Below are 57,671 nucleotides of genomic sequence, written 5' to 3' on the forward strand. Positions count from 1 at the left end.
CCGCATCCACACCGCGATCGGCGACATCCCGCCCGCCGAATGCGAAGCCACCTACTACGCTCAGCACCAGCCGCAACCGGCGGCTGGAGCCAGTCCATAGAGCCTCCACCGACCCCGGCACGGTTCACATGGTTCAAGTCCCGCTGCCGAGATACACCCCCACCTCCACGACGTCCGGGAAGTCGGCAGGCCACACTGAGCCCCCGGTGCTCGTCCGCAAGGCCGAGGTCAACACCTGCGCGTGGGACCAGTCTGGGACCACACGCCTTGCGCGCGGGTGAACGTCGGCAGCTCAGCCGAACACCAAGATGTGCGGCGCGTGCACTGTGACCTGCGAAAACGCCTCCCTCGATTTGCTGGGGGTCAAGGGGTCGCAGGTTCAAATCCTGTCGTCCCGACGGTGTGATGTCGCAGGACATCGAGGACGCCCGAACCTACAGGGATGTAGGTTCGGGCGTTCGTCATTTTGGGGTGGGGCCTGGTGGGCGGCCTGTGCGCTGGTGGATGACGGTGGGGTCGAGGACCAGTTCGCGGAGGATTTCGCCGGTGGCGGCGTTGATGACCAACCGGGCCATGTCCTCGGTGTCCTGAGACCGCACACTGTCGCCCCGACGGGAGTGTGGTCTCCACCAGCCGTTCGCGATCCTGAACGGCGCGCTGCTGCCGATCGACGGGATCGCCGCCGCCTGCCCTCCTCCTCAGGCGCGGGCAAACACGGCATAGCCGCGCACGTCGTCACCGATTCCGCCAGCCGGCTGATCTGGGCCTCACCCGCGCTGTCCGGTGCAGTCCACGACATCAAGGTCGCATGCACCCACGGCCGCATCGACGCCCTGGAAGAAGCCCTAGTGGAGTGTTGGGCCGACAACGGCTACCGCAGCGTAGGCGGCACCATACGGGTGGTCAGAAACCGACGGCGGACGCCTCCGGTGACGGATGGCCCTACCTCCAGGCCGACCCTGGAACACCGGGCGACATCGAGGGACGACAAGCATGGCCAGCGGCACCGTGAAGTGGTTCAACGCCAAGAAGAGCTTCATCTCTCAGGACGGCGGCGGACCGGTCGTCTTCGCGCACTACTCCGACATCTCTGGCAACACGTAATTTTCTGCAGAATCTCGACCGGAGACGATCGATCACAAGGGGGAGTCACCACGTGGGCAAGTCTGTTGCGATTGCCAATTTCCAGACCAATCCGCTCCATGCTTTGCTGGATCCTCAGGTCCGTCCCGATCCCTACGGGATTCACGCAGAACTCCGCGAATCCAGCCCTCTTCGAGTCGATGACGGACTGGTGATCGTCGGGGATTACCGCAACTGCTTTGCGGCGATGCGCAATCCGGCCCTGGGCAGCGACACCTTGAAATCGCCTTGGCTCAAGGATGTGCTTCCGCCAGCGGAAACGCCAGTGCTCGACTCCATTTTCTTCATGGATCCGCCCGATCACCCCCGCAAGCGGCGCTTGATCTCCAAAGCCTTCACGCCCCGCATCACGGCTCGGTATGAACCCTGGATCCAAGGCATCGTCGACGGCTTGATCTCCGAGGTCGCGGACAGGGACTCGTTCGACGGGGTCCGTGACTACGCGAACCGGCTGTCGATGGGCGTCATCTGCGAGCTGATGGACCTTCCGCCGGGCGATGTGCCCACGCTGAAGGAGTGGTCCGACCAGCTGGCGCTGGCGACCGAGCTACCCACGCTGGTGGCCGCCTTCCGCAGCTCGGAGATGTTCTCGGCGGAGCAGTTGACCGGCTTCGACAGGACCTCCATGGCGATACACGCCTACTTCGCCGACCTGATCCACAAGCGGCGCAAGAAGCCCGGCGAGGACCTGATCTCCAGTTTGATCCGGACGGAGGAGGAGGGGCACTCGCTGGCCAGGCACGAGGTGACCAATGTGCTCCTCAACCTTTTCGCCGCGGCCCACGAGTCCGTCACCAACCTCATCTCCAGCGGAATGGTCATACTGTCACGATACCCGGACCAGTTGTCGCTGTTGCGCGACGACCCCTCGATCGCCCCGCTGCTGGTCGAGGAAGTCCTGCGGTACGACGCACCGGTGCATGTCACGGCACGGGTCGCACTGTCCTCCACACATATCGGCGACATGGACGTCGAGCCGGGAACGATCGTGATCCTGCTGCTGGCTGCCGGCAACCGCGACGAGGCGGAATTTCCCCAGGCCGACCGTTTCCAGGGCGACCGGAGGACCAAGGGGATCGGGCTCGCTTTCGGCGCCGGGCCGCATTTCTGCCTCGGTGCCAGCCTGGCCAAGCTGGAGGCAGAAATCGCCCTCAAGGCGTACGCCGAACGGCTCACCGACTTCACGGTGGACGAGGATTCGATGGTGTATCGGCCGCATGTCGTCGCCCGCGGTCTACAGAGTGTGACCGTCCGCCGCCGTCCTTAAATTCCCGCGCTCTCTCGCTTTAATCTTCACCCTCACATTTCACGGTTTCGCACCGCACCTTTGAGACCGTTGTTTTCGGGTGTCTCTTTGCGTCCACAATTCAGCCTCGCCTTCCGCTTCGAACCGTGCCAGGAGACCCAGTGCCGACAGAAGACAACAAGATTCGGGAATATCTGAAGAAGGTGACGGCCGAGCTGCTCGACACGCGAGAGCGGCTGCACGAGGCTGAAAAGCGAAAGGACGACCCCATCGCCGTCATCGGAATGGGGTGCCGTTACCCCGGCGGTGTGGGGTCCGCGGCGGATCTATGGGATCTGGTCGAACGCGGCGAGGACGCGATATCGGAGTTCCCCGACGACCGGCACTGGGACGTCGAGGAGCTGTACGACCCCGACCCGGAGGCGGGCAAGTCGGGCCGGTCGTACGTACGCGAGGGGGGATTCCTCTCCGAGGCCGGCCACTTCGACGCCGGTTTCTTCGGCATCTCGCCGCGGGAGGCACTGGTGATGGACCCTCAGCAGCGGGTGCTGCTGGAGGTCGCCTGGGAAACCCTGGAAGCCGCCGGAATCGACCCGGAGTCCCTGCGCGAGAGCGACACCGGGGTCTTCGTGGGAGGATCCGGTAACGACTACGAGACGGTGTGGAAGGCCTCGAAGGACTACTCACCGCACGGCATCACCGGAAACAGCAGCAGTGTCATCTCCGGCCGGCTCTCCTACTGCTTGGGCTTCGAGGGACCGGCCCTCACCATCGACACCGCGTGTTCCTCGTCGCTGGTGGCACTCCATCTGGCCGCGCAGGCACTGCGTGAGGACGAGTGCTCCCTGGCGCTGGCAGGCGGGGTGACCGTGATGAGCACTCCAGCCACCGTCGTCGAATTCTGCGGGCAGGGCGTGACGTCACCCGACGCCCGCTCCAAGTCCTTCGCGGGCGCGGCGAACGGAGCGGTCTGGGCCGAGGGCGCCGGGCTGCTGCTGCTGGAGCGCTTGTCGGACGCGCGCCGCCACGGCCACCGGGTGCTGGCCACTCTCCGGGGTTCTGCGGTCAACCAGGACGGCACGAGCAACGGCCTGTCCGCGCCCAACGCAGCAGCGCAGCGCCGGGTGATCCGGGCGGCGCTGACCGACGCCGGCCTGACGCCCCGCGACGTCGACGTGGTCGAAGCACACGGCACGGGCACCGCACTGGGTGACCCGATCGAAGGAGAGGCGCTGGTCGCGACCTACGGTCAGGACCGTCCGACGGACCGCCCGCTGTGGCTGGGCTCGGTGAAGTCCAACATCGGCCACACACAGGCCGCCGCGGGAGTCGCCGGCGCCATAAAAATGATCATGGCAATGCGGAACGGCCTGCTGCCCCAGACCCTCCATGTCGATGTGCCTACGCCGAAGGTGGAGTGGGGAGCCGGCTCGGTCAGCCTGCTGACGAAGCCGGTCGAGTGGCCCGGCACGGACGGACCGCGCCGCGCCGCCATCTCGTCGTTCGGCATCAGCGGCACCAACGCCCATGTCGTTCTGGAAGAGCCGCCCGCCGAGCCCGGGGCCGGCGAGGAAGGGCCGGAGGAAGCCACCGGCGTGGCAGACGCCCTGCCGCTCGTGCCGTGGCTGGTCTCGGGCAGGAGCGAGCGGGCCCTGCGGGCCCAGGCCGAGCGGCTGCTGGCCCTTGTCGAGCGTTCCGGTCAACGGCTGGACCCGGCGGAGCTGGCCTGGTCTCTGGCCACCACGCGCAGCAGCTTCCGCCGCCGGGCCGTGGTGCTGGGACAGGACCGGGCCGCCCTCACCGCCGGACTGCGCCGTCTCGCCGAGGGGACACCGGTCGCGCAGGTGATCAAGGGCGTCGCCGCGACCGGGTCGCTCGGCATGCTGTTCACCGGCCAGGGCTCTCAGCGGCCGGGCATGGGGCAGCGGCTGGCCGAGGCGTACCCCGCCTTCGCAACCGCCTTCGACGCGGTGTGCGAAGAGCTGGACGGCCACCTGGAACGGCCGCTGCGGGACGTGCTCTTCGCTCCCGCCGGCTCCGAGGAGTCGGCACTGCTGGACCGGACCGACTACGCGCAGGCGGGGCTGTTCGCGGTCGAGGTCGCCCTGTTCCGTCTGTTCCAGTCCTGGGGCGTACGGCCGAAGGTCCTGCTCGGACACTCCATCGGCGAGATCTCCGCGGCGCATGTAGCCGGGCTGTGGTCGCTGAAGGAGGCGTGCCGTCTCGTCACGGCCCGTGGCCGGCTGATGCAGGCGCTGCCCGCCGGTGGCGCGATGCTGTCGGTGCAGGCCTCGGAGGACGAGGTCATGCCGCTGCTGGCGGGCCGTGAGGACTCCATAGCCGTCGCGGCGGTGAACTCCGCGGACTCCGTGGTGCTCTCCGGTGATGAGGAGGAAGTGACACGGCTGGAACGGCTGTGGGCCGAAGAGGGCCGCTACACCAAGCGGCTGACGGTCAGCCACGCCTTCCACTCCCCCTACATGGAGCCGATGCTCGCGGACTTCGCCGAAGTCGTGCGGGGCCTGGACTTCCAGGAGCCCGAAATCGCCGTGGTGTCGAACCTCACCGGTGAGGTGGCCTCGGCGGAGGAGCTGCGTTCCCCACGCTACTGGGTGGACCACGTGCGCCGGACCGTACGCTTCCACGACGGTCTGCGGACCGTACACGCCCGGGGCGTCGACACCCTGCTGGAACTCGGTCCGAACGGCGTGCTCTCCGCACTGGCGCAGGGGGGCGGGGCCGCCGGGGAGTCCGTGGCCGTACCCGCGCTGCGCAAGGACCGGGACGAGGCCGAGAGCGTCGTCCTGGCTCTGGGCGCGCTGCACGCCCACGGCGTCGAGGTGAACTGGAACGCGGTGTTCCCCGCCGCCGCGCGGCGCGGGATCGAGCTGCCGACCTACGCGTTCCAACGGGAGCGGTACTGGCTCGCCCCGACCACCGGCGCCGCCGACGTGGAATCCGCGGGGCTGTCCCACGCCGGCCATCCCTTGCTGGGTGCGGCGCTCGGGATGGCGGACAGCGAAGGGCTGGTGCTCACCGGCCGGCTGTCCCTGCGCGACCAGCCGTGGCTCGCCGGGCACCAGGTGATGGGCGTGGTGATCCTTCCCGCCACCGCTTATGTGGAACTGGCGCTGTGTGCCGGTGACCGGGTCGGCTGCGGTCTGGTCGAGGAACTGACTCTGGAAGCCCCGCTGGTGCTGCCCGCGGACGCCGCGGTCCGCGTCCAGATCCTGGTCGGGTCCCCGGACGAGGCAGGGCGGCGTTCGGTACGGGTGTTCTCGCAGCCCGAGAGCGCCGAGTACGCGGGCGGCGGGAGGTGGCGGCCGCACGCCGCCGGGTTCCTGGCAGCCCAAGGGCCCGCCGTCCCCGAACCCGAACTGGTCGAGTGGCCGCCGCCCGGGTCCGAGGAGATCGCCGGCCAGGAGGACTACGACCAGCCCGGGTCGTCCCACACCTACGCCTACGAGGGCGCGTTCCGAGGCCTGCGGACGGCTTGGCGCAGAAAGACCGCGGACGGCACCACCGAACTGTTCGCCGAGGTCGCGCTCCCCACCGACGCGGCCGGGGAGGCGGATCGTTACGCGATGCATCCGGCGCTGCTCGACGCGGCGCTGCACGCGGTCAGCCTCGGCCCGTTCCTCCAGGCCGTCGACGACGGAGCGAGCAGCATGCCCTTCTCCTGGTCGGGGGTGTCGCTGCACGCCTCGGGCGCCTCGGCACTGCGGGTACGGATCCGGGGCGCCGACGGGCAGGTGGAGCTGACCCTCGCCGACGGCGACGGCCTCCCCGTGGCGTCGGTGCGCTCCCTGGCCTGGCGGCCGGTTCCGCTGGAGCGGGCGCAGTTGACGAGCCACGGCGCCGAGGAGTCGCTGTTCGGGCTGGACTGGGTCCCGGCACCCCCGGCGGCGGCGCCGGACCCCGCCGCCCCATGGGCCGTGATCGGTGACTCCTTCGAGGGCGCCGAGTCCTTCCCGGACCTGGCGTCGCTGGCCGCCGCCATCGACACGGGCCTGCCCGTACCGGAGGTGGTACTCCGTCCTGTCGCCCCGGCGGCCGGAACGGCCGGGGAGGTACCGGGGCAGGTGCGTACCGCTCTCACGGATCTGACGGGAGAGCTCGCGGCCTGGCTCGAAGACGAACGGTTCTCGGCGGCGCGCCTGGTCCTGCTGACTCGCGGCGCGGTGACCACGTCAGGACGCGGGCCGGTGGACCTCACCACGGCGCCGCTGTGGGGCATGGCCCGGTCGGCGCAGGCCGAGAACCCGGGCCGGCTGCTCCTCGTCGACGTCGACGACCCCGCCGTCCCGGCGAGCACCGTGCGCACCGCGGTCGCCACCGCGCTGGGCGCGGGGGAACCGCAGCTCGCGCTCCGTGCGGGGGAACCGCTGGTCCCCCGGCTGCACCCGGTGACCTCCGACGCGCTGCTCCCCGTCCCCGCCGGCGAACGGGCCTGGCGTCTGGACTCCACCGCTCCGGGAACGCTCGACAACCTCGCGCTGCTGCCCTGCCCCGAGGTCCTGGAGGACCTGGCACCGGACGAGGTGCGGGTGGAGGTGCGCGCGGCGGGTGTGAACTTCCGCGACGTGCTGATCGCCCTGGCCGTGTATCCCGGCCGCGCCGTCCCGGGAGCCGAGGCCGCGGGTGTGGTCCGCGAGGTCGGTTCCGCGGTGACCGGTCTGCGCCCCGGCGACCACGTGATGGGCGTCTTCACCGGCGCGCTGGGCCCGGTCGCCGTCACCGACGCCCGGCTGGTCGCGCCCATGCCGCAGGACTGGTCGTTCGAGTCGGCCGCGTCGGTGCCGATCACCTATCTGACCGCCTACTACGGGCTCACCGATCTCGCGGGGATGCGGCCGGGCGAGTCCGTGCTGATCCACTCGGGGGCGGGCGGAGTCGGTATCGCGGCGATCCAGATCGCCAGGCACCTCGGTGTCGAGGTGTTCGCCACCGCCAGTCCCGGCAAGTGGGACTTCCTGCGCGGGCTCGGGCTGGACGACGCCCACATCGCGTCCTCGCGCACCGTCGAGTTCGAACAGAGCTTCCGTGAGGCCACCGGCGGCCGGGGAGTCGACGTGGTCCTCAACTCGCTCACCGGCGAGTTCCTGGACGCGTCACTGCGTCTGCTCGCCGAAGGCGGACGGTTCATCGAGATCGGCAAGGCCGACATTCGTGACGCCGACGAGATGGCCACCCGGTACGGCATCACGTACCGGGCGTTCGATCTGGTCGCGTCAGCGGGAGCGCCGCGGATCCAGGAGATGCTGCACGAGCTGTTCGCGCTGTTCCGCGAGGGCGCGCTCACCGCGCCGCCCCGCCGGGACTGGGACATCAGGCGGGCCAAGGAAGCGCTGCGGCACGTCAGTCAGGCCCAGCACGTGGGCAAGGTGGTGCTCACCGTCCCGCGCCGGCCGGACTTGGCGGAAGGCACCGTTCTCCTCACCGGTGGCACGGGGTGGCTGGGCGGCCTGATGGCACGACACCTCGTTGGGCAGGGAGCGAAGCACCTGGTGCTGCTCGGCCGCCGGGGGACGGATGCCCCGGGCGCCGCCGAGCTGGTGGCAGAACTGTCCGCCGAAGGAGCCGAGGTGACGGTCGCCACCGGTGACGTCTCCGAGCGGGGTGACGTGGAGCGGGTACTGGCCGGCATCCCCGCCGAACACCCCCTGACCGCGGTGATCCACGCCGCCGGCGTGCTGTCCGACGGCGTCGTGGCGTCGGTGACCGGCGAGCAGATCGACACGGTCCTGCGGCCCAAGGTGGACGGGGCGTGGCATCTGCACGAGCTCACGCAGGACCTCGATCTGGCCTCGTTCGTGTGCTTCTCGTCGGCCGCGGGAATCTTCGGCGCGGCGGGACAGGGTGCCTACGCGGCAGCCAACTCCTTCGTGGACGCGCTGATGGCGCACCGGGCCGCCCAGGGGCTGGCGGGAACCTCGCTGGCATGGGGCCTGTGGGCTCCGGGTCAGGACGAGGCGTCCGGCGGCGGCATGGCAGGCGGCCTGGCAGCCGCCGACTGGGCGCGGATGAACCGCACGGGCGTGCTGGGCCTGACCGCCGCGCAGGGCCTGGCCCTGTGGGACGCGGCGCGGGAGTCCGACCGCGTGCTGGTGGCTCCCGTCCGGCTTGATCTGGCTGTGGTCGCCGGGCTCGGCGCGTCCGTCCCGTCCCTGCTGCGGGGCATGGTCCGGACGTCGGTGCGCCGCAGTGTGGGCGGCCGCCAGCCTTCCGCTCCCTCCGAGTCCCCCGAGGCGCTGGCCCGGCGGCTGGGCGCCCTGTCACCCGCGCAACGGGTCCGCAGGCTGCTCGAACTGGTCCGCGGTCATGTCGCCGCGGTGTCGGGATACGCCTCTGCCGAGGACCTGCCGGTGGACGCCACCTTCCGCGATCTGGGATTCGACTCGCTGACCTCCGTGGAACTTCGCAACCGCATCAACGGGGCGACCGGGCTCCAGCTGCCCGCCACCCTCGTGTTCGACCAGCCGACGCCGGTCGCCCTCGCCGAGCACCTCTGCGCGGAGATCGCTCCGAACGCCTCCGGCCCCGCGCAGCCCGAGGCCGAGGAGACCGCGACCGTCCTGGCGGAGCTCAGCGCGCTGGAGAGCAGCGTGTCGGCGCTGGACGACGACCTGCGCACCACCGTCCGGTCGCGGCTGCGTGCCCTGCTGTCCGCGCTGGAGGACGCCCCGAGCGCCGACACCCCGGACGCGGACACCCTGCGGTCGGCCACGGTGAGCGAGCTGTTCGACTTCGTGGACCGCGAGTTCGGACGCGGTTAGGGCCGCTCCGGGCGCTCTTCGAGGAGCCGGCGCCGTCGCGGGCCCGGGAAGAGCCCGGGAAGAGCGCCCGGACAGGGTCCTGAGCCACACAGTCCGATTCACCCCCCGCCATCTCGATCACGGAAGCGGTGCCACATGTCGAACGACCCCAAGCTCGTCGAATACTTCCAGCGTGTGACGGCCGAACTGTACGAAACCCGGGAGCGGCTGCGCAGCGCAACAGCGGCAGACGATCCCGTGGTCGTCGTGGGAATGGGCTGCCGGTTCCCCGGCGGGGTGCGCTCCCCGCAGGACCTGTGGGAGGTGTTCCGGGACGGACGGGACGTGATCTCCGACTTCCCCGAGGACCGCGGCTGGGACATCGACGGCCTCTACGGCCCGGACAGCGACAGCACACCACCGGGGAAGACCTACGTCCGCCACGGCGGATTCCTCTCCGACGCGGCCGACTTCGATCCCGCCTTCTTCGGCATCAGCCCCCGCGAAGCCCTGGTCATGGACCCGCAGCAGCGAGTTCTGCTGGAAGTCGCCTGGCACGCGCTGGAGTCCGCCGGGATCGACCCGAGCACCCTCCACGGCACCCGCACCGGCGTCTTCACCGGTCTCATCCACGGCGACTACGCCAGCCGAACCCAGCAGATGCCCGACGACCTCGTCGGTCTGGTGGCCCTCTCCAACACCAGCAGCGTGGCGGCCGGCCGGCTCTCCTACACTCTCGGCCTCCAGGGACCCTCGATCGCCCTGGACACCGCCTGTTCCTCCTCCCTGGTCGCCATCCACCTCGCCGCCCAGTCGCTCCGCAACGGTGAATCCACCCTGGCCCTGGCCGGCGGGGCGACCATCATGGCCACCCCCGGCCGCTTCATCGAGTTCTCCCAGCAGCACGCCCTCGCTCCCGACGGCCGCTGCAAGCCCTTCGCCGCCGACGCCGACGGCACCTCCTGGAGCGAAGGGGCGGGCTTCATCGTCCTCGAACGCCTCTCCCACGCCCGAGCAGCCGGCCACCGGGTGCTGGCCGTCCTTCGCGGATCGGCCGTCAACCAGGACGGGGCAAGCAACGGTCTCACCGCCCCCAACGGCCCGGCCCAGCAACGGTTGATCGAGGCAGCCCTGGCCAACGCGCACCTCACCCCGCACGACATCGACGCAATCGAGGCCCACGGCACCGGCACCACCCTCGGCGACCCCATCGAAGCCCACGCGCTGGACGCCGTCTACGGCCCCCGGCGCGACCGTCCCCTGTGGATCGGCTCCGCCAAATCCAATCTCGGCCACGCCCAGGCCGCCGCGGGCATCGCCGGCACCATCAAGATGATCCTCGCCATCCAGCATGGACAGCTCCCCAGGACACTGCACCTCACCGAGCCCAGCCCCCACCTCGACTGGGACGCCACACCGCTGGCGCCCCTCACCGAACGCACCTCCTGGCCCGACGCCGGCCGCCCCCGCCGCGCCGCCGTGTCCTCGTTCGGCATCAGCGGAACGAACGCCCACCTCATCCTCGAACAACCCCCCGCCGCCGCCACGGCGGCGACCGCCACCGCGCCGGCCAGTGGCACCGCACTCCCGCTGCTGCCCTTCACCCTCTCCGGCACCACGCCCAAGGCCCTCGTCGCCCAGGCCCGACAGCTCCTGGAGCACCTCACCCCCGACTCCGGCCTGCTGGACCTCGCATACTCCCTCGCCACCACCCGCGCCCACCATCCGCACCGCGCCGTCGTCCTGGCCACCACCGTCGACGGGCTCATCACCGAACTCACCCGCATCGCGGACGGCACCCCCTCCGCCGACACCCTCACCGGCCGCACCGTCCCCAACACCACCACGGCCTTCGTCTTCCCCGGACAGGGCACCCAGTGGACCTCGATGGGCGCGGAGTTGCTGGACTCCTCCGAGGTCTTCGCCGACAAGGTGGCCGAGTGCGAGAGCGCTCTGGCTCCGTTCGTCGACTGGTCGCTGACCGACGTGCTGCGAGGCGCTCCGGCAGCCCCGTCGACGGACCGGGTGGATGTGCTGCAGCCGACCCTGGTGGCGCTGATGATCTCCCTGGCCGAACTCTGGCGTTCCTACGGTGTGACACCCTCCGCCGTCGCCGGGCACTCCCATGGCGAGATCGCCGCCGCATGGGTGGCCGGCGCGCTGTCGCTGCCGGACGCCATGCGGGTGGCGGCGCTCAGGAGCCGTGCGCTGACGAAGCTGTCCGGCCTCGGTGACACGGCCTCGGTCGCGCCGCCCGAGGAGCAGATGGAACAGATCCGCGACCAGGTCCTGAGCGAACTGTCGGCCATCGCGCCGAAGCCCCCGGAGGTGCCGTACGTCTCCGGGCTCACGGGGGAGCTGATCGATCCCGAGAGCCATCCGCTGGACGCTGACCACTGGTACCGCAGCCTTCGCGAGCCGGTCCGCTTCAACCAGGTGATGACGAGCCTGATCACCGACGGGCACCGGCGGCTGCTGGAGGTGAGTACGCATCCGGTGTTGATTCCGACCGTCCGCAAGACCCTCGAAGCCAGTGGCCTCTCCGCCTCCGTCCTGGCAACGCTGCACCGCGACGAAGGCGGCATGGGACGCTTCCTGCGCGCGCTGGCCGAGGCGCACGTGGCGGGGGTCGGGGTCGACTGGCACGCGGTCTTCGAGGGCACCGGCGCCCGCCGGACCGAACTCCCCGGCTATGCCTTCCAGCGCGAACGCTACTGGCTGAACCCTGTGCTGCCGACGATCGCCCCCACCACCGAACAGCCGCAGGCGGCCGAGTCGCCCGGTTCGCTGGCGGAGCGGCTGGCCGCCCTGTCCACCGCCGAACGTGAGCAGGCGCTGGTGGATCTGATCGCGGGCCATGTCGCCGTGGTGCTGAAGTACCGTTCGGCCGCGGAGGTCCCGGTCGAGGACACCTTCCGCGACCTGGGTTTCGAATCGCTGACCGCCGTGGCCCTGCGCAACCGGATCGTGGAATCCACCGGAGTGGACGTCCAGATCGCCGATGTCCTGAACTATCCCACGGTCATGGAACTCGCCGAGTTGATCGGGGAACGCCTCGCCGAGGCGGAGCCGGTCGCGCCCACGCCCCCGCCCGCCCGCGACGACGACACGGCTCCCGGGGACACCATCGCCGCGCTCTACATGCAGGGGGTCGAAAGCGGCCGGGCCGGCGAGGCGTTGGACCTGGTGCGCATGGCGGGGCGTCTGCGCCCCGCCTTCGAGGCGAAGACGGACGGCACCACCGCCGTCCTCACCCGGCTGATGTCCGGGGAAGACACGCCGCCGCTGGTGGGCACGACGCCGCCGGTGGCGCCGATCTCGGACGCGGCGTACTCCTTCCTCGCTCCCGCGCTGCCCGCACAGCGGGACGTATGGGCCCTGCGGCCGCCGGGGTTCGCTGAGGGCGAGCTGCTGCCCGCCGGCCTTCCCGACCTTTTCGAGGCGCAGCGCAGGGCTCTGGCCGAACAGGTGGACCGGGAGGCGATCGTACTGGTCGGCTACTCAGCGGGCGGGTGGGTCGCCCATGGGCTGGCCGCCTACCTGGAATCCCTCGGCCGGCCGCCCGCGGCGGTGGTGCTCTTCGACTACTATCCGCCGGTTTCGGAGGTGGACGAGGTGCACGCCCGGTTCATGCGGGAGCAGGCACGGCCGGGCGGTGGCGACAACCCCCTGGGCCCGGACAACAGGACGTCCGCGCTGGGGTATGAACTGAGCGCCACGGGTCACTACATGAGCCTGTTCGACGGGTGGCGGCCCGGCCCGATCAGCGCGCCCATCCTGCACATCAGGGCGTCCGAGGTGCTCTCCGGCCTGTCCGGTGAGGTGCCCGAGGACCTGTTCCCGGCCGAGCTGCACCACACCTCGGTAAGCCTGCCGGGCAATCACTTCACCCTCTTGTCCCAGCATTCCGAGGCCGCGGGCAAGGTTCTGCACGACTGGCTCACCGCGACGCTGTAGCCGCGCCCGGCAGACGCGCCGACTGAACCGGCCGGCCCTTCTTGGTGGCCCCTTCTTCATGAGGTGAATCGTGGACGAGACAACGGTGGGTACCGGCACGGCGGAATCCGGCCGCGCGGACGCAGCCGCGGTCGCGGTGGTCGGACTCTCCTGCCGTTTCGCGGAGGCGGCAGGCCCGGACGCCTTCTGGCACCTGCTGCGGACCGGCGGGAACGCCGTGACCGAGGTGCCCGAGGGTCGTTGGGACGGCGACGGATCCGCGGCGGCCGGAGCGGGAGCCCGGTGGGGCTCGTTCCTCGCGGATGTCGCGGGGTTCGACGCCGGGTTCTTCGGTGTCTCACGCCGCGAAGCCGCCGTGATGGACCCGCAGCAGCGGCTGATGCTGGAGCTGAGCTGGGAGGCGCTGGAGGACTCGGGTATCGTCCCGGCGATGCTCCGGGGCGAACGCTGCGGGGTGTTCATCGGCGCGATGCGGGACGACTACGCGCGCCTGGCCCAGGGCCTGGGGCCGGTTCTGCGGTCGCACCACTCGTTCGCCGGGCTGCAGCGCAGCCTGATCGCCAACCGGATCTCGTACTTCTGCGGTCTGCGCGGCCCGAGCATGACGGTGGACACCGGGCAGTCGTCCTCCCTGACCGCCGTTCACCTGGCCTGCCAGAGCCTGCTGACCGGTGAGTCGGAGGTCGCGCTCGCCGGCGGTGTGAACCTCAACCTCGCGGCGGCCGGCGAGGAGGACGCGGCGGCCTTCGGCGGCCTCTCTCCCGACGGCCGCTGCTACACCTTCGACGCCCGGGCCAACGGCTTCGTGCGCGGCGAGGGCGGTGGTGTCGTCGTGCTGAAGACACTGGCGAAGGCCCTCGCCGACGGCGACCCCGTCCACTGCGTCATCAGCGGCGGCGCGGTGAACAACGACGGCGGCGGCGAGGGACTCACCGTGCCCAGCCAGGCGGCCCAGGAAGAGCTGCTCAGGCTGGCGTACCGGAACGCCGGTGTCGATCCGGCCCAGGTCCAGTACGTGGAGCTGCACGGAACGGGCACCAGGGTGGGTGACCCCGTGGAGGCCGCCGCCCTGGGTGCCGTGCTGGGTGCCCGGCGAAGCCCCGGGCACCCCTTGCCGGTGGGGTCGGTCAAGACCAACCTGGGGCACCTGGAGGCCGCTGCCGGTATCTGCTCCCTGATCAAGACGGTGCTGGCGCTCCGGAACCGTGAACTGCCTCCGAGCCTGAACTTCGAGACACCGCATCCCCGGATCCCGCTGGAGTCCCTGCGACTGCGGGTCGCCACCGAACTCATGCCGTGGAGCGGCTCCGACGGGCCCCTGGCAGCGGGGGTCAGCTCCTTCGGCATGGGCGGCACCAACTGCCATCTGGTGCTCACCGAAGCACCGGCCCGCACTCCCGCGGCACCACCGCTGCGTGAGACGGCCGGACCCCAGGTGGTTCCCACTCTGCTGTCGGCACGCACCGGGCCCGCCCTGCGCGCACAGGCCGGGCGCCTGGCGGCCTTCGTCGAGGGCCACCCCGAGGTCGATCCGGTGGACCTCGCCCACTCGCTGGCCACCACCCGTACCGTCTTCGAGCACCGGGCGGTCGTCGCGGCGTCCGACCGGACCACGCTGCTGGAGGCGTTGAGGGCGCTCGCGCAGGGGCGCCGGCCCGTGCGCGTCTCCCGGGGCGTGGTCGACCCGAACACGCGGGTCGCGTTCCTGTTCGCCGGACAGGGCGGGCAGCGGCTGGACATGGGCCGGGAACTGTACGACGCGTTCCCCGCGTTCGCGGCGGCGTTCGACGAGGTGTGCCGGCACCTGGACAGCCATCTGGAACGGCCGGTGCGCGAGGTCGTGTTCGCCGCCCCGGGTTCGCCCGAAGCGGCCCTCCTGGACCAGACGCTGTACACCCAGGCGGCCGTTTTCGCCCTGGAGGTGGCGCTCTACCGGCTGCTGACGTCGTTCGGTGTCCGGGCGGATCAGCTCGCCGGGCATTCCGTCGGCGAGCTGGCGGCCGCGCACGTCGCCGGGCTGTTCTCGCTGCCGGACGCGGCAGCCCTGGTGGCCACCCGGGGCCGGCTGATGCAGAGCCTGCCGACGGACGGTGCGATGGTGTCCGTGCGGGCGGGCGCCGACGAGGTGCGCGACCTCCTCGCCGGACGCGAGGACCGGCTGTCGCTGGCTGCAGTCAACGGCCCGGCGGCCACCGTGCTCAGCGGCGACGAGGACGCCGTGGCCGAGGTGGTGCGGATCCTCGCGGCGCGCGGCCACAGGACCAAGCGGCTGCGGGTCTCCCACGCCCTGCACTCCCCCCACCTGGAGCCGGTGCTGGAGGAGTTCCGCGCGGCCGTCGCGGCGGTGACGTTCCAGCGGCCGCGCGTCCCCCTCGTCTCGACGCTCACCGGTGAACCGGTACCGCCGGAGCGGATGAGCACCCCGGAGTACTGGGTGCGCCAGGCCAGAGAGCCGGTGCGCTTCCTGGAGGCCGTGCGGGCCCTGCTCGCCTCGGGCACGACGGTCTTCGTCGAGCTGGGCCCCGACGGCTCACTGGCCACCATGGCGCGCGACTGCGTGGCCGCTGCGCCGGGGGGCACCGTGGCCGTCGTCCCCGTGCTGCGGGCGGACCGTCCCGAGCCCCAGACGCTGTTGACGGCCCTGGGCGCACTGCACGCCCGGGGCATCACCGTGGACTGGACCACGGCAGTCCCCGACAGCGGCGCACACCCGGTCCGGCTGCCCACCTACGCGTTCCAGCGTGAGCGGCACTGGTGGAAGAGCGGCAGGCCGCAGGAACCCGCCGGCACACCCACGGAGACAGCCACGGAGACACTCGCGGACGCGCCCGCCCGGACGTCCGGCGAGCAGCCCGCAGCAACGGGGTCCCTGCGGGCGCGGCTGGCCGGGCTGCCCACCGCCGAGCAGGACCGCGCGGTGCTCGAACTGGTGCTGGAGCATGCGGCCGACGTACTCGGAGAGTCCCGCGCCGACCAGGTCGATCCGAACCGTACCTTCCAGGAGCTGGGCTTCGACTCACTGATGGGCGCCGAGCTGCTGGTGCGGCTCGGCGAGACGGCACAGTCGCCGCTGTCCCCGACCGCGCTGTTCGACCACCCGAGGCCGACGGGACTGGCCCGCGGACTGCTCGCCCAGCTGTCCGGCACCCTCTCGGCCCCGGTGCCCGCGGCGAAGGCGGGGCCGGCGGCGTCCGCCGGCCGGGACGACCCGATCGCCATCGTCGGCATGGCCTGCCGCTATCCCGGTGACGTGTCGACGCCGGAGGAGCTGTGGCAGCTGGCCGCCTCCGGCACGGACGCGATCGGCGCCTTCCCCACGGACCGGGGCTGGGACGTCGAAGGACTGTACGACCCCGACCCGGACCGACGTGGGAAGTCCTCCACACGGTACGGGGGCTTCCTGCACGACGCGGCCGACTTCGACGCCGCGTTCTTCGGGATCTCGCCGCGCGAGGCACTGACCACCGACCCGCAGCAGCGACTGTTGCTGACCACCGCCTGGGAGGCGTTCGAGAGCGCGGGCATCGACCCGGCATCGGTCAGGGACAGCCGCACCGCCGTCTTCGCCGGTGTGATGCACCACGACTACGCACCACGCGTCCACACGGTGCCGGAAGGACTCGAGGGCCACCTGATCACCGGCAACACCTCGAGCGTGGTGTCGGGCCGTCTGGCGTACGTCTTCGGTCTGCGGGGGCCCGCCGTCACGGTGGACACGGCGTGCTCGTCCTCCCTGGTGGCCCTGCACCTCGCGGCGCAGGCGCTGCGTCGGGGCGAGTGCTCCCTGGCGCTCGCCGGCGGGGTGAGCGTCATGGCCACCCCGGAGATGTTCGTCGAGTTCTCCAGGCTGCGGGGGCTGGCGCCGGACGGCCGATGCAAGTCGTTCTCGGGGACGGCGGACGGCACCGCCTGGGCCGAGGGCTCCGGACTGGTCGTGCTGGAACGGCTTTCCGACGCCCGCCGCAACGGGCACCGGGTCCTCGCGGTGGTCAAGGGCTCGGCGGTGAACCAGGACGGCGCCTCCAACGGCCTGTCGGCCCCGAGCGGACCCGCGCAGGAGCAGGTGATACGCGAAGCACTGGCCGACGCGGGGCTGGCACCGGCCGAGGTCGACGCCGTCGAGGCGCACGGCACCGGAACCCCGCTGGGCGACCCGATCGAGGCCCAGGCACTGCTGGCCACCTACGGCCGGGACCGTCCCGCGGACCGGCCGCTCCTGCTCGGTTCCCTGAAGTCCAACATCGGTCACGCCCAGGCCGCGGCGGGCGTCGGCGGCGTCATCAAGATGGTGCTGGCCATGCGGCACGGGCTGCTGCCGAAGCTGCTGCACCTGGACGAGCCGACCCGGCACGTCGACTGGAGCAGCGGCCTGGTCATCCCGCTCGCCGAGCACACCGAGTGGCCCGGGACCGGACGTGCCCGCCGTGCCGCCGTGTCCTCCTTCGGCATCAGCGGCACCAACGCCCATCTGGTGCTGGAAGCACCCCCCGCCAACGCGCCGGCCGCCACGGAGGACGTCCCTGCCGGCGCCCCTGCCGGGGGCGGCCGCCTGCCGGCGGCGACGCCCTGGGCGCTCTCGGGCCGGAGCGAAGCGGCGCTGCGCGACCAGGCGTCGCGTCTGCGGGCCCACCTCGACCGCCATCCGGACGTGGACCTCACCGATGTGGCCTACACCCTGGCGACCGGCCGGTCCGTGTTCGACCACCGGTCGGTGATCGTGGGCCGGGACCGCGATTCCCTGCTGAAGGGTCTGGATGCGGTGGCCGCCGGGTCACCGGCGGCGGGGGTGTGCTCCGGCCGGGCACGCACCGGGCACCGCCCGGTGCTGGTGTTCCCCGGGCAGGGCACCCAGTGGGCCGGCATGGCGGTGGACCTCCTCGCCGCTTCCCCTGCCTTCGCCGGAAGGATGGCTGACTGCGGGCGGGCCCTGGCGCCGTTCGTCGGCTGGTCCCTCCCCGAGGTCCTGGCCGACGAGGGAGCGCTGGCCGAAGTCGACGTGGTGCAGCCGGCGCTGTGGGCCGTGATGGTCTCCCTCGCGGCCACCTGGCGCGCGTACGGAGTCGAGCCGGCGGCGGTCGTCGGACATTCGCAGGGCGAGATCGCGGCCGCCACGGTGGCCGGGGGGCTGTCCCTGGAGGACGGAGCACGCGTGGTGGCGCTGCGCAGCAAGGCGCTGCGTGCCCTCTCCGGGCAGGGCGGCATGATGTCGGTCCGGCTGCCGCGTCAGGAGACCGAGGAGCGTATCCGGACCTGGCGTGGCCGCATCTCGATCGCCGCGGTCAACGGCCCCCGGTCGACGGTGGTCTCGGGTGAGCCGACGGCGCTGGACGAGCTCGGCCAGGAGCTGTCCGGATCGGACGTCAAGTGGTCCCGGCTGCCCGTGGACTACGCCTCCCACTCCGCCCAGGTGGCTCGGCTGCGTGAGCGGCTGCTGACCGAGCTGGCCCCGATCACGCCCCGGTCCAGTGACGTGCCCTTCCACTCCACGCTGACCCGCGGCCTGATCGACACGGCCGAGCTGGACGCGGACTACTGGTACCGCAATCTGCGCCACACCGTGGAGTTCGACAGCGTGATCCACACGCTGGCCGACCGCGGCCACAGGCTGTTCATCGAATGCAGCCCGCGCTCCGTGCTGACCATGGACGTCCAGCAGATCCTGGACGAGACCACCGAGGACGGCACGGCTCTGGGCACGCTCCGGCGCGACGCCGGCGGCCTGGACCGCTTCCTGGCGTCCGTCGCCGAGGCGCATGTGCACGGGCTGAACGCTCGATGGGCCGAGGCCTTCCCGCCCGGTACCGCCCAGTACACCGATCTGCCGGCCTATGCCTTCCAGCCCGAACGGTTCTGGATGCTGCCGACCACGTCGGCAGCCGACGCCCAGGGGCTCGGGCTGCTCGCCTGCGAGCATCCGCTGCTGGGCGCCGCCGTCGCGAAGGCCGACGACGACAGCCTGGTCTTCACCGGCAGGCTCTCGCTTCGGGCCCATCCCTGGCTGGCCGATCACGCGGTGAACGGCACGGTGCTGCTGCCCGGTACGGCCTTCGTCGAACTGGCCCTGCACGCGGGAGGACAGGCCGGCTGCGACCGGGTCGAGGAACTCGTCCTGGCGACGCCCCTGGTCCTGCCCGACGAGGGCGACGTGGAACTCCAGCTCACCGTGGGCGCGCCGGACGAGTCCAGCCGTCGCCACGTCTCGGTGTATTCCCGCGCCGCCGACCCGGCCGCGCTGCCCGAGACGGTGTGGACCCGGCATGCGACCGGGTCTCTGATCAGCGGCTCCGGCGGTCGGGAGGACCTCGGTCCGTGGCCGCCGGCGGACGCCGAGCCGCTGGACCTCACCGACGCCTACGAGCGCCTGGCGGAGACCGGGTACGCGTACGGTCCGGCCTTCCAGGGGCTCACAGCCGTATGGCGACGGGGCCACGACACCTACGCCGAGATCGCCCTGCCCGTCGGCTTCCGCGAGGACGCACCCGGCTTCGGTCTCCACCCGGCGCTGCTCGACGCCGCCCTGCACCCGCTGCTGACCGGGGCACAGCCCGAGGCGGACGGTGACATGATCCGGCTGCCCTTCTCCTGGACGGGAGTGTCGCTGCACGCCACGGGGGCCACCGCGCTGCGGACACGGCTCTCGCCGACCGGTGACGGCGGGTTCTCGCTGACGGCCGCCGACAGCAACGGGCGCGTGGTGGCGTCCGTCGACGGCCTCACCCTGCGTCCGGTGAGGCCGGAGCACGCGGGCGCCGGCGGCGGCCTCCAGCGGTCGCTGTTCCAGGTCGACTGGGTCGATGTGCCCCGTCCCGCCGCCTCCGCCTCCCCGCCTGGCGGCCGATGGGCTGTTCTCGGGCCGGACGGCACCGGCCTCGACATCGCGGACCCGGCGGTACGGCGCCATCCGGACCTCGCGTCGCTGCGCCTGGCGGTCGAGGCAGGTGAGGCGGTACCGGACGTCGTGGTCATCGCCTGCCGGACCGCCCCGGACGGCCAGGACGCGGAACCGGAGGACCGGAGTGCGCCCGCGGTCGCCGGTGCCGCGCCGCCGGTGGCCGGTACGGGCGCCCTGCCCGCCGCACTGAGCGCGGCCACGACCGGTGTCCTCGACCTCCTCCAGAGCTGGCTGGCCGATGAGGCGTTCGTCGCCTCGCGCCTGGTCGTCGTGACCCGGGGCGCCGTCGCCGCGGCTCCCGGTGAGGACGTAGCCGACCTGCCCCATGCTCCGGTGTGGGGCCTGCTGCGCACCGCCCAGTCCGAGAACCCGGGCCGCTTCCTGATCGTCGACACCGATGCCGGGGCCACCGACATCGGCCTGCTCCGCACCGCGGCCGCGTCCGGCGAACCGCAACTGGCCGTCCGGGACGGGCGGCTGATCGCGCCCCGGTTGAGCCGGGCCACCCCATCCGAGGCCGGACGCCCGGCCCTCTGGGACCCCGAAGGCACTGTGCTGATCACCGGCGGCACCGGGACCCTGGGCGGTCTCCTCGCCCGCCATCTGGTCACCGAACACGGTGTACGACGGCTGCTGCTGACCGGACGCCGCGGGAAGGACGGCCCCGGAGCGGCCGAACTGCACGCCGAACTCGGCGCGCTGGGCGCACACGTGACCATCACAGCCTGCGACGTGGCCGACGCCGAGCGCCTCTCGGCCGTGCTGGCGGACATACCCGGCAGCCACCCGCTGACGGCGGTGATCCACGCGGCGGGCACCCTCGACGACGGCACCGTGGAATCGCTCGACGCGGAGCGCCTGGAGGGCGTACTGCGTCCCAAGGCGGTCGGCGCCTGGAACCTGCACCGGCTGACCGAGTCCCTCGGTCTTTCCGCGTTCGTGCTCTTCTCGTCGGTCGCGGGAACGTCCGGCACTCCCGGCCAGGGCAACTACGCCGCCGCCAACACGTTCCTGGACGCGCTGGCCCACCATCGCCGGGCCCGGGGGCTTGCGGCGACATCCCTGGCGTGGGGCTTGTGGGACCGCGACAGCGGGATGACCGGACATCTGGGCCGCGCCGACCGGGCCAGGCTGGCCCGCGGCGGTCTGGTGCCGCTGAGCGAGGAGCGAGGTGTCATGCTTTTCGATGCAGCGCTCGCGCTGGACTCCGCGCTGCTGGTACCCGCCCGACTCGACCTGGCGGCACTGCGCCAGCAGGCCACGGACGGGACGGTGCCCGCGCTGTTCACCTCCCTGCTCGGCGCCACCCGGAGGGTGCTGCCCGCCGCCTCGCGCCCGTCCGCGCCGTCCTCTCCGGATCCCTCGGGTACGGTCGCCTTCTCCGACGGCCGGGCGGTGCTGGAACTGGTCAGGACCACCGTGGCCACCGTGCTCGGGCACGCGGCGCCGGACCGGATCGATGACGACCGCGCGTTCAGGGACCTGGGCTTCGACTCGCTCACCGGGCTCGAACTCCGTAACCGGCTCAGCGCCGCGACGGGGCTGAAGCTGCCCGCCACGACGGTCTTCGACCGTCCCACGCCGGCGGCGCTGGCCGACTATCTCTCAAGCCGGGTGTCCGCGCCGGCCGACGGGCAGACGCCGCTGCCCACCGCCGCGAACGACGACGATCCCGTGGTCGTCGTGGGGATGGGCTGCCGGTTCCCCGGCGGGGTGCGCTCCGCGCGGGACCTGTGGGAGGTGTTCAGCGAGGGCCGGGACGTGGTCTCCGACTTCCCCCGGAACCGCGGCTGGGACATCGACTCCCTCCACGACCCCGACAGCGACGCCCCGCAAGCCGACAGGACCTACGTCCGCCACGGCGGATTCCTCTCCGACGCGGCCGACTTCGATCCCGCCTTCTTCGGCATCAGCCCCCGCGAAGCCCTGGTCATGGACCCGCAGCAGCGGGTCCTGCTGGAAGTCGCCTGGCACGCGCTGGAGTCCGCAGGGATCGACCCGAGCACCCTCCACGGCACCCGCACCGGCGTCTTCACGGGGCTCATCCCCGGCGAGTACGCCGCCCACCCCGGCATTCCCCACGACCTCGTCGGCCAGCGGTCCATCGCCAACACCAGCAGCGTCGCCTCCGGCCGAATCTCCTACACCCTCGGCCTCCAGGGTCCCGCCATCACCCTGGACACCGCCTGTTCCTCCTCCCTGGTCGCCATCCACCTCGCCGCCCAGTCGCTCCGCAACGGCGAAACCACCCTCGCCCTGGCCGGCGGGGCGACCGTCATGGCCACCCCCGCCCACTTCATCGAGTTCTCCCAGCAGCACGCCCTCGCGCCCGACGGCCGCTGCAAGCCCTTCGCCGCCGCCGCCGACGGCACCGGCTTCTCCGAGGGCGGGGGCCTGGTCGTGCTGGAGCGCCTCTCGGACGCCCGCCGCAACGGGCACCGTGTGCTGGCGGTGATCCGCGGATCGGCGGTCAACCAGGACGGAGCCAGCAACGGTCTCACCGCCCCCAACGGCCCGGCCCAGCAACGGTTGATCGAGGCAGCCCTGGCCAACGCCCGGCTGTCCGCCGACGAGATCGACGTGGTCGAAGCGCATGGCACCGGGACCTCGCTCGGCGACCCGATCGAAGCGGGGGCGCTGCTGGCCGCCTACGGCCGGAACCGTCCGGCGGACCGGCCGCTGTGGATCGGCTCGGCGAAGTCCAACCTCGGCCACACCCAGGCCGCGGCCGGCGTCGCCGGTGTGATCAAGATGATCGAAGCCCTGCGGCACGAGCTGCTGCCGCAGACCCTGCACGTGGACAGCCCCACCCCGCAGGTCGACTGGTCGGGCGAGACGGTACGGCTGCTGACAGAGGCTCAGCCGTGGACCGCCGGCGAACGCGAGCGCCGGGCGGCCGTGTCCTCCTTCGGCATCAGCGGAACCAACGCCCACCTCATCCTCGAAGAGCCTCCCGCCGACGACGCCGCGCACCCGCCCACCACTGCGCCGGCCGACCGCCCCAACGCCCCCGTGCTTCCGTTCGCCCTCTCCGCCGCCACAGCCGAGGCGCTCCCCAGCCAGGCCCGGGAACTCCTGAGGCAACTGGCCCCCGACACCGATCCCCTCGACCTCGCCCACTCCCTCGGCACCACCCGCAAACACCACCCGCACCGTGCCGTCGTCCTCGCCCCGGACATCGACGGATTCAGCGCGGAACTCACCCGGATCGCCCAGGGTTCCGCCACCTCGAGCACGGTCACGGGCAGCACCGCCCCCAACCCCACCACTGCCTTCCTCTTCCCCGGACAGGGCTCCGGGTGGCCCGCCATGGGCGAGGACCTGTACCGGGCGTACCCCGTCTTCTCCGAGGCGTTCGACGCGATCTGCGCGGAGCTGGACGGGCGGCTCGACCATCCCCTGAAGGAGGTGGTGTTCGCCGCCGAGGGCACCGACGAGGCAGGGTTGCTCGAACGCAGCGACTACGCCCAGGCCGCCGTGTTCGCGATCGAGGTGGCGCTGTTCCGGCTGCTGACCCGTCACGGCGTCCAGCCCGACTTCCTGGCGGGACACTCGGTCGGGGAGATCGCCGCGGCGCATGCGGCGGGGGTGCTGTCCCTGGCCGACGCCTGCACGCTGGTCGCCACGCGCGGCAGGCTGATGCACACCCTGGCGCCCGGCGGGACGATGGTCTCGCTGGCCGCGTCGGAGGACGACGTCCGGTCGCTCATCGCGGGGCGGGAGCACGAGGTCGCGGTGGCCGCGGTGAACGGCCCCGAGGCGGTGGTCATCTCCGGCGACGAGGGAGCCGTCCTCGACTGTGCCGACCGCATGGCCGCCCAGGGGCACCGTACGACCCGGCTGGCCGTCCGTCGCGCCTTCCACTCGCACCACATGGACGCGGTGCTGGAACCGTTCCACGAGGCGCTGGCCGCACTGCGGTTCCAGCCGCCGGCTGTACCGATCGTCTCCACGGTGACCGGTGAGGCGGCCTCCGCGGACGAGATCTGCTCACCCGGCTACTGGACGCGCCACATCCGCGCGACCGTCCGCTTCCAGGACAGCCTGGAATGGCTGTCGAAGGCCGGTGTGGGCCTGTACGTGGAGGTGGGTCCAGGACACGCGCTCACGGCTCTGGGCCAGCACAACCTGGCCCCCGCGCCGGGCGATCCCGACGCCGTGGAACTGGTGTCGTGCCTGCGTGAGGGACACCCCGGAACCGAAACCCTGCCTGCGGCGCTGGCGGTCCTCCATACCCGGGGCGCTTCGGTGGACTGGGCCTCCTGGTGTGCGGGAGGCCGGACCGTCGACCTGCCCCTGTACGCCTTCCAGCGCGAGCGGTACTGGCTGCGGGACGTCGGTGCGTCGGCGCCGCCAACGGAACGGGGCGGTGCGACGGCGGGGGCCGCGGGGGATCCGCTGTGCTATGAGATGACCTGGCGTCCCTCGCTCCCGGCGGCGGCGCCGTCGGCGGTGACGGCCGGTCGCCGGCTGGTCATCGCGCCGCCGGACGGCGCGTACGACGAGACGATCTCGGCCCTGTTGCGAGCGCTGGGAGAGCGAGGAGCGGTGATCGTGGAGCCGCGCGGCACCGGTAACGACCGGGAGACCTGGCGGCAGCTGCTCACCGGCGCCCCCCTGCCCGCCTCACTGGCCGGGATCGTGTCGCTGGTTTCGCTGGACGAGCGCAGGGATCCCGCGCAGCCCTCGGTGCCCCGGGCGGTGACGGCCACGCTCGGGCTGGTGCAGGCACTGGAGGACCTGGGGGTCGACGCGCCGGTCCGCAGCGTGACCAGGGGTGCGGTCGGCATCGGCGAGGAGGACCCGGTGCTTCGGCCGGACCAGGCCGCAGTGTGGGGCCTGGGCAGGGTCGTCGCCCTGGAAGCCCCGCATCTGTGGGGCGGACTGATCGACCTGCCCGAGGCGATGGACGAGCAGGCCTTGTCATGGTGCTGTGACGCGCTGACGGCCGGGGGCGGGGACGACCTGGCTCTCCGCTCCTCGGGGACATACGTCCCCCGCCTGACCCGTTCAGGGCTCCCGGCCCCAACCCACCCGGCCGGACTCACCGGTTGGCGCCCGCGCGGTACCGTACTGGTCACCGGTGGGCTGGGAGGGCTGGGTACCCATGTGGCCCGTTGGCTGGCCCGCAGCGGAGCCGAACACCTCCTCCTGGTCGGCCGCCGGGGACCGGACACCCCGGGCGCGGACCGCCTGCGCGCGGAACTCGTCGGTCTGGGGGCCACGGTCACCATCGCCGCCTGCGACATCTCGGACCGCGAGGCGCTGCACAACCTGATCCGTACCGTGCCCGCCGACACACCGCTCACGGGCGTCGTCCACGCGGCCGGAATACTCGACGACGGACTCATCCCCTCACTCTCCCCGGAACGCCTGGGCACGGTCTTCGCCGCGAAGACCGATGCCGCCTGGCATCTGCACGAACTCACCCGTGACCATCCCCTGGAGCGGTTCGTCCTGTTCTCGTCCCTCGCGGGCACCGTCGGCTCGCCCGGGCAGGGCAACTACGCCGCCGCCAACGCCGTCCTCGACGCGCTGGCCCGGCACCGGCGGGGGCTCGGGCTTCCAGCGACCTCACTCGCCTGGGGCCCCTGGGCCGGTACCGGGATGTTCACCTCCGCGGTGGCCCGGTCCCGCCACCACGACGGCCTCACTCCGATGCCGGCCTCTCTCGCCCTCGACGCCTTCGCCTCCAGCCTCGCCCGCCCCGGCTCCTTCTACGCCCTCGCGGACGTCGACTGGGACCGGTTCGCCTACGCGGCCGGCCGGACCGACTTCCTCCTCTCCGACCTCACTTCCACGGGCGTCGGTGAGCCCACGTCCGGAGCAGCCGCCGGCGGCACTCCCTCCCCCCAGCACCTGGCCGCCCTGTCTTCCGACGAACTCCAGGACGAGCTGTTGCGGCAGGTCCTCACACATGTCGCGGCGGTGTCAGGGCACGCGAGCGCGGCGATTCCGACGGGCCGACCGTTCAAGGAGATGGGGCTGGACTCACTCGCCACCATCCAGCTGCGCAACCGCCTCCAAGCCGCCACGGGCGTGCGGCTGGCCACCACGGTCGTTTACGAACATGCCACACCGGCCGCGCTGGCCCGGCATCTGGCCGCGGGCATCGGTGACCAGCGAGGCGATGTGGTCCGCCCCGTGGTGGACCAGCTCAGGAAACTGGAGGCCTCGCTCTCCGCGATTCCCGTCGGGAACGAGCGCAGAGAGGAGATCGACACTCTGCTGGAGACGATCTTCCTGAAGTGGCGGGAGCAGGAGCGCATCCACACCGACGCGGCGAAGGGGCGCGATCTCGGCCCAGTCTCGGACGCCGAGATGTTCGACCTCATCGACAACGTCCTTGGCCGTGAGGAGGAATAGGGGTGCGCCGATTCCCAGCAAGCCGGCCGAGGTTCGCCGACCCACGCTGCTGCTGGCCGATGCGGAGTGTGCGGCCACGGCCGGAGGTTGTGTTCCTGTAACCGGCCACTGGCACCACTCAGCAGCTTCTCTGCGACCGCAAACCGTACTGCCCGAAAAGGCACGCAAGTTGAACAGAGCAGGCAGCGGACTTTCTCGTTTTCTCTGACTGTTCCGATGAGAGCTGTTTGCGGTCAGCGATATCGGCGAGAACACCGGAAAGACAGTCTCCTGAACGGATGACGCCGAAGTCTTTCTTCGATGGGGCATTCCGATGCACGGGCGCTTACCATGACGCGATGGGCTGCCGGGCCGCGATTGCGGCGCGGCCCGGCAGCTCTCTCCGCGTGTGGCCTCGCACGGGTGCGGCGCAATCCCGGCGGAGTCGTTCCGCGGTGAACCGTCGAACGGGACGGGTCAGTTGTTGGCGCCGGCCTCGTAGGCCTGGACGGTCACCCAGGCGGCGCCGGCACCGCCGGCGAAGCCCACACCGAAGGCGACGAAGCCCGGAGTGGCCTGGACGGGCGCCATCGCGCCCAGTTCGGTGGTGGCCCCGTCCTGCAGCTTCTCCGGGGTGACGGCGATCACGCTGTTCTTGATGCGGCTCATTGCTTTCTCCTCTTCCTGTATCGGTGGGGGCGAAGGTGCGGGCTGCCCGGCGGCGGCCGGTCAGCCGTTGGCGACACCCCAGGTGTAGGCGCCGACGACGGCACCCGCACCGGCTACGCCGCCGGCCACGTACCAGCAGGTGGCGGCGGCGGAGGCGGGGGTGCCCATGACCGGCGCGGGGGTGGTCTCCTGGAGGCCGTTCTCGATCGGACCGAAGTCCTGCACGTTCATGAACGTCGCGATCTTCTGCTCCATGCGGAGTCCTCCTGTGTGTCTCGGTCGTGCTCCGTACCGGGACGGCACGCCGCCGCCCGGCCATACCCGACGACGCTGCGTCGGGCAGCTTGGGGGCGCGGCCACCGAGTCCGGGCCGCGGCGTTCTGCGTTCAGCGACGAGCCGGCAGGGAGATGCGTGCCGCTCGCGCGGGGCAGAGGGCGGATGGGACGAGGAATGAGAAGGCCCCCGTTTCGTGTCACGACGAACGACGCGTGTATCTCACGCATGCCTGAGGAGAATGCCCTTCCGAGGAGGGAGATCGATTTCTCCGTCACGTTCCTGGTCGGGAAACGAGGAAGTGCAATCTCCATCTGACGCGTGGTCACGACGATAGGTGCAGGCAAAGGGATCGCCAAGAGGGTGCAGTGTGGCCTGCATCACACCACGGTAATCCTCGGCCTCCCGCGTGGGCACACAATTGGCATTGCCAATTCGGCTTTTCCTGGGAAGCCGGAGCGACGCTGCAGGCATATGTCCCGGGAAGACGCGGCGCGGAAATGACGAACGGCCGCATGGTGCGGAATCTGTGGATTGCGAGAATCACGCGTCGACGGCACCCACTCGGACGGAACGCCTCGCCGGCTTCGAGCCCGAGCACACCCCCGACGTACCGGTGGACACGCCTCGGGCACGGGCACGGGCAACGGGAGCGGCAGGGGGGCGGCACGGTGGTCCTGTTCACCGACGCCTGGCTGTCCCCCGGCCTGACCCGGAGCTGGTGCGGGCCGGCCGTCGACGTCACCCGGAGCAACGGAGTGGACTGCCGGGACACCCTCAGACTGCGGACCGGATCTGTCCGCGAGGGGTGTCACGGTGGCCGCATGGACACGAACGCACTCGACTGGAACCTGACGCTGCGTGAGCAGTGGGAGGTGCACTGGACGCAGCACGTGCGCCCCAGGCTGCAGGGGCTCACCGACGAGGAGTACTTCTGGTCGCCGGTGCCCGACGCCTGGAACGTGCGGCCGCGCGGCACCTCGACGGCGCCCGTGCAGGCCGGCGGCGGGGACTTCACCATCGACTTCGCCTTTCCCGAGCCGGATCCGGCGCCGTTCACCACGATCGCGTGGCGGCTCGGGCACGTCGTGGTCGGTGTGCTCGCCGTGCGCAACGCGGCGCACTTCGGCGCTCCCGAGGCGTCGTACGCGTCCTGGGAGTACGCGGGCGACGCGGCCACCGCGCTCGATCAGCTCGAGGCCCAGCTCGACGTCTGGTCGGCGGGTGTGCGCGCCCTCGGCGAGGACGGGCTCCGGCAGCCGCTCGGGGACGAGGAGCCGTTCCCCGAGGCGCCCATGGCCGCGTTGGTGCAGCACATCCAGCGTGAACTGATCCACCATCTGTCCGAGGTCTGCCTGTTGCGCGACCTCTACCTGCACACCCGGCGCACGACGAACGGAGCGGACCGATGAGCCGCGACATCCAGGTCACCTTCGACGCCCACGACCCGCGGGCCCTGTCCACCTTCTGGCGCGACGCGCTGGGCTACGTCCATCCTGGTCCGCCCGGAGTCGAACTGCCCGAGGGGACGGACCCGCTGGCGGCGTGGGACGACTTCCTCGCGCGGATCGGCGTGCCGGAGGACCAGCGCAACACCCGGTCCGCCGTCGAGGACCCGGACGGGCGCGGGCCGCGGCTGTTCTTCCAGCAGGTGCCGGAGGACAAGGTCGCCAAGAACCGTGTGCACCTCGACGTCCGTGCCGCACCGGGTCTGCAGGGCGAGGAGCGCATGGCCGCGCTGGAGGCGGAGTGCGCGCGGCTCGTGGCGCTGGGGGCGGCGCGGGTGAGGCGGGACGAACCCGCTCCCCCGATGAGTGAGGGCTTCATCGTGATGACCGACCCGGAGGGCAACGAGTTCTGCCTCGACTGACGGTCCCCCGCGCGCGGGCCGAGGAAGCGGGGGCGCGGGCACGGCCTGCGGCCGATGCCGTGCGTGCGGACTGCGACCCGTCCGGAGGGGCTGCGGCTCCGAAGCACCGGTGAGTGCCCGAACAGCCCGGCGTGCCCGGGCCACCGGTGGGGGGAGCGCAGACGATGAGCAGACGGTCGGCCGCCGGAGCCGGGTCCGCAGCGGTCCGCGCAGGACGGCGGGCCGCTGAGGCGGCGCCCACTCCCCGGGGCCGGGTGCTGGTCGTGCACGAGACGCGGCTGGTGAGCGCGGCGCTCTCCGCGCTGCTCGCCGAACGGACCGCCCTGGACGCGGCTCCGTCGTGCTGGGAGTCGGGGGCGGCGGACGCGGCGGCGTTGCGTCCCCGCGTGTGCGTGGCCTGTCCGGAGTCGAGCGAGTCGGTGGGCACGTTGTCGCCGGACGGGACGCTGGTGCGGCAACTGCGCCGCGCACGCTGCCCCCTGGTCGTCGTCGTGGATCCGCGGCGGGTCGGAACGCTGCGGCGTGCCCTGGACGCGGGGGCGCAGGGTTTCGTGCACGACCAGGGGCCGCCGGAGCAGTTGCTGGAGGCGGTGCGCGAGGTGACCGGCGGGCGGCGGTACGTCGCCGAGGCGGTGCGGCAGGGGCTGGCCGACGCGGCGCGGATGCCGGTCACCCGGCGCGAGCTCCAGGTGCTGCGGCACGCCGCCGCCGGCGCATCGGTGGCCGAGACGGCGGCCGCGCTGCACCTGGCGCCCGGGACGGTCCGCAACTACCTGAGCTCCGGCATCCGCAGGCTCGGGGCGCGGAACAAGACCGACGCGGTACGGGCGGCACGGGAGACGGGCTGGCTGCTCGTCCCGCGCCCGTCCGGGCACGGCTCGGAGGGCGCGGGGAGCCGGGACCGCCGCGAGCGGTGAGGCCGCACGCGGCCCGGCCGGCGGATCAGTCGTCGAAGGCCTTCGCGGCGGAGTCCTCCAGTGCCAGCATGGCGCCGGCGACGTCGTCCGGGTTGTCGAGGAAGTCCTGGAGGGCCTTCCATTCGCCTTCGCCCTTGGTGCCGCCGAAGGCCGCGGGTGCCTGGTCGGACATGTCGAAGCGGAAGGTGCTCCCTGCGTCGAGGAGCGCCGTGGCGATCTCGCGCTGGAGGTCGCTGGGGTAGGCGGCGGTGTCGAGGCTCTTGTTCGGGGAGAGGAAACCGCCCTGTTCGGCCATGATGCGTGCGGCGTCCTCGGAGGCGAGGAAGGTCATCATGGCGTGCGCCCCCGGGGAGTGCTTCAGCGCGACGGCGGCGTCGCCGCCGGTCACCACGGGGGGCTGGCCGCCTCCGACGGCGGGGAAGGGGAAGAGCTTGGCGTCGGTGCCGAGTTCGGCGTCGGTGTCGCTGGTGATGTTGACGCCGACGAAGTCGCCCTCGTAGACCATGGCGGCCTCGGGGTCCTCCAGGTCGGAGAAGGCCTTGGTGACGGACTCGGGGAACGCGGTGGCCCGTGCGCCGTCGTTGCCGCCGGCCAGCAGCTGCTCCTCCCCGAACAGGTCGCCGAGGGTGGTCAGCGCCTTCTCCACCGAGGGGTCCGTCCACGGGATCTCGTGGGCGGCGAGCCTGTCGTACATGTCGGGGCCGGCTTGCGAGAGGTAGATGTTCTCGAACCAGTCGGTCAGGGTCCAGCCGTCGGCGCCGCCGACGGAGACGGGATCGACACCGGAGTCGGCGAGGCGCTGCGCGGTGTCCAGGAAGTCCTTCCAGGTCTTCGGTTCGCTCGCGCCGGCCTTCTCGAAGGCGGCGGTGTTGTACCAGACCAGCGACTTGTTCGCGGCCTTGAAGTAGACGCCGTAGGTGGTGCCTTCGTGCGCGCCGAGGTCGTGCCAGCCCGTCTCCAGGTTCATCAGCATCTGGCGGTAGGTGGCGTCGTCGACCGGTTTCAGCCAGCCCTTCTCGGCGAACTGCTGGAGGACGCCGACCTGCGGGAGCATCGCGACGTCCGGCGGGGAACCGTCCTCGATCCGGGAGCTGAGGAAGGAGGAGACGTTGTCGCCGGTCGGCACGAACTCGACCTCGGCGCCGGTGCGCTCCTCGAACTCCTGCAGCGCCTTCTTGAAGTTCTTCTGCTCCGAGCCGGTCCACACCGCGGCGACCTGAACGGTCTTGCCCGTCAGGTCGGGCAGCTCGGTGACGGCGTCGCCGTTGCCGCTGTCGCCGCCGCCGCCGCAGGCGACGGTGAGGCAGAGGGCGAGCACGGCGGCCGTCCCGGCCCCGGCGTGCCGGAAACGGCGCCGACGTGTCCCCGGCATCCGCCCGCGCCCGGCGCGGGGCGCGGGCGCCGGCGCACGGGTCGTCACGACGGAGACCTCTGTTGGCGACATGTCGTCCTCCCTGAGCCGACAGGCGTGGCACCCCTGGACAGGCCGTACACAGCATGCGGCCCGGGGCCCGCCGATGGGGAGAGCGGGGAGGACCGGAATCGCAAACCCAGGGGGAATTGCCAGGCTCTCGCATTTCCTGCACACCTGGGGGACGTACTTCACGGTAAGGGCCGGACCCGGGTGACGGCGGGAGGGGTGACCGGACTACCCGCCGGCCCGGGTGATGCCGTGGGCCAGCTGCCCGACGAGGTCGAGGACCCACTGGCCGAAGGACGTCGGGGCGAGCAGGACACCCAGCACCAGCACGAGGACCACGCCGAACGTCTCGTCGAACCGGGTCCGGGGCTCGGTGCGACGTCGCAGCCGCAGAAGGACGATGACGGTGAGCAGGACCGCCACGTTGATCGTCAACACCTGGCCGGTTCTCCCTTCACGGGGCAGCGGATGGCTCCGCTTCTCGTTGTAGCGACGGCGGGGGTCGGCCGGGCGCTTATGCCCGGTATTCACCGGAACGGGGCTGTTCGCCGCCGGAAGCGCAGGGCGCGCGGAGCCTCGGGCCGGGCGTACGGCGCACGGACGGGGTGCGTGCCGGTCGACGTGCGCCCCGCCCGTGCGCGGCGCCGGGCCGGAGGCGGCGCACCGCCGCGTTCGACGTCCCTCCGGCCGTGAGCAATGCTCGGAAAGGGGGAGTTCCACGGGAGGTCGTACGGGAGGAGGCGTGTCATGTCGAGCGGCGGCGAGACGGAGGGTGTCCCGGTCGTGCGCCGGGCCGCGGAGCGGTCCGGCGCGGTGCTGTGGGAGCCGTGCGAACGCTGGGTGCGCGGGACGCGGGACGGCGTCACGGTGGTGGACTCGCGCCACCCCGTCCTGGTGTGGGAGCCGGGCCGGCCGGTGCCGCTGTACGCCTTCCCGGCCGACGACGTGCGGACGGACCTGCTGCGGAGGTCGGCGGGGAGGCCGCGGACGGCGCGCCCGCACCCCGGGGCGGCGGAGTACTACGACCTGACGGTGGCGCCCGGCGGGAAGACCGCGGCCGGGGCGGCCTGGACCTACGCCGGCGAGGAGCTGGCCGGTCACCTGAGCTTCGAGTGGTTCGGGCGCGACGTGCTCGACCACTGGTACGAGGAGGACGAGGAGATCTTCGTGCACCCCCGCGACCCGCACACACGGGTGGACGCGCTGCCGAGCTCGCGGCACGTCCGGGTCGAGATCGACGGCACCGTGGTCGCGGAGACGCGCGCGCCGGTGCTCCTCTTCGAGACGGACCTGCCGGTGCGGTACTACCTGCCGCGCGAGGACGTCCGGCTCGGTCTGCTGACGCCGTACGCGCAGGAGACCCGGTGCCCCTACAAGGGGCTGGCCTCGGAGTACTGGTCCTGAACGGGCGGCGACGTGCCGCCCGGGATCGCGTGGAGCTACCCCGACCCGCTGCCGACGGTGCACACCGTCCGGGACCGGGTCGCGTTCTACAACGAGGCCGTCGACCTCACCGTCGACGGCGAGCGCCTGCCACGCCCCGTCACCGGTTTCCTCAGGCCCGCGGGGAAACGCTGACCCGTGGCAGCAGCAGGCAGAGGACGGCGCCGGTCAGCGCGGACCCGGCTGCCACGACGGTGACCAGCCGTCGGCCGGTGGCGGGCAGGCGCCTGCGGGCCAGCAGGGTGGCGGCCGCGTCGGCGGTGTCGGCGGCGGCGCAGCCGAGGACCCACGGCCGGGCGTCGCCGCCCCGGGCGAGCATCCACGCCGCGCCCGCGCCCAGCACCAGGTCGCGGCCGCCGAGGGCCCGCCCGGTCACCCGGGCGGTGGTGCGGGGAACCGAGGGCCCGAGCCAGGGAGCGAGCAGCGGCCGGGGCGCGAGCAGCGCCGTGACCCCCAGGCTCACCCGGCCGAGCGCCCACAGCAGGGCCGCCTTGCGTACGGGTGCGGGGTCGGCGTCCATGCCGGGTCCTCTCTCATCGGGCGCCGTCGTCCGGCGCGGTTCCCTCCCGAGTCTCCGTGCGGCCGCGCTCGGCGGCAACGCGGCCCCGACGCGCAGCAGGGCGGCTCACGACGAGGCGACGCGGACGTGTGCGGAGAGGGGGAAGACGCGCATGGCCTCCTCCAGCAGGGTGGTACGGGTGCCGTCGGCCACGCCCGGGAGGTCCACGGACACGCGGGCGGTGAGGCCGTAGCGCAGGTTCCCGGAGTGCTCCAGGTCGACCTGGACGGACACCTCGCTGCCGGTGAGGTCGGCGCGCAGTTCTCCGCCGACCACGGTGAGCGCCTGATGCAGGCAGGTGGCGACGGCCGCGGCGTACAGGTCCTCCGGCGACCAGCCGTCAGCCTCGCGCGAGCCGGGCGCGGGCGGGGCCACGACGGGCAGGGTCTTGTGCCCGGAGCCGTCGATGCGGACCTGGTCCGGTCCGTGGCTGGAGCGAGCCGTGGTGGTGTAGAGGGTGCGGTCCGGCGAAGGCATGCCCGCACCCTCCCCGTCCCGGCGGTTTCCGCGCGGGTGCCTCGCGCGTCGGGCCGCCACGTCCACCCGACCGGCGGGAGCCGGGCAGGCCGACGAGGGCGGGAGGGGGCCGCGTGAAGGTCCGTCCGGCGGGTACCTCGGTCTCCGCAGCCCCGATACCCCGCGTGCCGGTCCCGGCGGGGAGCGTCGGGGCCGCCGGGGCCGAACGGACGTCGGGAAGGGACAGCTGGTGATCGGATCCGAGACGTCCCCCGGCACCTATGTGCCCGACCCTCGGCGCTGGAAGGCGCTCGGGGTGTGTCTGCTGGCCGGGTTCATCACGCTGCTGGACGTGTCGATCGTCAACGTGGCGCTGCCGTCGATCCGGCGCGGCCTGGGCGCGACGGCGGGCGACATCCAGTGGGTGGTGGCCGGTTACGCCCTGTCGTTCGGGCTGCTGCTGGTCCCGGCGGGGCGGCTGGGCGACGCGCGGGGGCGGCGGCTGCTGTTCATGACGGGGCTGTCGCTGTTCGCGGCGGCCAGCGTGCTGTGCGGCACGGCGCAGAACGCGCTGTGGCTGGTGCTCGCCCGGCTCTTCCAGGGCCTGGCGGGCGGGCTGGTCTCCCCGCAGGTGTCGGCGCTGATCCAGCAGCTGTTCCGGGGGGCTGAGCGGGGCCGGGCGTTCGGGCTCTTCGGGGCGGTGATCGGCCTGTCCACGGCGGTGGGGACGGTGCTCGGCGGGGTGATCATCGAGCTGTTCGGCGCCGCGCACGGCTGGCGGTGGATCTTCTTCGTGAACCTGCCGGTGTGCCTGGCGGCGCTGCTGCTGGCCGCGCGGCTGCTGCCCGGTCCCGAGCACCACATCCGGCCGTGCGCCCGGGACCTGGACCCGGCCGGGGTGGTGCTGCTGGGGACCGGGGTGGCGCTGCTGCTGCTCCCGCTGGTGCAGGGGCGGCAGTGGACGGGGCCCGGCACGTGGCTGATGTTCCCGGCCGCGGGGGTCGTGCTGGCCTGCTTCGTGCTGTGGGAGCGGCGGCACGCCCGCCGGGCGCAGCCGCTGGTGGACCTGCGGCTGTTCGGCCTGCGTTCCTACGCCTTCGGGTCGGTGCTGATGCTGGCCTACTTCGCGGGCTTCACGTCGATCTTCTTCGTCCTCACCCTCTACCTCCAGGCGGGGCTGGGCTACAGCGCGCTGGCGGCCGGCCTGACCACCGTGCCGTTCGCGGTCGGCTCCGGTGTCGCGGCGGCGGTCAGCGGCCGGCTGGTGGCACGGTACGGCCGGGCGCTGGTCGTGGCGGCGCTGACGGTGGTGACCGCCGGCCTGGCGCTGGTGATCGTCGCGGTGTCGGCGGTGCCGGGGCGGTCGGCGGGCTGGGCGCTCGCGGCGCCGCTGCTGCTGGCGGGGCTGGGCGGCGGCGCGGTCATCGCGCCGAACCAGACGCTCACCCTGTCGGCCGTGCCGCCGGCGCAGGGCGGCAGCGCGGGCGGCGTGCTGCAGACGGGGCAGCGCCTCGGGTCGGCTGCGGGCATCGCGGCCACCGGCAGCGTGTTCTTCTCCCGCCTCGCCGCTTCCGGGAACGACTGGCCGACCGCGTTCCGGTACAGCGTCGCGGTGTCCCTGGCGTTCGTGCTGTGCGCCTTGGCGGTCGCGGTGGCGGACCTGCGCGTGCGGCACCGTGCGGCCGCATCCGGCGGCGGGCCGGCGCGCGAAGTGTGAAGGTGAAGTCGTCGCCACGGCGGAAGGAGTCAGGGTGTCGGAGGAGAACGAGGGGCCGCTGCGCTGCCTGGTCACGGGGGCGGGCGGCTACATCGGCGGGCGGCTGGTGCCGGAGCTGCTGGACGCGGGGCACGAGGTGCGCTGCCTGGTCCGGACGCCGGGCAAGCTGCGCGACCACCCGTGGGCCGCGCGGGTCGAGGCGGCGGAGGGCGACGTGACCCGGGCGGAGCAGGTGCGCCCGGCGATGCGGGACGTGGACGTCGCCTACTACCTGGTGCACGCGCTGGGCACCGGGCCGGACTTCGAGGAGACCGACCGGCACGCGGCACGGGTGTTCGCGGCCGAGGCGCGGCGGGCCGGGGTCCGCCGGATCGTCTATCTCGGCGGGCTGACCCCGCGGGGCGTGCCGGAGAGCGAACTCTCCCCGCACCTGCGGTCACGGACGGAGGTGGGACGCATCCTGCTGGAGTCGGGGGTGCCGACGGCCGTGCTGCGGGCGGCGGTGGTGATCGGCTCGGGGTCGGCGTCGTTCGAGATGCTGCGGTACCTCACCGAACGGCTGCCCGCGATGGTCACCCCGAGCTGGGTGCGGACGCCGATCCAGCCCATCGCCGTGCGGGACGTGCTGCGGTGCCTGGTCGGCTGTGCGCGGCTGCCGGCCGACGTCAGCCGCGGGTTCGACGTGGGCGGCCCGGACGTGCTCACCTACCGGGACATGATGCGGCGTTACGCGGAGGTGGCCGGGCTGCCGAGGCGGGTCATCGTGCCGGTGCCCGTGCTGACGCCGCGGCTGTCCAGCCACTGGGTCGGCCTGGTCACTCCGGTGCCGGCGCAGATCGCCCGCCCGCTGGCGGAGTCGCTGCGGCACGAAGTGGTGTGCCGGGAGGACGACCTCGCCCGGTACGTGCCGGACCCGCCCGGCGGGCGCCTCGGCTTCGACCGGGCCCTGCGCCTGGCGCTGCAGCGCATCAAGGACGCCGAGGTCGCCACCCGCTGGTCCTCGGCGTCGGTGCCCGGGGCGCCCAGCGATCCGCTGCCCACCGACCCGGACTGGGCGGGCGGAAGCCTCTACACCGACCGGCGGGCCCGGCGGTCGGAGGCTTCACCGGAGGCGCTGTGGCGGGTGATCGAGGGCATCGGCGGAGACAACGGCTGGTACTCGTTCCCGCTGGCGTGGGCCGTGCGCGGCCGGCTGGACCGGTTCCTGGGCGGCGTCGGGCTGCGCCGCGGAAGGCGCGACCCGCACCGGCTGCGCGTCGGCGACTCGCTGGACTTCTGGCGGGTGGAGGAGGTCGAGCCGGGCCGGATGCTGCGGCTGCGCGCGGAGATGCGCCTGCCGGGCCTGGCATGGCTGGAGCTGCGGGTGGCGCGGGACCGGGAGGGCCGGACGGTGTACGCGCAGCGCGCGGTGTTCCATCCGCGCGGGCTGGCCGGGCACGCGTACTGGTGGGCGGTCGCGCCGTTCCACGGGCCGGTGTTCGGGGGTATGACCCGCAACATCGCGCGGGCGGCCGAGGACGCTCGGCCGGAGGCGTAGCGGCCGGGGGCGCCGCTACGGGTCGGACGGGGTGCTCCGTACCGCTGACAGCTCGTCGCCCATGGCGTCCAGGAAGCGCAGCACGGTGCGCAGTTCGTCCCCGGTGAAGTGGCGGCGGGCGGCGTCGGTGCCGTCGGCGAGAGGGCGGAAGTACGCGCGGGCGACGGCGCGTCCGGCGGCGGCGTAGTGGAGGTGCACCACCCGGCCGTCGTCGGGGTCGCGGACGCGCTGGATGTGGCCCGCGGCCTCCAGCCGGTTGAGGCACGCGCTGACCGCGCCGGAGGTGAGGTTGAGGTGTTCCCGCAGCCGTCCGGGGGTGAGGGCCCCGCCCTGACCGTCGCCGTCCAGGACGGCCACCAGTGCCTGCACGTCGGTGTGGTGCAGGCCGTGGGCGCGGGCGAACTCCTGCGCGATGCGGTTGAACTCGGCGTTCATCCGGCGCAGCCGGACCGCGAACGCCTGCAGGTCGGGTGGCGGGGAGCCGGGGGCTGAGGGTGCTGGCACATCCCCAGGATAAAATTAACTCAATGATTGAGATACTTTGGTGCGCGCGGGCTCGCTGCGGCGGCCCGGGCACCGTTCGACGAACCACCGAGGACCTGTGATGCCCCCTGCCTCCCGAGCCCTGCGATGGCTCGTTCCCGCCCTTCTGCTCGTCGCCTGGCTCGGCCTCGGCGGCGTCGTCGGCCCGTACGCGGGAAAGCTGGGCGAGGTCTCCACCAACGACCAGTCCGCGTTCCTGCCGCAGAGCGCCGAGTCGACGAAGGTGCTGGACGCCCAGGACGCCTTCCGTGACGAGCAGACGATCCCCGCGGTCGTGGTCTGGACGTCCGACGACGGCTCCGTCTCCGGCGAGCAGCGGGCCGCGGCCGCCGAGTCGCTGCGGTCGCTCGCCGACGTTCCCGGCGTCACCGGGCAGGCGTCGCCGGTCATCCCGGCCGAGGACGGCGCCGCGCTCCAGGGCGTCGTGCAGCTGCGCTCCGATCTGGGCGAGCAGCTCGGGGAGACCGTCGACCGCATCCGCGAAGCGGCGGCCGACGTGCCCGGCGCCGCCTCGCACATCGCCGGGCCGGCCGCGACGCAGGCCGACCTCTCGGACGCGTTCGCCGGCATCGACAGCCTGCTGCTCCTGGTCGCGCTCGGCGTGGTGCTGCTGATCCTGCTGCTGGTCTACCGGAGCGTGCTGCTGCCGCTGGTGGTCATCACCAGCTCCGTGCTGGCGCTGTCGCTCGCCTCCGCGCTCGTGTACCAGCTCGCGGAACGGGATCTGGTGCGCGTGGACGGCCAGGTGCAGGGCATCCTCTCCATCCTGGTCATCGGCGCGGCCACCGACTACGCCCTGCTGCTGGCCGCCCGCTACAAGGAGGAACTGTCCGCCCGCGCCGACCGCGACAGGCTGGCCGCGATGCGTACCGCGGTACGCCGGTCGGCGGGCGCGATCGTCGCCAGCGCCGCCACCGTGGGGCTGGGCCTGCTCGCGCTGCTGCTCAGCGACCTGGCCAACACCAGCGCGCTGGGCCCGGTCGGTGCGATCGGCATCGTGTGCGCGGTGGTCAGCACCATGACGTTCCTGCCGGCCGTGCTGGCCCTGCTGGGCCGGGCCGCCTACTGGCCGGCGCGGCCGAAGGCGGCCGCGGCGGGCACCCGTTCGGACGGGGTGTGGGGCCGGGTGGCCGCGGCCGTCGAGCGCGCGCCCCGTCGCATCTGGGCCGGCACGGGCGTCCTGCTGCTGGTCTGCGCCGCGTTCGCGCCGCAGCTGAAGTCGGGCGGAGTGCCGCTGAGCGAGATCTTCGTGAACGACGCGCCCTCGGTCGAGGCGCAGGAGGTGCTGAGCGAGCACTACCCCGGCGGTTCCGGCAACCCCGCGGTGATCATCGCCGACGCGGGGGCGGCCCGCGAGGTCGCCGGTGCGGCCACCCGCACCGAGGGCGTCTCCGCGGCGGCCCCGGTCACGGAGTCCGGCCGGCCCGGCGGCGGGCAGCCGAAGGTGGTCGACGGCCGGGTGATGATCGACGCGACGCTGGCGGACTCCGCGGACAGCGACGCCGCGAAGGAGACGGTGCAGCGGCTCCGGGAGAACGTGCACGGGGTCGACGGCGCGGACGCGCTGGTCGGCGGGTACACCGCGCAGCAGTACGACACCCAGCAGACCGCGCAGCGGGACCGGGTGGTGATCACGCCGGTGGTGCTGGCGATCATCCTGGTGATCCTGGCGCTGCTGCTGCGGTCCCTGCTGATGCCGCTGCTGCTGGTCGGCACGGTGGCGCTGAACTACTTCGCCACCATCGGCGTCGCCGCGCTGGTCTTCCAGCATCTGCTGGGTTTCACCGGCACCGACGCGTCCGTGCCGCTGTACGGGTTCGTGTTCCTGGTGGCGCTGGGCGTGGACTACAACATCTTCCTGATGACGCGGGTGCGGGAAGAGGCGCTGCGCGAGGGCACCCGGCGCGGGGTGCTGACGGGGCTCACCGCGACCGGCGGCGTCATCACCTCGGCCGGCGTGGTGCTGGCCGCCACCTTCGCCGCGCTGGTGGTGATCCCGCTGGCGTTCCTGGTGCAGATCGCGTTCATCGTGGCCTTCGGCGTCCTGCTGGACACCCTCGTCGTGCGGTCGCTGCTGGTGCCCGCGCTGGTGCGGGACATCGGCCGGGTGCTGTGGTGGCCCAGCGCCCTGCGCCACCGCTGACACGGAACGGGACCGCCGAGGCCACACGGGCGGCGGTGTGCCGGTGTGCGCGGATGCGCCCGCCCGGGGGATTCACCGGGACGGGCGCATCCGCGTCCGGCTCAGGGCGGGAAGGGGCAGTAGCGGCCGTGCCCGCACCCGTACACCGGACCCGTACCGCCCCACCCCAGACCACCCGCACCGGAGTGATGCCCCCGTGACCGTGTCGATCGCCCTGTTCACCGCCGATCTCCGGGTCCACGACAACCCGGTGCTGCGGGCCGCCCTGGACGGTGCCGACGAGACGGTGCCGCTGTTCGTCCTCGACGACGCCGTACGCGCGGCCGGGTTCGACGCCCCCAACCGCCGGGCCTTCCTCGCCGACTGCCTCGCCTCCCTCGACGAAGCCCTGCGGGAACGCGGCGGCCGCCTGGTGGTGCGCCGGGGCGACGTGGTCGGCGAGGTGTGCCGGCTCGCGCGGCAGGCGGAGGCCCGGGACGTACACGTGGCGGCGGACGTGAGCGGCTTCGCGCACCGGAGGGAGGACCGGCTGCGCACGGAGCTGGAGTCCGACGGACGCCGCCTGCACGTGCACGACGCGGTGACCACGGTCCTGGCACCCGGCGAGGTGGTCCCGGCGGACCGCGACCACTTCGCGGTCTTCACGCCCTACTTCCGCCGCTGGGAGACCGTCGCGCCGCGCAGACCGCTGGGCGCGCCGCGCCGGGTGCGGGTGCCGGACGGCGTGCGGGAGGGGGAGCTCCCGGCCCGGTCCGCGGTCTCCGGCGTCTCGCCCGGGCTGGCGCGCGGCGGTGAGCAGGAGGGCCGGCGGCGGTTCGCGGCGTGGCTCTCCGACGGCGTCGACGCGTACGAGGACCGGCACGACGACCTGGCCGGCGACGCCACCTCGCGGCTCTCCCCGCACCTGCACTTCGGCACCCTCTCCCCCACCGAACTCGTGCACCGGGCCAGGGAACGCGGCGGTGCGGGCGCGGACGCGTTCGTGCGGCAGGTCTGCTGGCGGGACTTCCACCACCAGGTGCTCGCCGCCCGGCCGCAGGCGGCCCGCGAGGACTACCGCACCCGTCACGACGGGTGGCGCCGGGACGACGAGGCCGCCGACGCCTGGCGGGAGGGCCGCACCGGCTACCCCGTGGTGGACGCGGCGATGCGGCAGCTCGCCCACGAGGGCTGGATGCACAACCGCGGGCGGCTGCTGGCGGGCAGCTTCCTCACCAAGACGCTGTACGTCGACTGGCGGGTCGGCGCCCGCCACTTCCTGGAGCTGCTGGTGGACGGCGACATGGCCAACAACCAGCTCAACTGGCAGTGGGTGGCAGGCACCGGCACGGACACCCGGCCCAACCGGGTGCTCAACCCGCTGACGCAGGCCAAACGGTTCGACCCCGACGGCGCGTACGTGCGGCGCTGGGTGCCGGAGCTGGCGGACGTGGAGGGCGGCGCCGTGCACACGCCGTGGAAGCTGGCCGGCCTCGACCGGGCCGGGATCGACTACCCGGACCCGGTCGTCGGTCTGGGCGAGGGCCTGGACCGCTTCCTGCGGGCACGCGGAGTCCGGTGACCACGCGCAGCCGGGCGGCGCTGCCGCCGCCCCGGGCGCGTCGTCGCGCGGCGGAGGGCCCGCCGGCGCGACCATGAGCCCACCGACGGCTTCACTCCAGTGAGAGGCGGCGCGATCCCATGCCGACATCCCGCAGCAGCCGGACCGACGTGATCGTGGTCGGGGCCGGAGTCGCCGGACTGGCCTGCGCAGCGGACCTGACGGCCGTGGGCCGGTCGGTGCTGGTCCTGGAGGCCGCCGACCGGGTCGGCGGCCGGATGCGCACCGACCGGGTGGACGGCTTCCTCGTCGACCACGGCTTCCAGGTGTTCAACACCTCCTACCCGCAGGTGCGGCGGCGCCTCCGGCTCGCCGACCTCCAGCTGTGCCCCTTCACGCCCGGGGCGCTGATCCGCACCGCGGACGGCGGACTGCGCCGCTTCACCGACCCCACCCGGCGGCCGCGGGACGCCGCCGACCTGCTGCCGGGCCGGCTGATGTCGGCGCGCGACCTGCTCGCCGTCGCCGCGCTCAGCGCGGGCGACGCCGTCCTCCCGGCCGGGCTGCTGCGCAACGCCCCGGAACGCACCACCGTCACCGCGCTCGCCCAGGCCGGCGTCTCCGCCGCACTCGTGGAGACGTTCTTCCGTCCCTTCCTCTCCGGGGTGTTCCTGGAGGACGAGCTGGAGACCAGCAGCCGGTTCTTCCACCTGGTGTGGCGCAGCATGCTGCGGGGCTCGCTGTGCCTGCCGCGGAGCGGCATCGGCGCCGTGCCCGCGCAGCTGGCGAGCCGGCTGCCCGAGGAGTGCCTGCGGCTGAACACCCCGGTGGCGGCGCTGACGGACGACGGGGTGCTGCTCGACGACGGCGGCGAACTCGCCGCGGACGCGGTGGTGGTGGCCACCGGCGCGGAGGTCGCCGCACACCTGCTGCCCGGCCTGGACACCCCGCCGGTCCGCACCGTGACCACCCACTACCACGTGGCGCCCGCACCGCCGCTGCGCGAGCCGACCCTCCTGATCGACGGCCGCCGCCGGTTCCTCAACTCCTGCGTGGTGAGCGAGGTGGCGGCCGGCTACGCCCCGGACGGGCGGGCGCTGATCGCCACCTCGGTGCTGGGCGGCGAGCGGCCGGGCCGGGAGGCGGAGGTGCGTGCCGACCTGGCCGACGCGTACGGCACCGACACCTCCGCGTGGGAGCACCTGGCGGACCGTACGGTGCCCGGGGCGCTGCCCGCGATGGTGCCGCCGTGGCCGCTGAGCCGCCCGAGCCGGGTGGGGCCGGGGCGCTACGTCTGCGGCGACCACCGCGCCACGGGGTCGGTGCAGGGCGCCATGGCGTCCGGCGCCCGGTCGGCACGGGAGGTCGTCGCGGACGCCCGGACCGCCGGTGCCGAGCGGGCCGCCGGCGGCGCGCGGACCGCCGGTGCCGGGCGGGAGGGCCGGTGAGCCCCCGCCCGCACTGGCTGTTCGGCGACCAGCTCGGCCCGCACTTCCTGCGCTCCGGCGGCGACGGACCGGACCCGGACGCCCCGCTGGTGATGATCGAGGCCCGGTCGGTCTTCCGCCGCCGCCGCTTCCACCGCGCCAAGGCGCATCTGGTGCTGTCCGCGATGCGTCACCGGGCGGCCGAACTCGGCGACCGGGTGCGCTACGTGCGGGCGGAGACGTACCGGGACGGGTTGCGGGAGGCCGTCGGCACCGGCGGCGAGGTGACCGTGTGCCATCCCACCTCGCACGCCGCGCTCGCGTTCGTGCAGCGGCTGCCCGGGGTGCGGGTGCTGGAGCCGCGCGGGTTCCTGGTGCCGCCCGGGGAGTTCGCCGACTGGGCGGACGGCCGCGGGGGACGCGCGCTGCGCATGGAGGACTTCTACCGCCGTGTCCGCCGCAGCCACGACCTGCTGATGGACGGCGGGGAACCGGCGGGCGGGCGGTGGAACCTGGACCACGACAACCGGGAACCGCCGCCGAAGGGCGCCGCGACGCTGGACGTGCCGCGCCCGTACCGGCCGCGCGAGGACGGGATCGACGCGGAGGTGCGGCGGGACCTGGACCGCTGGGAGCGGGACGGGGAGGTCGCGTTCGTGGGCCGCGACGGGCCGCGCCGTTTTCCCGCGACACGGCGGGAGGCGCTGGCGGCGCTGCGCCGCTTCGTCACGCACCGGCTGCCCGCGTTCGGCGCCCACGAGGACGCGATGCTCGCTGCCGACCCGGTGATGAGCCACAGTCTGCTCTCGGCGTCGCTCAACCTGGGGCTGCTGGACCCCGCCGAGTGCGTCGAACGCGCCGAACGGGCCTGGCGCGAGGGCGACGCGCCGCTGAACAGCGTCGAGGGATACGTCCGCCAGGTGGCGGGCTGGCGCGAGTACATGTGGCACCTGTACTGGCACTTCGGCCCCGGCTACCGTCGCAGCAACGCCCTGCGCCACCGCCGCGGACTGCCCGAGTGGTTCCGGGAACTGGACGCGGACGCGGTCACCGCACGCTGCCTGTCGACCGTGCTCGCCCAGGTGCGGGACACCGGCTGGACGCACCACATCCCGCGCCTGATGGTGCTGGGCAGCCACGCCCTGCAGCGCGGCTGGCACCCCGCCGAGGTCACCGACTGGTTCCACCGCTGCTTCGTCGACGGCTACGACTGGGTGATGCTCACCAACGTGGTCGGCATGTCCCAGTACGCCGACGGCGGGCGGATGACGACCAAGCCGTACACGACGGGCGGCGCCTACATCGACCGGATGAGCGACCTGTGCGGGCCGTGCGCCTACCGGCCGGGCGACCGCACCGGGGAACACGCCTGCCCGTACACCGCCGGCTACTGGCGCTTCCTGCACCGCCACCGCGAGCGCCTGGCCCGCAACCACCGCACCGCGCAGCCGGTGCGCGGGCTCGAACGCCTCCCGGACCTGGAGGAGCTTCTCCGCTCCGACGACGGGGGCGACGGCCCGCCCTGACGCCGGGCTCACGCTCTGCGTCGTGCGCGCGGCCACGGCGGGACGCGGCCTCCGGCTCGCGGGAACGTACGACACTGCGACATCCGTCCACGGGGCCCCATCGAGGAGGCGGCCATCGCACGGCCAGGAGCCAGACGGCCCGGCGGGCCCACCTGGTGACGGCTGCACGCCGCGTCATCGTCGAACACGGGCCGGCATCCGTACGCATCCGGGACGTCGCCGACAGCGCGGGTATGGCGCCCGGTTCGGTGACCTCCTACTTCCGGGAGCTCGACGAGCTCTTCCAGGAGGTCCTCGCCGACGCCGTGGAGCGCTTCTCGCGGCTGCGCCGCCTGGCGTCGGAGGACCTGGAGGATCCGCGGGAGCGCCTGGCGGCGACGACCCGGTCCGGGTTGCCCGGCGAGCCGGACGACGAACTGTGCTGCCTGCTGTACGAGTTCGCGTCGCCGCCCCGGCGCCGGCGCGGCGACGCGGACCTGTGCAGCGCGCTGCACGAGGGCCCGGTCGAGCTGTACCGGTCGCTGCTGGAGTCGGGGGCGGCGGCGGGCGGGCGGTGCCGGTGACGCCTCGCGGGAGCGACGTCCATGGCTGGTCCTCTCGGCTCTGTCGATGGTCCGTCGAACAGGACGGAACGGCCGGGTGCGCCTACGTTGGAAGCGGACCGGCCGACGGCGGCCGGGCGAGCGCGCCGGACGACGGACGAGCCGGCGGGAGAGGTGAGGCCGAGGTGCGGGTGCTGCTCGTGGGGGCCGGGGGCGTGGGTACGGCGATCACCCGTATCGCCGCCCGGCGGGACTTCTTCGACCACATGGTGGTGGCGGACTACGACCCGGCGCGGGCCGACGCGGCCGTGGAGGCGCTGGGCGAGGCCGGGAGACGGTTCACCGCGGAGCGCGTGGACGCCTCGGACGAGGCGGCCGTGCGGGCGCTGCTGGAGCGGCACCGGTGCGACGTGCTGCTCAACGCGACCGACCCGCGGTTCGTCATGCCGCTGTTCGGGGCGGCGCTGGACGCGGGGGCGCACTACCTGGACATGGCGATGTCGCTGTCCCGGCCGCACCCGGAGCGTCCGCACGAGGAGTGCGGGGTGAAGCTGGGCGACGCGCAGTTCGAACGGGCCGGCGCGTGGGAGCGGGCGGAGCGGCTGGCGCTGGTCGGCATGGGGGTGGAGCCGGGCCTGTCGGACGTGTTCGCCCGCTACGCCGCGGACGAGCTGTTCGACGAGATCGAGGAGATCGGCGTGCGGGACGGCGCGAACCTCGCCGTCGACGGATACGACTTCGCCCCCTCGTTCAGCATCTGGACCACGATCGAGGAGTGCCTGAATCCGCCGGTGGTCTACGAGGACGGGCGCGGCTGGTTCACCACCCCGCCGTTCAGCGATCCGGAGGTGTTCGACTTCCCCGAGGGGATCGGCGAAGTCGAATGCGTCAACGTGGAGCACGAGGAGGTGCTGCTGGTGCCCCGGTGGGTGAAGGCCCGGCGGGTCACCTTCAAGTACGGGCTGGGCCGGGAGTTCATCGACACCCTCAGGACGCTGCACCTGATCGGCCTGGACCGCACCGAGCCGGTGACGGTCGCGGCGGAGGGCGGCGGGACGGCCCGGGTCTCGCCGCGCGACGTGGTGGCGGCCTGCCTCCCCGACCCCGCGACGCTGGGTGACCGCATGCACGGCAAGACGTGCGCGGGCACCTGGGTGAAGGGCGTCGGGGACGGCCGCCCGCGCGAGGTGTACCTGTACCACGTGGTCGACAACCAGTGGTCGATGAGCACGTACGGCTCGCAGGCCGTCGTCTGGCAGACCGCCGTCAACCCCGTGGTGGCGCTGGAGCTGATGGCCGAGGGGGTGTGGACGGGAGCAGGCGTCCTGGGACCCGAGGCGCTGCCCGCGCGCCCCTTCCTGGACAAGCTCACCGCGTACGGCTCCCCCTGGGGCATGCGGGAGCAGTGAGGTTCACGGGGCACGCGGGAGGGCAGAATCCCTCCGGGACAGGCGACCGCCCCGCCGCACGACAGAGCGAGGGACCATGGCCGACAGGATCGCGGACGAACGGACCGGACCCGGGCGTGGCGAAGGTGGCGGTCCGAGCCTGAAACCCAACGCGATCGGCTTCGTCGACGCGCTGGTCATCGGGCTGAACTCGACCTCCCCGGCCTATTCGATCGCGGCGGTGATCGGGCCGGTCGTGGCCCTGGTGGGCATCTACGCGCCGGGCGTGATGCTGGCGTCGTTCGTGCCGATGCTGCTCATCGCGTCGGCGTTCTACTTCCTCAACCGCATCGACCAGGACTGCGGCACCACGTTCTCCTGGGTGACCCGCGCCATGGGCCCGTGGGCGGGCTGGCTGGGCGGCTGGGCGATCATGATGACCGGTGTGCTGGTCGTCGGGTCGCTGGCGGACGTGGCGGTGTCGTTCGGGCTGCTCGCCTTCGGCCTGGACAGCCTGGCCGAGAGCGATCTGTGGCGGCAGCTGCTGGCCGTGCTGCTGATCCTGGTGATGACGGCGGTGTGCGTGATCGGCACCGAGGCCTCTGCACGGGTGCAGAACGTGCTGATCCTCGCGCAGGTCGCGTTCCTGCTGGTGTTCGCCGTCGTCGCGATCTACCGGGTGTACGCCGACACCGGCACGCTGGGTTCGACGACACCGGAGGTCGAGTGGCTCAACCCGTTCGGTGAGGGCGGTGCGGCACTGACCGGCGGGCTGCTGCTGGGGGTGTTCATCTACTGGGGCTGGGAGTCGGCGGTCAACCTCACCGAGGAGACCGAGGACTCCGTCAGCGCGCCCGGCAAGGCGGGCGTCTGGTCGACGATCGTGCTGCTGGTGACGTACGTGTCGGTGGGCTTCGCGGTGGTCGCCTACTCGGGCGTGGCGTTCTTGTCGGAGAACGCCGCCGAGGAGGAGTTCCTCTTCGCCCTGCTGGCCGGCGAGGTGCTCGGCGGCTGGGACTGGGTGCTGCTGCTGGCGGTGTCGACGTCCGCGATCGCCTCCACCCAGACGACGATCATCCCGGCCTCGCGCACCGCGCTGTCGATGGCCCGCCGACAGGCCGTCCCCCGGCACTACGGACACATCAGCCCCCGCTTCCGCACCCCCGACGTGAGCACCTGGTGGGTCGCCGGGATCGCGATCGTCTGGTACCTGGTGCTCAACCAGATCAGCGCCAACGCCCTGTTCGACTCGCTCACCGCGCTGTCGCTGCTGATCGCCTTCTACTACGCGCTGACCGGCGTAGCCTGCGCGGTGTACTACCGGCGCGAGCTGACGCGCAGCGTCCGCAACCTGCTGCTGATCGGCGTCGGGCCGCTGGTCGGCGCCGCGCTGCTCGCATGGCTGCTGGTGGAATCGGTGAGGGACATGTCCGATCCGGCGAACTCCTACAGCGGCGAGTCCTGGTTCGGTCTCGGACCGCCGCTGGTCATCGGCATCGCCATCGCCCTGGCCGGCGTGGTGCTGATGCTGGTGTGGCGGCTGCAGGCGACGCGGTTCTGGGCGGAGCGCCCCGGCGTGGTGGACCCGGCGCTGGTGCCGCACCGCGAAACCGGCCACGGCCATCGGACCGGACGGGGAAAGGAGCCGCCGCGATGACGGTGGTGCTGGGATACGACGAGTCGCCCGGGGCGGAACGGGCGCTGCGGGTCGCCATCGAGGTGTCGGTCGCCTTCGGGGAACTGCTGGTGCTGGTGTACGGCGCCGCCGCGCCGGGCGGCACCGGCGAGGAGTACCGCACCCACCACGAGGCGCTCCGGCAGGCGGGCCGCACCGCGCTGGACCACGCGGTGCAGACCGCGGCGACGGCGGGCGTGCCCACGGCCGTGGAGATCATCGACGAGAAGCCCGCGGAGGCGCTGATCGAAGCGGCGAGCCGGCACGGGGCACGCGTCATCGTGGTGGGCAGCTGGGGCGAGAGCCCGATCCGCGGCGCGCTGCTCGGCTCCACCCCGCACAAGCTGCTGCACCTGTCGGACGTGCCGGTGCTCTGCGTGCCGACGGGCTGACGAGCCGACGGGCAGACGGGGCGACGGGCTGACGCAGGGCGGGCCGCCGAGGGGCGGGCCCGCGCGCCCAGTCCCGAGGTCAGTCCGGAGGTTCGCCGGTGCCGGTGTCGTCGCCGGGCCCGTGCTCCGGGTCCGGCGGCGTCGTGCCGCCGGTCTCCTCGTCGTCGTCGCCGTCCTCCGGGCGCCACAGCTCGGGCGCCTCGACGGGCGGGGGCAGGTCGGGGGTCATCTGCTGATCTTCGTCGTGGCTCACGGCGGGGCGAGTACCCAGGTGCCGGTGCGCGACTCCGTGCCTCGGGGTGATCCTCGTCTCCCCCGACTCCCGCCCCCGTCCCACGGGTGAGCGTGGGGGCGTCGGGACGGCGTCCGGCCGTTTGAGGTGCGGCCAGGTGCGTACCCGGCCCTCATGAGCGAGCAGAACCCGGACCCCGGTCCGCGCCGCGCGCCGGACCCGTCCGCCGTCGGCTCCCTGGCTCGGGCGATCCTCCGGTGAGCGGCGGAAGGACGCTGGTCACCGGATGGTTCAGCTTCCCGCGGGGCGAGGCCACGGCGGGTGACGTACTGGCACTGCGTCACGTGGAGGCGCGGCTGGACCTGGCGGGCGCCTCCTACGACGTGGCGTGGAGTCCTGGCTTCCGCTCGCAGGCGGTGTCGCTGGAGGACGCCGACCCGCAGCACTACAGCCGCCTGCTGTTCGTGTGCGGGCCGGTGGCCGGAAAGCAGATCGCCGCCCTGCACGAGCGGTTCGCGCACTGCTTCCGGGTCGCGCTGGGCGTCTCCACCGTGGACCCGGCCGATCCGGCGCTGAGCGGCTTCCACCGGGTGATGAGCCGGGACGGGCCGGGGACCCTGCGCGGCCGCGTCGACCTGGCCGCGTCCGCGCCGGCGGAGGAGCCGGTGCCGGTGGCCGGGGTGGTTCTCGCCGGAGGGCGCCGGGAGCGCGGCGCGGGGGTGCGGGACGACGCGGTGGCGGAGGCGCTCACGTCGTGGATGTGCGGCAAGAACTGCGCACGCCTGGAACTCGACACACGGCTGGACGCCCACGACTGGCGGCGCAGCGCCACCTGCGGGCAGTACCTGTCGGTGCTGGAACGCCTGGACGTGGTGGTCACGGATCGGCTGCACGGCCTGGTGCTCGCCCTGCGGTCCGGCGTGCCCGCGCTCGCCGTCGACCCGGTCGACGGCGGCGCGACGGTGTCGGCGCAGGCCCGCGTGTGCCGATGGCCGGCGGTACTGCACCCGGAGGACGTCACACCGCGGCTGCTGGACCACTGGTGGTCGTGGTGCCTGGGGCGGGGCCGGGAGCTGGCCGCCGAACGCGGCCGCGACTTCCGCGCCCGGCGGCCGGCACGGTATCCGTCCCGGTGACCGGCCCGAATCGTCGCGCGTAAGGCGCCGAAGTCGTGGAACCCGGTGGCCATGTACGCACAGGGCATGGACGCGCAGCTGGCGGAGCTGGGACGCGACCACCTCATCGGCATCGCACCTCTGGTGATCGGGCTGCTCGTGGTGGGCGCCCTGATCCTGCTGGTGGGCATCGGCATGCGGCAGCGCCGACGGGGCGACTCCCGTGCCTCCGAGGCCGGCACCCCCGCCCCGGGCGCCCCGAAGGGTTACCAGGAGGGGCGGGCCGGCCCGTCGGAGATGCCGCGCGACGGACGGCGCAGGTACCCGTACGAGGTCTCCGACAGCGGCTACACGGTGTCGGAGTCCGAGGAGGAGGGCGAGGTCAAGCGCAGGCGCTGGGACCCCGGGAGCAGCGGAGGCTTCCACAGCGGCGGCCCCGGGCACACCTGAGGCCGCCCGCCCGGTGACGTGCAGGACAACCCAGAAGCAGAAATCGACGAACAGGAGAGACGATGACCACCGCCCGCGACATCATGACTCCGGGTGCCGAGTGCGTCCGCAGCGACGAGACCGTTCTGGCCGCGGCGCGCAAGATGAAGAAGCTCGACGTGGGCGCACTGCCCATCTGCGGCACGGACGACCGGCTGAAGGGCGTGCTCACGGACCGGGACATCGCGGTCCGCGTGCTGGGCTCCGGAAAGGACCCGGACGCCACCCGGGCGGGCGAGCTGGCCCAGGGCGAGGCCGTGACCATCGGTGCGGACGACGAGGTGCAGGAGATCATGGCCACCATGGCCGAGCACAAGGTGCGCCGGCTCCCCGTCATCGACGGCCACACCCTGGTCGGGATGGTCGCCCAGGCGGACGTCGCCCGTGCACTGCCCGACCCCGAGGTGGGGGAACTGATCGACGCGCTGTCCGTCGCCTGACCGCGCGGCGGTCGCGAACCTCGCCTCCGGGACGCACGGCACGGCCCGCACCGTTCGGTGCGGGCCGTGCCGTGGGGGTCCTGCTCGGCGGCGACGCGGGGATGCGTGCGTGCGCCGCTGCACCGACGGCGGCCGAAGGCTCCCCTACGCGCCTGTGGGCGGCTTCGTTCCGGGTGCGCCGCCGACGACCGGGGCCGCCGCGGCCCGCTCGGCGCGCAGCCGGCGGTGGCTCCAGACCAGCAGCACGAACAGCACGATGCCGGAGACGATCAGGCTGCCGCCCGTGCTCCAGCCGCTGTAGGGCAGCCGTTCCACCAGGGCCCAGGCCACGCCGCCGCCGAGAAGGCCGAGACCCACTACGACGGAGCCGGCGATGCGCCACTTCGAAGAGACGCTGTCCTCGGCCGCCTGCATCGCGCGAGCGCGGACTGGGGCCACGTGCCGGTGAAGTGCCGGGATGGCGCGGGCCAACAGCACCATGCCGGCGAAGACCAGCAGCAGACCCGGTCCGGGGAGCACCAGCAGCGCCACCCCCACCGCGACCAGCAGTCCGCCCAGGAGGATCAGTATCCCCCGCATCACCGGGTGCGGGTTGTCGTCTTTCACCACGTTCTCGTTCGCTCCACGTTCGCCCCGTGCGGCCGTCCGCCGCGCCTGCTTCGGCATACCGTATCCGCCCTCCGAACCGCGCGGCGACATGACCTCGCACTTCGGGCGCCCCAGCAGGGGCACGTGGGAGGCTGACACCATGCCCGAGTCCGCCACGCCGCCACCTGAGCGGCAGACATCACGGGCGGCGGTCGGACAGCTCCACGCCTAGGGGTGGGGAGTGCGGACCGCGCTGCGGGACAACGCGACGGCGTACGGCTTCTCCCTCTCGATCACTGCGGCCTACGGGCTGGCCTCCGCGCTGCGCGGGCCGGGCGGCGCGCTGGAGACGGTGTTGTTCGCACTGGGCGCCGCCGGGGCCTTCGTGCTGCTCAGCGTCTGCTTTCTGGGACGTTTCCGACGCAGCCCGCTGAACGAGGGCGACCAGGTGCTGACGCTCAGCGGCGGTTTCGACTTCGTCTCCGTCGCGGTGGCGGTGTCCGTGGCCTTCGGACTCGCGCACCTCCCTGAGCCGTGGGCCCGGCCGCTGACCGGTCTGGGCACGGTGATGGCGTACTTGCTGGTAGCAGGGCTGGACGTGGTGCTGTCGCGGCTGCTGTCGCGGCGCACCTCGTTCGGCCGCCCGCGGGAAGAGCGCGGCTCGCGCGGGCCGGCGGCCGGGGAGGACGGGAGGGCCGGGGAATAGAACCTCGCAGGACGGGCACCGCGTGCCGGGTCGGGTTCCCGTAGCGGTGCCGCGTGCGCCGCTGGAGGCGTGTGATGGGTGTACGCGAGATTCTCGGTCGCTGGCCGGTGTACCGGCAGTTCACCGGCGGTGATCCACTTGGGAGGGGCAGCGCGGTGACGTCGTCCCGCACCGAGAACCTGCGGCCCCGCACGCACGGGGCGGACCGGGTGGTGCAGTCCGTGTGCCCGTACTGCGCGGTGGGCTGCGGACAGCAGGTGTACGTCAAGGACGAGAAGGTCGTCCAGATCGAGGGCGACCCGGACTCGCCGGTCAGCCGCGGCCGGCTCTGTCCCAAGGGATCGGCCACGCTCCAGCTCACCACCGGCGACGCCCGAGGTCATCAGGTGCTCTACCGGCGACCGTACGGAGCGGAATGGGAGCCGCTGGACCTGGAGACGGCCATGGACATGGTGGCCGAACGGGTGATCGAGACCCGGCGTCGCACCTGGGAATGGGAGAGCGACGGGTTGCGGACGGCTCGCACCCTGGGCATCGCCAGCCTGGGCGGGGCCACTCTCGACAACGAGGAGAACTACCTGATCAAGAAGCTCTTCACCGGCCTCGGCGTGGTGCAGGTGGAGAACCAGGCGCGGGTGTGTCACAGCGCGACGGTAGCCGGACTCGGGACGTCGTTCGGCCGCGGCGGCGCGACGACCTTCATGCAGGACCTGCAGCACGCCGACTGCATCGTCATCCAGGGTTCCAACTACGCCGAAGCCCATCCGGTGGGTTTCCAGTGGGTGATGGAGGCCAAGGCGCGCGGCGCGAAGATCATCCACGTCGACCCCCGGTTCACGCGTACCAGCGCCGCCGCCGACCTGCACGTGCCGATCCGGGCCGGGACGGACATCGCGTTCCTCGGCGGGATCATCCACCACGTGCTGGAGGAGGAGAAGGACTTCCGCGAGTACGTGCTGAACTACACCAACGCTGCGACGCTGGTGAGCGAGGACTTCCAGGACACCGAAGATCTCGACGGCGTCTTCTCCGGACTGGACGAGGAAACCGGCACGTACGACGTGAGCACTTGGCAGTACGCCGGGACACATGTGCAGGCGGGTGCCGGAAAGCGCGACACGCTGTACGAGGAACGGGTGCACGCGGCGGGCGGTTCCGAGGCGCACGGCTCCGGCGGCGCACAGACTCGCCCCGAACCCGAACGCGACGGGACTCTCCAGCACCCACGATGCGTGTACCAGATCCTCAGGCGGCACTACTCCCGCTACACGCCGGAGACGGTGGAACGGATCTGCGGCGTGCCGCAGGAGACCTTCCGCGAGGTGTGCGACGCGCTGACCTCCAACTCGGGCCGGGAACGCACCAGCGCGTTCGCCTACGCGGTCGGCTGGACCCAGCACACGGTCGGCTCCCAGTACATCCGGGCGGCAAGTGTGCTCCAGCTGCTGCTCGGCAACATCGGCCGACCCGGCGGCGGCATCCAGGCGCTGCGCGGGCACGCGTCCATCCAGGGCTCCAGCGACATCCCGACGCTGTTCAACCTGCTGCCCGGCTACCTCCCGATGCCGCACGCGCACGCCCACCAGCGGTTCGACGACTTCATCGCCGCCAGCAGGACCCGCAAGGGCTACTGGGGCGAGATGCGCGCCTATTTCGTCAGCCTGCTGAAGGCGTACTACGGCGACGCGGCGGCCCCCGGCAACGACTTCTGCTTCGACCACCTGCCGCGGCTGACCGGCTCACACAGCACGTACGACACGGTGATGGCGCAGCTCGAGGGCGTGTGCAAGGGCTACTTCCTCATGGGCCAGAACCCGGCGGTGGGATCTGCCAACACGCGGCTGCAGCGGCTGGGCATGGCGAACCTGGAGTGGCTGGTCGTACGGGACTTCTCGCTGATCGAGTCGGCCACCTGGTGGCAGGACGGGCCGGAGATCGAGTCGGGCGAGCTGCGGACCGAGGACGTCGGCACCGAGGTGTTCTTCTTCCCCGCCGCCGCACACACCGAGAAGTCGGGCTCCTTCACCAACACCAACCGCTGGCTGCAGTGGCACGAGGCGGCCGTCGAACCGGGCGGCGACGCGCGCAGCGACCTGTGGTTCATGTACCACTTGGGGCGTCGCATCAAAGCGAAGCTGACCGGCTCCACCGACGCCATGGACCGACCGGTGCAAGACCTGACCTGGGACTATCCGGTGGAGGGGGAGCTGGCGGAGCCCGTCGCCGCGAGCGTGCTGGCCGAGATCAACGGCCGCGGCCCGGACGGGGCACCACTGAGCGCCTACACCCAGTTGCGGGACGACGGCTCCACCACATGCGGTTGCTGGATCTACTGCGGCGTGTTCGCCGACGGCGTCAACCAGGCGGCGCGGAAGAAGCCGCACACCGAGCAGAACTGGACGGCGCACGAGTGGGCGTGGTCGTGGCCGGCGAACCGCCGCATCCTCTACAACCGCGCCTCCGCAGCGCCGGACGGCACACCGTGGAGCGAGCGGAAGGCGTACGTGTGGTGGGACGGCGCGTCAGGGAAGTGGACCGGCCACGACGTTCCGGACTTCGTGCCCGACCTGGCACCGGACCACGTGCCGCCCGAGGGGACCGAAGGCGTGGCGGCACTGCGCGGCGACGACCCGTTCGTCATGCAGGCGGACGGCAAGGGGTGGCTGTACACGCCCGCCGGCCTGGTCGACGGCCCGCTGCCCACGCACTACGAGCCACAGGACTCACCGTTCCCCAACGCGCTCTACCCGCGGCACGCCCGCTCCCCCGCCCGGCAGCTGCACCCGCACGAGGGCAACCGCTACCACCCCAGCGGCGGCGACCCCGGCATGGAGGTCTTCCCGTACGTGGTGACCACCCACCGGCTCACCGAGCACTTCACCGCGGGCGGCATGAGCCGCTGGTCGTCCTACCTGGGGGAACTCCAGCCCGAGTTCTTCTGCGAGGTGTCCCCCGCGCTGGCCGCCGAGCGGGGGCTGGAGAACGGCGGCTGGGCGACGGTCGTCACGGCGCGGAACGCGGTGGAGGCGCGGGTGCTGGTCACGGACCGGATCAGGCCGCTGACCGTGCACGGCCGCACCGTGCACCAGATCGGCCTGCCGTTCCACTGGGGGCCGAACGGCGTGGTCACCGGTGACGCGGCCAACGAACTGGTGAGCATCTCGCTGGACCCCAACGCGCACATTCAGGAGGACAAGGCGCTCACCGCGGACATCCGGCCGGGCCGGCGTCCGCGCGGCCCGGCGCTGCGGCAGCTCGTCGCCGCGTACCGGGAGCGTGCCGGAGTCAGCGAACGGACGGGCAGGGAGGCGTGATCCGATGACCGACCATCTCCTCAGCGGGCCGGAGCCCGACCCGGCGGGGGACGCCGGCCACGTCGGCGCCCCGGAGCGCGTGGGCTTCTTCACCGACACCTCCGTCTGCATCGGCTGCAAGGCGTGCGAGGTGGCGTGCAAGGAATGGAACGCCCTCCCGGAGGACGGCCTGTCGCTGAGCGGCATGTCCTACGACAACACGCAGGAGTTGGGCGCCTCCACCTGGCGGCACGTCGCCTTCATCGAGCAGGACGGGCCGGCGCTCCCGGTCCCCGCGCCGGAGGGCCGCACCGAACTGCCCCTGGCGGGCGGTGACGGCGCCACGGGCAGGGACACCACCGGGCAGGCGTCCGGTGAGCAGGGCGGCATGCGCTGGCTGATGTCGTCCGACGTCTGCAAGCACTGCACGCACGCCGCCTGCCTCGACGTGTGCCCGACCGGCTCGCTGTTCCGCACCGAGTTCGGCACGGTCGTGGTGCAGGAGGACATCTGCAACGGCTGCGGCTACTGCGTGCCGGCCTGCCCGTACGGCGTGATCGAGCAACGCCCTTCCGACGGCCGGGCGTTCAAGTGCACGCTGTGCTACGACCGGCTGGGTGCCGGTCAGGAGCCGGCCTGCGCCAAGGCCTGCCCGACGGAGTCCATCCAGTTCGGCCCACTGGACGAGCTGCGGGAACGCGCCGCCCTGCGGGTGGACCAGCTGCACGAGGCGGGAATCGCCGACGCCCGCCTGTACGGACACGACCCGGAGGACGGGGTCGGCGGCGACGGCGCGTTCTTCCTGCTGCTGGACGAGCCGGAGGTGTACGGGCTGCCACCGGACCCGGTGGTGACCACCCGGGACCTGCCGGCGATGTGGAAGCACGCCGGCGCCGCCGCGCTGTCGCTGGCCGGCGGCCTGCTGGCGTCGTTCGCGCTGCCGGCGCTGGCGCGGAACGCCCGAGGGAGGGGAAGCCGATGAGCGGCGAGGACACCCCGCGCGGGGACGTAGGGGCGGACACGTCAGCCCCTACCGGCCGGGAGGCTGTTCCACAGGTGCTGCGCGGCGGCGGCGAGCGCAGGCTCCGCCGCGGCGCGAAGGGGCGTGGGGAACGTTCGATGGTGCCGCGCGCGGAGTTCCGCGACTACTACGGCAGGCCGGTGATCAAGGCGCCGGCCTGGCAGGCCCGGGACATCGCCGGCTACTTCTTCCTCGGCGGGCTCGCGGGCGCCGGCTCGGTGCTGGCCGCCGGTGCCCACGCCACCGGCCGCACGAGCACCGCCACGGCGCTCAAGTGCTCGTCGCTCGGAGCGGTCTCGCTGGCGACTGCGGCGCTCATCCACGACCTGGGCCGACCGGCCCGCTTCGGCAACATGTTGCGCGTGATGAAGCCGACCTCGCCGATGAGCGTGGGCTCCTGGCTGCTCGCCGGATACGGGCCGCTGGCCGGGGGCGCAGCGGTCAGCGCGCTCACCGGCCGGCTGCCGAGGACCGGGGCGGCGGCGACGGGTGCCGCGGCGCTGCTGGGCCCGGCGGTGGCCGCGTACACGGCGGTGCTCGCCGCGGACACGGCCGTGCCGGCCTGGCACGACGCCTACCGCGAACTGCCCTACCTCTTCTGCGCATCGGCCACCGCGGCTGCCTCGGGAATGGCGCTGGCCGCAGGCCCGGTGCGGGAGAACGGCCCGGCACGCTGCGCGGCGGTGCTGGCCGCCGCGGCCGACGCCGCTGCAGAGAAGGCCGCGGACCGGAGCCTGGGCATGGTGGCCGAGACCTGGCACACCGGCCGCGCCGGGCGGCTGATCAGGGCGGCACGGGTGCTGACCACGGCGGGCGCCGCGGGTTCCGCCCTGTTCGGCGGCCGCAGCCGGGCGGCGGCCTGCGCGAGTGGCCTGGCGCTGCTCGCCGGCTCGGCGTGCACCCGCTTCGGGGTGTTCGCGGCGGGCATCGCCTCCGCGGAGGATCCGGCATACACAGTGGTGCCGCAGCGGGAGCGGACGGCGGCCCGGCAGGACGGCTGACGTCGGAGCGACCGCGACGGCGCTCCGGCAGGGCAGGCATGGTCCGGCCGGAGCGCCGTCGCACGCTCAGCGCCCGGGGCGGGCGGCCACCGGGAGACTGTCGGCCAACACCTCGGTCGTGTACTGGAACTCCTCCAGCAGTCGGTGCGCCTCGAGCAGCAGCACCCCGTACGGTGGACCACCGCCCCGGGCCAGCGAGATGTCGAGGTGCGCCGCGGCGTCGTCGAGCCGGTCGGCCGCCGTTTCGGCCTGACGGAGCCGGCTGCGGAGTTCCTGGATCTGCGCGGGGAGCCGGGTCTCCTCCACTCCGGCCAGCAGCCGTGCGGGGGCGGCCAGCGCGTCGGCGCAGTCGGCGTACCTGCCCAGGAACGTGCGGTGCCGGGGGCCCGTCTCGGCCTCGGCGATCCGGT

The 57,671-nt window shown here is 72.8% G+C and carries 32 protein-coding genes and 4 pseudogenes (1 of these 36 running past the window's edge); 26 read left to right on the top strand and 10 right to left on the bottom strand.

Features of this window, described 5'->3' with window-relative positions; genetic code table 11:
* Window positions 1–993 precede the first annotated feature (993 nt).
* The 5 genes and pseudogenes from RM572_RS22390 to RM572_RS22410 all read left to right on the top strand — a co-directional run.
* Window positions 994–1,098: pseudogene (locus tag RM572_RS22390) on the top strand (cold-shock protein); the annotation flags it as partial.
* 58 nt (window positions 1,099–1,156) lie between these two features.
* A complete protein-coding gene (locus tag RM572_RS22395) occupies window positions 1,157–2,410 on the top strand; it encodes a cytochrome P450 (RefSeq protein WP_311675207.1) in 1,254 nt (417 codons plus the stop codon).
* A 185-nt stretch (window positions 2,411–2,595) separates the two neighbouring features.
* A pseudogene (locus RM572_RS22400) lies at window positions 2,596–9,165 on the top strand (SDR family NAD(P)-dependent oxidoreductase); the annotation flags it as partial.
* 222 nt (window positions 9,166–9,387) lie between these two features.
* A pseudogene (locus RM572_RS22405) lies at window positions 9,388–12,762 on the top strand (type I polyketide synthase); the annotation flags it as partial.
* A 409-nt stretch (window positions 12,763–13,171) separates the two neighbouring features.
* Window positions 13,172–26,359, top strand: a complete 13,188-nt coding sequence (locus tag RM572_RS22410) for a type I polyketide synthase (RefSeq protein ID WP_311675210.1) — start codon at window positions 13,172–13,174, stop codon at window positions 26,357–26,359.
* Window positions 26,360–26,815: 456 nt separating this feature from the next.
* On the opposite strand, the gene RM572_RS22415 is transcribed toward RM572_RS22410, so the two are convergent.
* Window positions 26,816–27,007, bottom strand: coding sequence for a hypothetical protein (locus tag RM572_RS22415; RefSeq protein WP_311675211.1), 192 nt, complete (start codon window positions 27,005–27,007; stop codon window positions 26,816–26,818).
* A gap of 60 nt (window positions 27,008–27,067) precedes the next feature.
* Window positions 27,068–27,262 carry a hypothetical protein gene (locus RM572_RS22420; protein WP_311675212.1) on the bottom strand — a complete coding sequence of 65 codons (195 nt, stop codon included), beginning with the start codon at window positions 27,260–27,262 and terminating at the stop codon, window positions 27,068–27,070.
* 843 nt (window positions 27,263–28,105) lie between these two features.
* Between RM572_RS22420 and RM572_RS22425 the strand changes: the two genes are divergently transcribed.
* The 3 genes from RM572_RS22425 to RM572_RS22435 all read left to right on the top strand — a co-directional run bounded on the left by RM572_RS22425 (window position 28,106) and on the right by RM572_RS22435 (window position 30,068).
* Entirely contained in the window at window positions 28,106–28,693 is a 588-nt protein-coding gene (locus RM572_RS22425) for a DinB family protein (protein ID WP_311675213.1), read from the top strand.
* Complete coding sequence (locus RM572_RS22430; RefSeq protein WP_311675215.1) at window positions 28,690–29,151, top strand: VOC family protein; 462 nt, start codon at window positions 28,690–28,692, stop codon at window positions 29,149–29,151. The genes RM572_RS22425 and RM572_RS22430 overlap by 4 nt, the downstream gene beginning before the upstream one ends.
* A 164-nt stretch (window positions 29,152–29,315) precedes the next feature.
* On the top strand, window positions 29,316–30,068 hold the full coding sequence (locus tag RM572_RS22435; RefSeq protein WP_311675216.1) for a response regulator transcription factor: 753 nt from the start codon (window positions 29,316–29,318) through the stop codon (window positions 30,066–30,068).
* Between the two features lie 25 nt (window positions 30,069–30,093).
* Here the strand turns inward: RM572_RS22435 and RM572_RS22440 are convergent, their stop codons facing one another.
* On the bottom strand, window positions 30,094–31,440 hold the full coding sequence (locus tag RM572_RS22440; protein ID WP_311675279.1) for an ABC transporter substrate-binding protein: 1,347 nt from the start codon (window positions 31,438–31,440) through the stop codon (window positions 30,094–30,096).
* A 276-nt stretch (window positions 31,441–31,716) separates the two neighbouring features.
* Complete coding sequence (locus RM572_RS22445) at window positions 31,717–31,926, bottom strand: hypothetical protein (protein ID WP_311675217.1); 210 nt, start codon at window positions 31,924–31,926, stop codon at window positions 31,717–31,719.
* A 309-nt stretch (window positions 31,927–32,235) separates the two neighbouring features.
* Here RM572_RS22445 and RM572_RS22450 point away from each other — a divergent pair.
* Window positions 32,236–33,066, top strand: a pseudogene (locus RM572_RS22450) (DUF427 domain-containing protein).
* Here RM572_RS22450 and RM572_RS22455 read toward each other — a convergent pair.
* Window positions 33,044–33,451, bottom strand: coding sequence for a hypothetical protein (locus tag RM572_RS22455; protein WP_311675218.1), 408 nt, complete (start codon window positions 33,449–33,451; stop codon window positions 33,044–33,046). The pseudogene RM572_RS22450 and the gene RM572_RS22455 sit on opposite strands and share 23 nt — an antisense overlap.
* A 105-nt stretch (window positions 33,452–33,556) precedes the next feature.
* On the bottom strand, window positions 33,557–33,967 hold the full coding sequence (locus tag RM572_RS22460; protein ID WP_311675219.1) for an OsmC family protein: 411 nt from the start codon (window positions 33,965–33,967) through the stop codon (window positions 33,557–33,559).
* Between the two features lie 229 nt (window positions 33,968–34,196).
* Between RM572_RS22460 and RM572_RS22465 the strand changes: the two genes are divergently transcribed.
* Complete coding sequence (locus RM572_RS22465; RefSeq protein WP_311675220.1) at window positions 34,197–35,663, top strand: MFS transporter; 1,467 nt, start codon at window positions 34,197–34,199, stop codon at window positions 35,661–35,663.
* A 34-nt stretch (window positions 35,664–35,697) separates the two neighbouring features.
* Window positions 35,698–37,200 (top strand): SDR family oxidoreductase, encoded by a 1,503-nt coding sequence (locus RM572_RS22470; RefSeq protein WP_311675221.1) that lies wholly within the window; start codon window positions 35,698–35,700, stop codon window positions 37,198–37,200.
* Between the two features lie 15 nt (window positions 37,201–37,215).
* On the opposite strand, the gene RM572_RS22475 is transcribed toward RM572_RS22470, so the two are convergent.
* A complete protein-coding gene (locus tag RM572_RS22475; protein ID WP_311675222.1) occupies window positions 37,216–37,704 on the bottom strand; it encodes a MarR family winged helix-turn-helix transcriptional regulator in 489 nt (162 codons plus the stop codon).
* A 100-nt stretch (window positions 37,705–37,804) separates the two neighbouring features.
* Here RM572_RS22475 and RM572_RS22480 point away from each other — a divergent pair, with 100 nt between their 5' ends.
* From RM572_RS22480 to RM572_RS22515, 8 genes are all read left to right on the top strand, one after another.
* Window positions 37,805–39,886, top strand: a complete 2,082-nt coding sequence (locus tag RM572_RS22480) for an MMPL family transporter (RefSeq protein WP_311675223.1) — start codon at window positions 37,805–37,807, stop codon at window positions 39,884–39,886.
* Window positions 39,887–40,082: 196 nt separating this feature from the next.
* Window positions 40,083–41,447 (top strand): cryptochrome/photolyase family protein, encoded by a 1,365-nt coding sequence (locus RM572_RS22485; protein WP_311675224.1) that lies wholly within the window; start codon window positions 40,083–40,085, stop codon window positions 41,445–41,447.
* 119 nt (window positions 41,448–41,566) lie between these two features.
* Window positions 41,567–42,874 (top strand): NAD(P)/FAD-dependent oxidoreductase, encoded by a 1,308-nt coding sequence (locus tag RM572_RS22490; RefSeq protein ID WP_311675226.1) that lies wholly within the window; start codon window positions 41,567–41,569, stop codon window positions 42,872–42,874.
* The gene (locus RM572_RS22495; protein WP_311675227.1) at window positions 42,871–44,379 is read left to right on the top strand and encodes a cryptochrome/photolyase family protein; all 1,509 of its coding nucleotides are present in this window, start codon (window positions 42,871–42,873) and stop codon (window positions 44,377–44,379) included. Before RM572_RS22490 ends, RM572_RS22495 begins: the two co-directional genes overlap by 4 nt.
* A gap of 155 nt (window positions 44,380–44,534) precedes the next feature.
* On the top strand, window positions 44,535–44,942 hold the full coding sequence (locus tag RM572_RS22500; protein WP_311675228.1) for a TetR/AcrR family transcriptional regulator: 408 nt from the start codon (window positions 44,535–44,537) through the stop codon (window positions 44,940–44,942).
* Between the two features lie 164 nt (window positions 44,943–45,106).
* The gene (locus RM572_RS22505) at window positions 45,107–46,330 is read left to right on the top strand and encodes a saccharopine dehydrogenase family protein (RefSeq protein ID WP_311675230.1); all 1,224 of its coding nucleotides are present in this window, start codon (window positions 45,107–45,109) and stop codon (window positions 46,328–46,330) included.
* A 76-nt stretch (window positions 46,331–46,406) separates the two neighbouring features.
* Window positions 46,407–47,966 (top strand): APC family permease, encoded by a 1,560-nt coding sequence (locus tag RM572_RS22510; RefSeq protein ID WP_311675231.1) that lies wholly within the window; start codon window positions 46,407–46,409, stop codon window positions 47,964–47,966.
* On the top strand, window positions 47,963–48,376 hold the full coding sequence (locus RM572_RS22515) for a universal stress protein (RefSeq protein WP_311675232.1): 414 nt from the start codon (window positions 47,963–47,965) through the stop codon (window positions 48,374–48,376). Before RM572_RS22510 ends, RM572_RS22515 begins: the two co-directional genes overlap by 4 nt.
* 79 nt (window positions 48,377–48,455) lie before the next feature.
* Here the strand turns inward: RM572_RS22515 and RM572_RS22520 are convergent, their stop codons facing one another.
* A complete protein-coding gene (locus RM572_RS22520; RefSeq protein ID WP_311675233.1) occupies window positions 48,456–48,629 on the bottom strand; it encodes a hypothetical protein in 174 nt (57 codons plus the stop codon).
* 236 nt (window positions 48,630–48,865) lie between these two features.
* Here RM572_RS22520 and RM572_RS22525 point away from each other — a divergent pair, with 236 nt between their 5' ends.
* From RM572_RS22525 to RM572_RS22535, 3 genes are all read left to right on the top strand, one after another.
* Window positions 48,866–49,744 (top strand): polysaccharide pyruvyl transferase family protein, encoded by an 879-nt coding sequence (locus RM572_RS22525; RefSeq protein WP_311675234.1) that lies wholly within the window; start codon window positions 48,866–48,868, stop codon window positions 49,742–49,744.
* A gap of 66 nt (window positions 49,745–49,810) precedes the next feature.
* Complete coding sequence (locus tag RM572_RS22530; protein WP_311675235.1) at window positions 49,811–50,173, top strand: DUF6479 family protein; 363 nt, start codon at window positions 49,811–49,813, stop codon at window positions 50,171–50,173.
* Between the two features lie 62 nt (window positions 50,174–50,235).
* A complete protein-coding gene (locus RM572_RS22535; RefSeq protein WP_311675236.1) occupies window positions 50,236–50,652 on the top strand; it encodes a CBS domain-containing protein in 417 nt (138 codons plus the stop codon).
* Between the two features lie 144 nt (window positions 50,653–50,796).
* Here the strand turns inward: RM572_RS22535 and RM572_RS22540 are convergent, their stop codons facing one another.
* A complete protein-coding gene (locus tag RM572_RS22540) occupies window positions 50,797–51,402 on the bottom strand; it encodes a PGPGW domain-containing protein (RefSeq protein WP_311675237.1) in 606 nt (201 codons plus the stop codon).
* A 79-nt stretch (window positions 51,403–51,481) separates the two neighbouring features.
* On the opposite strand from RM572_RS22540, the gene RM572_RS22545 reads away from it, so the two are divergent.
* From RM572_RS22545 to nrfD, 4 genes are all read left to right on the top strand, one after another.
* The gene (locus RM572_RS22545; protein ID WP_311675238.1) at window positions 51,482–51,946 is read left to right on the top strand and encodes a hypothetical protein; all 465 of its coding nucleotides are present in this window, start codon (window positions 51,482–51,484) and stop codon (window positions 51,944–51,946) included.
* Between the two features lie 74 nt (window positions 51,947–52,020).
* Window positions 52,021–55,260 (top strand): formate dehydrogenase, encoded by a 3,240-nt coding sequence (gene fdh, locus RM572_RS22550; protein WP_311675239.1) that lies wholly within the window; start codon window positions 52,021–52,023, stop codon window positions 55,258–55,260.
* 4 nt (window positions 55,261–55,264) lie between these two features.
* On the top strand, window positions 55,265–56,221 hold the full coding sequence (locus RM572_RS22555) for a 4Fe-4S dicluster domain-containing protein (protein ID WP_311675240.1): 957 nt from the start codon (window positions 55,265–55,267) through the stop codon (window positions 56,219–56,221).
* On the top strand, window positions 56,218–57,261 hold the full coding sequence (gene nrfD, locus RM572_RS22560) for an NrfD/PsrC family molybdoenzyme membrane anchor subunit (protein WP_394813678.1): 1,044 nt from the start codon (window positions 56,218–56,220) through the stop codon (window positions 57,259–57,261). The genes RM572_RS22555 and nrfD overlap by 4 nt, the downstream gene beginning before the upstream one ends.
* Before the next feature lie 66 nt (window positions 57,262–57,327).
* Here nrfD and RM572_RS22565 read toward each other — a convergent pair whose 3' ends face one another.
* Window positions 57,328–57,671: the 3' end of an FUSC family protein gene (locus tag RM572_RS22565; protein WP_311675241.1), read on the bottom strand. The gene runs 883 nt beyond the window's last position; only the last 344 of its 1,227 coding nucleotides appear in the window; its start codon lies beyond the right edge, outside the window — the gene reads right to left on this strand; the stop codon is at window positions 57,328–57,330.

This window comes from Streptomyces hazeniae (genome assembly GCF_031845485.1).
Lineage (GTDB): Bacteria > Actinomycetota > Actinomycetes > Streptomycetales > Streptomycetaceae > Streptomyces > Streptomyces hazeniae.

Excerpts from the sequence above, each read along its gene's own strand:
- RM572_RS22415 (WP_311675211.1), bottom strand. The coding sequence starts at position 27,007 with ATGAGCCGCATCAAGAACAGCGTGATCGCCGTCACCCCGGAGAAGCTG.
- RM572_RS22420 (WP_311675212.1), bottom strand. The coding sequence starts at position 27,262 with ATGGAGCAGAAGATCGCGACGTTCATGAACGTGCAGGACTTCGGTCCG.
- RM572_RS22425 (WP_311675213.1), top strand. The coding sequence starts at position 28,106 with ATGGACACGAACGCACTCGACTGGAACCTGACGCTGCGTGAGCAGTGG.
- RM572_RS22430 (WP_311675215.1), top strand. The coding sequence starts at position 28,690 with ATGAGCCGCGACATCCAGGTCACCTTCGACGCCCACGACCCGCGGGCC.
- RM572_RS22435 (WP_311675216.1), top strand. The coding sequence starts at position 29,316 with ATGAGCAGACGGTCGGCCGCCGGAGCCGGGTCCGCAGCGGTCCGCGCA.
- RM572_RS22440 (WP_311675279.1), bottom strand. The coding sequence starts at position 31,440 with ATGCCGGGGACACGTCGGCGCCGTTTCCGGCACGCCGGGGCCGGGACG.
- RM572_RS22455 (WP_311675218.1), bottom strand. The coding sequence starts at position 33,451 with ATGGACGCCGACCCCGCACCCGTACGCAAGGCGGCCCTGCTGTGGGCG.
- RM572_RS22460 (WP_311675219.1), bottom strand. The coding sequence starts at position 33,967 with ATGCCTTCGCCGGACCGCACCCTCTACACCACCACGGCTCGCTCCAGC.
- RM572_RS22480 (WP_311675223.1), top strand. The coding sequence starts at position 37,805 with ATGCCCCCTGCCTCCCGAGCCCTGCGATGGCTCGTTCCCGCCCTTCTG.
- RM572_RS22490 (WP_311675226.1), top strand. The coding sequence starts at position 41,567 with ATGCCGACATCCCGCAGCAGCCGGACCGACGTGATCGTGGTCGGGGCC.
- RM572_RS22510 (WP_311675231.1), top strand. The coding sequence starts at position 46,407 with ATGGCCGACAGGATCGCGGACGAACGGACCGGACCCGGGCGTGGCGAA.
- RM572_RS22515 (WP_311675232.1), top strand. The coding sequence starts at position 47,963 with ATGACGGTGGTGCTGGGATACGACGAGTCGCCCGGGGCGGAACGGGCG.
- RM572_RS22530 (WP_311675235.1), top strand. The coding sequence starts at position 49,811 with ATGGACGCGCAGCTGGCGGAGCTGGGACGCGACCACCTCATCGGCATC.
- RM572_RS22535 (WP_311675236.1), top strand. The coding sequence starts at position 50,236 with ATGACCACCGCCCGCGACATCATGACTCCGGGTGCCGAGTGCGTCCGC.
- RM572_RS22540 (WP_311675237.1), bottom strand. The coding sequence starts at position 51,402 with ATGGTGTCAGCCTCCCACGTGCCCCTGCTGGGGCGCCCGAAGTGCGAG.
- fdh (WP_311675239.1), top strand. The coding sequence starts at position 52,021 with ATGGGTGTACGCGAGATTCTCGGTCGCTGGCCGGTGTACCGGCAGTTC.
- RM572_RS22555 (WP_311675240.1), top strand. The coding sequence starts at position 55,265 with ATGACCGACCATCTCCTCAGCGGGCCGGAGCCCGACCCGGCGGGGGAC.
- nrfD (WP_394813678.1), top strand. The coding sequence starts at position 56,218 with ATGAGCGGCGAGGACACCCCGCGCGGGGACGTAGGGGCGGACACGTCA.